The organism is Halovivax cerinus, from assembly GCF_024498195.1.
Taxonomy (GTDB): Archaea; Halobacteriota; Halobacteria; order Halobacteriales; family Natrialbaceae; genus Halovivax; species Halovivax cerinus.
In genome coordinates, this window is record NZ_CP101824.1 from 2,280,316 (window position 1) to 2,337,461 (window position 57,146).

At 66.3% G+C, this 57,146-nt stretch carries 51 protein-coding genes, 1 tRNA gene and 1 pseudogene (1 of these 53 running past the window's edge); 25 read left to right on the forward strand and 28 right to left on the reverse strand.

Going from position 1 to position 57,146, the window contains the following annotated elements; genetic code table 11:
- The 3 genes from NO366_RS10660 to NO366_RS10670 all read left to right on the forward strand — a co-directional run.
- Positions 1-272, forward strand: partial view of a molybdopterin molybdotransferase MoeA gene (locus NO366_RS10660; RefSeq protein ID WP_256530775.1) — the 3' end only. The gene continues 1,039 nt to the left of window position 1, outside the view; only the last 272 of its 1,311 coding nucleotides appear in the window; its start codon lies off the left edge, out of view; its stop codon occupies positions 270-272.
- Positions 273-590: 318 nt separating this feature from the next.
- A complete protein-coding gene (locus NO366_RS10665) occupies positions 591-2,516 on the forward strand; it encodes a molybdopterin biosynthesis protein (protein ID WP_256530776.1) in 1,926 nt (641 codons plus the stop codon).
- Between the two features lie 230 nt (positions 2,517-2,746).
- Positions 2,747-3,394, forward strand: coding sequence for a helix-turn-helix domain-containing protein (locus NO366_RS10670; RefSeq protein ID WP_256530777.1), 648 nt, complete (start codon positions 2,747-2,749; stop codon positions 3,392-3,394).
- Between the two features lie 59 nt (positions 3,395-3,453).
- Here the strand turns inward: NO366_RS10670 and NO366_RS10675 are convergent, their stop codons facing one another.
- The 5 genes from NO366_RS10675 to NO366_RS10695 all read right to left on the reverse strand — a co-directional run bounded on the left by NO366_RS10675 (position 3,454) and on the right by NO366_RS10695 (position 6,975).
- Positions 3,454-4,089: an HAD family hydrolase gene (locus tag NO366_RS10675; protein WP_256530778.1), complete on the reverse strand. Its 636-nt coding sequence runs from the start codon at positions 4,087-4,089 to the stop codon at positions 3,454-3,456.
- A gap of 204 nt (positions 4,090-4,293) precedes the next feature.
- The gene (locus NO366_RS10680) at positions 4,294-4,539 is read right to left on the reverse strand and encodes a hypothetical protein (RefSeq protein WP_256530779.1); all 246 of its coding nucleotides are present in this window, start codon (positions 4,537-4,539) and stop codon (positions 4,294-4,296) included.
- 120 nt (positions 4,540-4,659) lie between these two features.
- The gene (locus NO366_RS10685; RefSeq protein ID WP_256530780.1) at positions 4,660-4,971 is read right to left on the reverse strand and encodes a 4a-hydroxytetrahydrobiopterin dehydratase; all 312 of its coding nucleotides are present in this window, start codon (positions 4,969-4,971) and stop codon (positions 4,660-4,662) included.
- Positions 4,972-5,030: 59 nt separating this feature from the next.
- Positions 5,031-6,332 carry a glutamyl-tRNA reductase gene (hemA, locus tag NO366_RS10690; RefSeq protein WP_256530781.1) on the reverse strand — a complete coding sequence of 434 codons (1,302 nt, stop codon included), beginning with the start codon at positions 6,330-6,332 and terminating at the stop codon, positions 5,031-5,033.
- 232 nt (positions 6,333-6,564) lie between these two features.
- Positions 6,565-6,975, reverse strand: coding sequence for a DUF5778 family protein (locus NO366_RS10695; RefSeq protein ID WP_256530782.1), 411 nt, complete (start codon positions 6,973-6,975; stop codon positions 6,565-6,567).
- Between the two features lie 231 nt (positions 6,976-7,206).
- Between NO366_RS10695 and uppS the strand changes: the two genes are divergently transcribed.
- Together uppS and NO366_RS10705 are read left to right on the forward strand one after the other, a co-directional pair.
- Positions 7,207-8,145: a polyprenyl diphosphate synthase gene (gene uppS, locus NO366_RS10700; protein ID WP_256530783.1), complete on the forward strand. Its 939-nt coding sequence runs from the start codon at positions 7,207-7,209 to the stop codon at positions 8,143-8,145.
- A 130-nt stretch (positions 8,146-8,275) separates the two neighbouring features.
- Positions 8,276-8,479: a hypothetical protein gene (locus NO366_RS10705; protein WP_256530784.1), complete on the forward strand. Its 204-nt coding sequence runs from the start codon at positions 8,276-8,278 to the stop codon at positions 8,477-8,479.
- A 46-nt stretch (positions 8,480-8,525) separates the two neighbouring features.
- Here NO366_RS10705 and NO366_RS10710 read toward each other — a convergent pair whose 3' ends face one another.
- A complete protein-coding gene (locus NO366_RS10710) occupies positions 8,526-9,131 on the reverse strand; it encodes an undecaprenyl diphosphate synthase family protein (RefSeq protein WP_256530785.1) in 606 nt (201 codons plus the stop codon).
- A 125-nt stretch (positions 9,132-9,256) separates the two neighbouring features.
- Between NO366_RS10710 and NO366_RS10715 the strand changes: the two genes are divergently transcribed.
- Positions 9,257-10,582 carry a DUF92 domain-containing protein gene (locus NO366_RS10715; RefSeq protein ID WP_256530786.1) on the forward strand — a complete coding sequence of 442 codons (1,326 nt, stop codon included), beginning with the start codon at positions 9,257-9,259 and terminating at the stop codon, positions 10,580-10,582.
- 240 nt (positions 10,583-10,822) lie between these two features.
- On the opposite strand, the gene dnaG is transcribed toward NO366_RS10715, so the two are convergent.
- Both dnaG and NO366_RS10725 read right to left on the reverse strand, forming a co-directional pair.
- Positions 10,823-12,397: a DNA primase DnaG gene (gene dnaG / locus NO366_RS10720; protein WP_256530787.1), complete on the reverse strand. Its 1,575-nt coding sequence runs from the start codon at positions 12,395-12,397 to the stop codon at positions 10,823-10,825.
- A gap of 117 nt (positions 12,398-12,514) precedes the next feature.
- Positions 12,515-13,294, reverse strand: a complete 780-nt coding sequence (locus tag NO366_RS10725) for an ArsR/SmtB family transcription factor (protein ID WP_256530788.1) — start codon at positions 13,292-13,294, stop codon at positions 12,515-12,517.
- A gap of 506 nt (positions 13,295-13,800) precedes the next feature.
- Between NO366_RS10725 and NO366_RS10730 the strand changes: the two genes are divergently transcribed.
- Positions 13,801-14,718, forward strand: coding sequence for an HFX_2341 family transcriptional regulator (locus NO366_RS10730; RefSeq protein WP_256530789.1), 918 nt, complete (start codon positions 13,801-13,803; stop codon positions 14,716-14,718).
- A gap of 121 nt (positions 14,719-14,839) precedes the next feature.
- On the opposite strand, the gene NO366_RS10735 is transcribed toward NO366_RS10730, so the two are convergent.
- Positions 14,840-17,488: an efflux RND transporter permease subunit gene (locus NO366_RS10735; RefSeq protein ID WP_256530790.1), complete on the reverse strand. Its 2,649-nt coding sequence runs from the start codon at positions 17,486-17,488 to the stop codon at positions 14,840-14,842.
- 264 nt (positions 17,489-17,752) lie between these two features.
- On the opposite strand from NO366_RS10735, the gene NO366_RS10740 reads away from it, so the two are divergent.
- Together NO366_RS10740 and NO366_RS10745 are read left to right on the forward strand one after the other, a co-directional pair.
- The gene (locus NO366_RS10740; protein ID WP_382274096.1) at positions 17,753-20,563 is read left to right on the forward strand and encodes a valine--tRNA ligase; all 2,811 of its coding nucleotides are present in this window, start codon (positions 17,753-17,755) and stop codon (positions 20,561-20,563) included.
- A gap of 175 nt (positions 20,564-20,738) precedes the next feature.
- On the forward strand, positions 20,739-21,095 hold the full coding sequence (locus NO366_RS10745; RefSeq protein WP_256530792.1) for a DUF7344 domain-containing protein: 357 nt from the start codon (positions 20,739-20,741) through the stop codon (positions 21,093-21,095).
- Between the two features lie 32 nt (positions 21,096-21,127).
- Here the strand turns inward: NO366_RS10745 and NO366_RS10750 are convergent, their stop codons facing one another.
- Complete coding sequence (locus NO366_RS10750) at positions 21,128-21,808, reverse strand: DUF1405 domain-containing protein (protein WP_256530793.1); 681 nt, start codon at positions 21,806-21,808, stop codon at positions 21,128-21,130.
- An 88-nt stretch (positions 21,809-21,896) separates the two neighbouring features.
- Complete coding sequence (locus NO366_RS10755) at positions 21,897-23,006, reverse strand: outer membrane protein assembly factor BamB family protein (RefSeq protein ID WP_256530794.1); 1,110 nt, start codon at positions 23,004-23,006, stop codon at positions 21,897-21,899.
- Positions 23,007-23,270: 264 nt separating this feature from the next.
- Between NO366_RS10755 and pdxS the strand changes: the two genes are divergently transcribed.
- Positions 23,271-24,182 (forward strand): pyridoxal 5'-phosphate synthase lyase subunit PdxS, encoded by a 912-nt coding sequence (pdxS, locus tag NO366_RS10760; RefSeq protein WP_256530795.1) that lies wholly within the window; start codon positions 23,271-23,273, stop codon positions 24,180-24,182.
- A 6-nt stretch (positions 24,183-24,188) separates the two neighbouring features.
- Here pdxS and NO366_RS10765 read toward each other — a convergent pair whose 3' ends face one another.
- On the reverse strand, positions 24,189-25,079 hold the full coding sequence (locus NO366_RS10765) for a homoserine kinase (RefSeq protein ID WP_256530796.1): 891 nt from the start codon (positions 25,077-25,079) through the stop codon (positions 24,189-24,191).
- A gap of 237 nt (positions 25,080-25,316) precedes the next feature.
- Between NO366_RS10765 and NO366_RS10770 the strand changes: the two genes are divergently transcribed.
- Positions 25,317-26,354 (forward strand): glycosyltransferase family 2 protein, encoded by a 1,038-nt coding sequence (locus NO366_RS10770; RefSeq protein WP_256530797.1) that lies wholly within the window; start codon positions 25,317-25,319, stop codon positions 26,352-26,354.
- 302 nt (positions 26,355-26,656) lie between these two features.
- Positions 26,657-27,991: an O-antigen ligase family protein gene (locus tag NO366_RS10775; RefSeq protein WP_256530798.1), complete on the forward strand. Its 1,335-nt coding sequence runs from the start codon at positions 26,657-26,659 to the stop codon at positions 27,989-27,991.
- Between the two features lie 49 nt (positions 27,992-28,040).
- Here NO366_RS10775 and NO366_RS10780 read toward each other — a convergent pair whose 3' ends face one another.
- Positions 28,041-28,655, reverse strand: a complete 615-nt coding sequence (locus NO366_RS10780) for a PIG-L deacetylase family protein (protein ID WP_256530799.1) — start codon at positions 28,653-28,655, stop codon at positions 28,041-28,043.
- A gap of 60 nt (positions 28,656-28,715) precedes the next feature.
- Positions 28,716-29,390 (reverse strand): HAD family hydrolase, encoded by a 675-nt coding sequence (locus NO366_RS10785; RefSeq protein ID WP_256530800.1) that lies wholly within the window; start codon positions 29,388-29,390, stop codon positions 28,716-28,718.
- Between the two features lie 186 nt (positions 29,391-29,576).
- Here NO366_RS10785 and NO366_RS10790 point away from each other — a divergent pair, with 186 nt between their 5' ends.
- Complete coding sequence (locus NO366_RS10790; RefSeq protein WP_256530801.1) at positions 29,577-30,656, forward strand: ATP-grasp domain-containing protein; 1,080 nt, start codon at positions 29,577-29,579, stop codon at positions 30,654-30,656.
- A 251-nt stretch (positions 30,657-30,907) separates the two neighbouring features.
- On the opposite strand, the pseudogene NO366_RS10795 reads toward NO366_RS10790, so the two are convergent.
- Together NO366_RS10795 and NO366_RS10800 are read right to left on the reverse strand one after the other, a co-directional pair.
- Positions 30,908-31,888: pseudogene (locus NO366_RS10795) on the reverse strand (O-antigen ligase family protein); the annotation flags it as partial.
- 552 nt (positions 31,889-32,440) lie between these two features.
- Positions 32,441-34,006, reverse strand: a complete 1,566-nt coding sequence (locus NO366_RS10800) for a helicase HerA domain-containing protein (protein WP_256530802.1) — start codon at positions 34,004-34,006, stop codon at positions 32,441-32,443.
- A gap of 123 nt (positions 34,007-34,129) precedes the next feature.
- Between NO366_RS10800 and NO366_RS10805 the strand changes: the two genes are divergently transcribed.
- Positions 34,130-34,612 (forward strand): hypothetical protein, encoded by a 483-nt coding sequence (locus NO366_RS10805; protein WP_256530803.1) that lies wholly within the window; start codon positions 34,130-34,132, stop codon positions 34,610-34,612.
- 383 nt (positions 34,613-34,995) lie between these two features.
- Here NO366_RS10805 and NO366_RS10810 read toward each other — a convergent pair whose 3' ends face one another.
- On the reverse strand, positions 34,996-37,248 hold the full coding sequence (locus NO366_RS10810) for an NADP-dependent malic enzyme (protein ID WP_256530804.1): 2,253 nt from the start codon (positions 37,246-37,248) through the stop codon (positions 34,996-34,998).
- Positions 37,249-37,412: 164 nt separating this feature from the next.
- Between NO366_RS10810 and NO366_RS10815 the strand changes: the two genes are divergently transcribed.
- Complete coding sequence (locus tag NO366_RS10815) at positions 37,413-37,916, forward strand: phosphopantetheine adenylyltransferase (RefSeq protein ID WP_256530805.1); 504 nt, start codon at positions 37,413-37,415, stop codon at positions 37,914-37,916.
- A gap of 96 nt (positions 37,917-38,012) precedes the next feature.
- On the opposite strand, the gene NO366_RS10820 is transcribed toward NO366_RS10815, so the two are convergent.
- Positions 38,013-38,321, reverse strand: coding sequence for a transcription initiation factor IIB family protein (locus tag NO366_RS10820; RefSeq protein ID WP_256530806.1), 309 nt, complete (start codon positions 38,319-38,321; stop codon positions 38,013-38,015).
- A 209-nt stretch (positions 38,322-38,530) separates the two neighbouring features.
- On the opposite strand from NO366_RS10820, the gene NO366_RS10825 reads away from it, so the two are divergent.
- Entirely contained in the window at positions 38,531-38,704 is a 174-nt protein-coding gene (locus NO366_RS10825; protein WP_007703626.1) for a hypothetical protein, read from the forward strand.
- Positions 38,705-38,745: 41 nt separating this feature from the next.
- Positions 38,746-38,828 (forward strand) — tRNA-Leu (locus NO366_RS10830).
- Positions 38,829-39,084: 256 nt separating this feature from the next.
- On the opposite strand, the gene NO366_RS10835 is transcribed toward NO366_RS10830, so the two are convergent.
- Together NO366_RS10835 and NO366_RS10840 are read right to left on the reverse strand one after the other, a co-directional pair.
- A complete protein-coding gene (locus NO366_RS10835) occupies positions 39,085-39,552 on the reverse strand; it encodes a toxin-antitoxin system TumE family protein (RefSeq protein WP_256530807.1) in 468 nt (155 codons plus the stop codon).
- A gap of 4 nt (positions 39,553-39,556) precedes the next feature.
- A complete protein-coding gene (locus tag NO366_RS10840; RefSeq protein ID WP_256530808.1) occupies positions 39,557-40,144 on the reverse strand; it encodes a DUF7342 family protein in 588 nt (195 codons plus the stop codon).
- A 1,229-nt stretch (positions 40,145-41,373) separates the two neighbouring features.
- On the opposite strand from NO366_RS10840, the gene NO366_RS10850 reads away from it, so the two are divergent.
- The 3 genes from NO366_RS10850 (at position 41,374) to NO366_RS10860 (ending at position 45,491) form a co-directional block, all read left to right on the forward strand.
- Positions 41,374-43,704 (forward strand): BGTF surface domain-containing protein, encoded by a 2,331-nt coding sequence (locus NO366_RS10850; RefSeq protein ID WP_256530809.1) that lies wholly within the window; start codon positions 41,374-41,376, stop codon positions 43,702-43,704.
- Between the two features lie 202 nt (positions 43,705-43,906).
- Positions 43,907-44,725: a diadenylate cyclase DacZ gene (dacZ, locus tag NO366_RS10855; protein ID WP_256530810.1), complete on the forward strand. Its 819-nt coding sequence runs from the start codon at positions 43,907-43,909 to the stop codon at positions 44,723-44,725.
- A 1-nt stretch (position 44,726) separates the two neighbouring features.
- Positions 44,727-45,491, forward strand: coding sequence for a mechanosensitive ion channel domain-containing protein (locus NO366_RS10860; protein ID WP_256530811.1), 765 nt, complete (start codon positions 44,727-44,729; stop codon positions 45,489-45,491).
- A gap of 27 nt (positions 45,492-45,518) precedes the next feature.
- Here the strand turns inward: NO366_RS10860 and NO366_RS10865 are convergent, their stop codons facing one another.
- Positions 45,519-46,346, reverse strand: a complete 828-nt coding sequence (locus NO366_RS10865) for a nucleoside phosphorylase (RefSeq protein ID WP_256530812.1) — start codon at positions 46,344-46,346, stop codon at positions 45,519-45,521.
- A 56-nt stretch (positions 46,347-46,402) separates the two neighbouring features.
- On the opposite strand from NO366_RS10865, the gene NO366_RS10870 reads away from it, so the two are divergent.
- Positions 46,403-46,861, forward strand: a complete 459-nt coding sequence (locus NO366_RS10870) for a DUF488 family protein, N3 subclade (RefSeq protein ID WP_256530813.1) — start codon at positions 46,403-46,405, stop codon at positions 46,859-46,861.
- A gap of 47 nt (positions 46,862-46,908) precedes the next feature.
- Here the strand turns inward: NO366_RS10870 and cdd are convergent, their stop codons facing one another.
- Both cdd and NO366_RS10880 read right to left on the reverse strand, forming a co-directional pair.
- Entirely contained in the window at positions 46,909-47,313 is a 405-nt protein-coding gene (cdd, locus tag NO366_RS10875) for a cytidine deaminase (RefSeq protein ID WP_256534024.1), read from the reverse strand.
- A 71-nt stretch (positions 47,314-47,384) separates the two neighbouring features.
- Entirely contained in the window at positions 47,385-48,824 is a 1,440-nt protein-coding gene (locus NO366_RS10880) for a phosphohexomutase domain-containing protein (RefSeq protein WP_256530814.1), read from the reverse strand.
- A 160-nt stretch (positions 48,825-48,984) separates the two neighbouring features.
- Between NO366_RS10880 and NO366_RS10885 the strand changes: the two genes are divergently transcribed.
- Together NO366_RS10885 and NO366_RS10890 are read left to right on the forward strand one after the other, a co-directional pair.
- Complete coding sequence (locus tag NO366_RS10885; protein WP_256530815.1) at positions 48,985-49,692, forward strand: Ntn hydrolase family protein; 708 nt, start codon at positions 48,985-48,987, stop codon at positions 49,690-49,692.
- A gap of 1 nt (position 49,693) precedes the next feature.
- The gene (locus NO366_RS10890; protein WP_256530816.1) at positions 49,694-50,464 is read left to right on the forward strand and encodes an archaeal proteasome endopeptidase complex subunit alpha; all 771 of its coding nucleotides are present in this window, start codon (positions 49,694-49,696) and stop codon (positions 50,462-50,464) included.
- A 62-nt stretch (positions 50,465-50,526) separates the two neighbouring features.
- Here NO366_RS10890 and NO366_RS10895 read toward each other — a convergent pair whose 3' ends face one another.
- The 4 genes from NO366_RS10895 to NO366_RS10910 all read right to left on the reverse strand — a co-directional run bounded on the left by NO366_RS10895 (position 50,527) and on the right by NO366_RS10910 (position 54,735).
- Entirely contained in the window at positions 50,527-51,573 is a 1,047-nt protein-coding gene (locus tag NO366_RS10895; RefSeq protein WP_256530817.1) for a DUF7351 domain-containing protein, read from the reverse strand.
- Between the two features lie 90 nt (positions 51,574-51,663).
- Positions 51,664-52,668, reverse strand: coding sequence for an NAD(P)H-dependent flavin oxidoreductase (locus NO366_RS10900; protein WP_256530818.1), 1,005 nt, complete (start codon positions 52,666-52,668; stop codon positions 51,664-51,666).
- A gap of 56 nt (positions 52,669-52,724) precedes the next feature.
- Positions 52,725-53,258: a cyclic pyranopterin monophosphate synthase MoaC gene (gene moaC, locus NO366_RS10905; RefSeq protein WP_256530819.1), complete on the reverse strand. Its 534-nt coding sequence runs from the start codon at positions 53,256-53,258 to the stop codon at positions 52,725-52,727.
- On the reverse strand, positions 53,251-54,735 hold the full coding sequence (locus tag NO366_RS10910; RefSeq protein WP_256530820.1) for an NAD(P)H-hydrate dehydratase: 1,485 nt from the start codon (positions 54,733-54,735) through the stop codon (positions 53,251-53,253). Before NO366_RS10910 ends, moaC begins: the two co-directional genes overlap by 8 nt.
- A 110-nt stretch (positions 54,736-54,845) precedes the next feature.
- Here NO366_RS10910 and NO366_RS10915 point away from each other — a divergent pair, with 110 nt between their 5' ends.
- A complete protein-coding gene (locus tag NO366_RS10915) occupies positions 54,846-55,376 on the forward strand; it encodes a hypothetical protein (RefSeq protein ID WP_256530821.1) in 531 nt (176 codons plus the stop codon).
- Positions 55,377-55,696: 320 nt separating this feature from the next.
- Entirely contained in the window at positions 55,697-56,662 is a 966-nt protein-coding gene (locus tag NO366_RS10920) for an NADPH:quinone reductase (RefSeq protein WP_256530822.1), read from the forward strand.
- A gap of 39 nt (positions 56,663-56,701) precedes the next feature.
- Here NO366_RS10920 and NO366_RS10925 read toward each other — a convergent pair whose 3' ends face one another.
- Entirely contained in the window at positions 56,702-56,980 is a 279-nt protein-coding gene (locus NO366_RS10925) for an acylphosphatase (protein ID WP_256530823.1), read from the reverse strand.
- Between the last annotated feature and the right edge of the window lie 166 nt (positions 56,981-57,146).

Sequence of the window (57,146 nt, forward strand, 5' to 3'; positions counted from 1 at the left end):
ACCCGACGATCTCGGCGACCCTGGATCGAAAGATCCCGAGCGAGCCGGGGATTCGGACGTTCGCCAGGGTGTCCCTGGAGCCGACCGTCGACGGCGACGCCCCGGGCGGCGACGCATCGATCGATCGTAGGTACCGGGCGGTCCCGACGCGAGTCGGCGGGCCCGGCGTTCTCTCGAGCGTCGCGCTCGCGGACGGCTGGGTCGTCGTCGAGGAATCGCTGGAAGGCATTCCCGCCGGCGAGCAAGTGGCCGTGGAGCTGTGGGAACGGTGACCGATACACCACCGTCTCGTGTGACATCCGATTACGTGTACCCGCTACGAGTGAGCCGTCGACCGACCCGCCGCCGTCCGCGACCGACGCGTCGATCGCCTCTCCGGAGTCGGCCACTGGATCACGCACGATCGCGCGGCGGCCGTTGCCGATCGCCTGATCGCCCACCTCACCGACGACTCCGGGTGAGACGACTACAGAGACCGGTCGTCCGGTATCGGGTGCGTATCCGGGCTCGGGTGCGTATCCGGGCTCGGGTGTGTATCTGGGCTCGTCACAGTCGGGACACCCTTTAGGCGCCTCGTCGTATCCCGCGGTATGCCTCACAAGGAGTTTCGCGACCTGGTCGATCCGGAGACCGCGCGCGAGGCCGTGTTCGACCTTCCGATCCCGGCCGGAACCGATCGCGTCTCCCTCCAGGATGCGGCCGGTCGGGTGCTGGCCGAGCGCGTCGACGCGACGATCGACGTGCCCGGGTTCGATCGCGCCAGCCTGGACGGCTACGCGCTCCGGTCGGCGGACACCGTCGGTGCGGACGAGGCGAATCCCGCGCACCTCTCCGTCGTCGGGACGGTCCACGCGGGCGAGGAACCGGGGGTGACGGTCGGCGACGGCGAGGCCGTCGAGATCTCGACTGGAGCCGTCATGCCCGACGGCGCGGACGCGATGGTCCCCGTCGAGCGAACGGATCGTGCGTCGGCCGAGGACGACGAGTCCGCCGCAGGCGGCGGATCGCTGCTCGTCAGGACGAGCGTCGCCCCGGGTGCTAACGTGGCCGTCGCCGGGTCAGACGTCGCGGCCGGCGAGCGAGCGCTGGGACCGGGAACGCACCTCACGCCGCGGGAGATCGGCCTCCTGTCGGCGCTCGGCGTCGAGACCGTGCCAGTTCGCGCGCGACCGCGAGTCGGGATCGTCTCGACTGGCGACGAACTCGTGCCGCCGGGCGGAGCCGTCGACAGCGGTCGTGGCGAAATCTACGACGTCAACAGCTACTCGATCGCGGCGGCGGTCGAGGATGCTGGCGGCGAGGCCATCCGCTATCCGCACGTGGGCGACGACTGGGACGCGATGGAGTCGGTACTCAGAGAGGCCGCCGCCGAGTGCGATCTCGTTCTCTCGTCGGGGTCGACGAGTGCGGGGGCGATCGACGTCGTCTACCGCGTGATCGAGGAGCTCGGCGAACTCGTCTTCCACGGTGTCAGTGTCAAGCCGGGGAAACCGATGCTCGTCGGGCGGCTCGGGGGCGTCGGCTACGTCGGCCTGCCGGGGTACCCGGTCTCCGCGATGATGACGTTCCGTACGTTCGTCGCGCCGGCGATTCGCGAAGCGGCCGGTCTGACCGTCGCGGAGACGGCGACCGTCGAGGGGGTGATGGCCGTCGACGAACGGTATCCCGAGGGTCGACATCGCCTATTGCCGGTCGGTCTCGTCGAGCCGGGTCCCGACGAACTGAACGGCGACGTGACCGTCGAGCAGCCTGCGACCGCCGTCGACGACCCACTGGTGTACCCGGTCGATCGGGGAAGCGGAGCGACGACGAGTCTGACTCGCGCCGACGGAATCGTCGAGTTTTCGGCCGACCGCACGTCCCTCGCGGCCGGCGAGCGGGTGACGGTCTCGCTTTTCTCGGCGGCGGGTGGACCGCCGTCGCTGTTCGGCGTCGGTGAGGACGACCCGACGGTCAGCCGGGCGCTGGACGCACTCGAGAGCCCGCGGTACCTCGCCGACGGCTCCCGACCGGCACTGCGGTCGCTTCGAATCGGCCTGCCCGACGTCGCGGTCGTCGCCGGGCCGATCGAGAGCGGCTACGACGGTGTGGAACTCACACGCTTCTCTCGCGAGTGGGGACTGCTCGTTCCCGACGGCGATCCCGACGGCGTTTCGGGTCTCGCGGCCGTCGTCGACCGGGATCTTCGGTTCGCGAATCGGACTGCCGCCTCGGGCGTACGCAGGAGTTTCGACGCGGCACTCGACGACCTCGCGTCGTCGACGGATCGAGATCCGGACGCCCTCGCGTCCGCCATCGACGGCTACGACGTGGCGGTGCGGGCCCACGACGGTCCCGCGCGTCGGGTCGTCGCGGGCGAGGCCGACGTCGGTCTCGGCCTCCGTGCGTCGGCCGATCGACACGCTCTCGGGTTCGTGCCGCTCGGCGACCAACCGGTTCGCCTGCTCGCGAACCCGGACCGCGTCGAGAAACCGGCGGTCGATCGGCTGCACCGTGCGGTCGACGACCTGTCGTAGCTCCCAGTCTCTGCCCCGTCCGGACGGACACGTGCGCGATCGTCTGAGAACTGCCTCCTCGCCGGGACGACTGTCCACGTGAGTCCGCCGCGGTCCGTCCACCACTTCGTTGGCCCGACGGCGCGGTGTCTCGTCGGTGGACCGGTCATTCGGAGTGACTGTCACCCTATTTCGACGGTCAGGGAAGCTGAGTATGGCGTTTTTAGGCACGAACGATGTACGTGCTTGCAATGTCGACGCTCGCAGAGTTTCGGATCCCGGCCGACGACCTGGTACTCGCGGACTCGTTCGATCGCCACGGCGACCTCGTGGTACAGCTGGAGTCGTCTATCTCTCGAACCGTCCCGTCACTGTGGATCGCCGGGGCGGAGTCGTCGGTCGTCACCGAGACGCTCGCGACCGACTCGTCGGTCGCCGACGCGAACCTCCTGATCGAGACGCCAGACAGGCTGCTGTACGACGTCGAACCGTCGCAGGGGACGCGACGGCGGTTCGATAGGCTCTTAGAGGCAGACGCGACGGTTCTCGACGCGACCGGACGCTCGGGCTGGTGGCAACTCGAGATGCGTTTTCCCGACCGGAACGCGCTCGCGGACACGCACGACCGGCTCGACGAGGCGGGCGCGGCCATCGAGATCGTCCGCGTCTCCCAGCTCGGCGGCAATCCGACGGCGCACCCCCGGCTGACGCCCGAGCAACGCGAGGCCCTCGTGGCCGCGTTCGAGCACGGCTACTTCGAAATTCCGAGGCGCACGTCGATGGAAGAGCTAGCTGCGGAGCTTGGAATCTCTCACCAGGCGCTCTCCGAGCGACTTCGCCGCGCGTACGAGACGCTGGTCGACGCCGAACTGCAACCCGCAGGCGAACACGCGCCCTGACTCTCGCCCGGACGCGTTCACCGACCGGTACACGCCCTGTCGCCCACGAAGACACTATTTTACGGGAGATCGAGTTCGTCGAACGAGTCCACGCGATAGTCGCCACGGACGCAGTGCCCGCGCTGGTGGGGACCGTGTCGGTCGACGTGGATGGCGTCCAGTCCGGCGTTCCACGCCGCACCGACGTCGCACGCGCCGTCGCCCGCGAGTACGCCGGTGCCTTCGGTCGTCTCGACGTCGAGGTCGGTTATCACCCCTTCGACCGGCTCCGGATCGGGTTTCCACCCCGTCTCGTCGGTACAGCAGCAGACTGCGTCGAACCAGTCACGAATGTCGAGGTGGTCGAGGATGGGCTCGGTCAGGAACGACTGGCAGTGTGTGACGAGACCGACGGGCTCGTCGAGGCCGGCGACGAACGCCGCGTCGTCGTAGAGGTAGGTCGACTCGGCTCTGGTCTGTGGGTCTTCCACGTCGTGAAACGTCGTCCAGAACCGTTCCGGGTCGACGTTCCACGCGTCGAGCTGGCGATTTCGCGAGCCAGTCAGGCCGTGCCAGAGCGTCTCGGCCTCCGCGTCCGTAAAGGGGCGGTCCAGTCGGTCCCCGACCGTGTCGAAGACGTCGCGGACGTAGTCCCACTCCACGTCGACGAGCGTCCCGTCGAGATCGAGTAGCCAGTACTCGTATGGCTCGCTCATCCGGCCGTTACGTAGGGAACGCGCCACTATGGGCGTTGCGGTCGACCGTCCACGGGGGTCGGTGTCGGTACACGGCCATTCGGCCGCGGTGCTGCTGCGGGACGCTATTCGGCCGCCGCGCTACAGCGGAACGTCATTCGGCCCCGTGCTGCAACGGGAGGTATCTCGACCGCGAAGTGTTCGTCAGACTCGTCAGTAGGTTCGTCACGATCGTGATCGGTCACCGTCGTCGGTCAGTACGATTTCGAGTCGACCCGCGTCGAGGAGCCGGTCGATCTGTCTGGTGGTGAATCGGGCGTCGCAGTTCTCGCCGACGAACGTCACGAACGTCCCGTCGGTTTCGGTGATCGTGGCCCGGTCGCACCCGTGGCGATGGTGGTAGATCACGGTCGTTCCGGGCAGGAGGGCAGCAGCGGTCATCCGTCGAGGTTCCGGCGTCGCTTCCGGCATACCCTGACCGGATTACTCACGGTCCGAAGCCGTTCGCCTGTTCAGGTTCAGTCGTTTTCCGGGGGTCGTAGAATGCGCCGTCGCTCGACGGGACGGACGCGACAGGTCGTGTCTGTCGGATTAGAGGTCGACGTCGTCCAGGGAGTCTGCCGTCGCCGTCTTCTCGGATTCGATGAACTCCGCCATCTCGATGTCGGCATCCGTGATGCCGCCTTCGTCGTGGGTGGTCAGTCGAATCTCGACCTCCTTGAACCGGATGACCATCTCGGGATGGTGGTACTGCGCCTCGGCGATCTCGCCGACCATTTGCGCGAAGTTGACGCCGTGGAGGTAGTCGGTAAACTCGTAGACGCGGACGATCTCGTCACCCTCTCGTTCCCAGCTACCCGGCAACTGTTCTGCGATTTCGTCGTCGGAGAGTCGGTCGGCCATGGGGTTCCCGAGGGAGGCCACAGAAATAATTATTCGGGTGTCCGCGCGCCGGCCCGGTCTCAGTCGTCTTCGACGGTTCCGTACGAGGCCGCCGTCCCGTCACGGGCGGGCGCGTCGGTCTCGGTGTCGGCGGGATCGAACAGCCTGAGTGCCGTGTCGATCGTCTCCCAGTCGTCCGCGACCGCGGCGTCGCGCAGGCTCTTCGTGGGTGCGGCGAGCAGTTGATTGACGAGCGCGTCTGCCATCGACTCGACGATCTCTCGCTGGTCTTCGGTGACCTCGTCGCGGTCGTCGAGGCGGCTCAGCGCCGTCTTCACCTCGCGTTCTTTGATTCGGGCGGCACTCTCGTACATGGCGGCGATGGCCTGGTCGGCCCGCTGGCGTTTCAGTTGCGTCCGGAGGTTTTCGAGCTCCCGGTCGACCAGCGACGCGACCTCGTTCGCGGCTGACCGGCGCTGTTTCCGGGTTCGGTTCGTAACGGATTCGAGGTCGTCGAGGTCGTATACGGTCGTGTTCGGTGTCTCACCCGCGGCCGGGTCGACGTCGCGAGGCTGCCCCAGATCGACGATAACCTGTTCGCCGTTGCCGAGATCGTCCGCGGCGAGGATCGGTTCGGTGCTGGCGGTGGCCGTCACGATCACGTCCGCCTCTATCGCGTCCGCGGTCAGGGCCGACAGGGCAACGGAATCGCCCGGTTTCTCGATCGTCTCGCGGACGGACTCGGCCCGCTCGATCGTCCGGTTGGCGATCGAAATGCGCCCGACGTCGGTCGATTCGAGGGCTCTCGCCGCGAGCCGTCCCATCTCGCCCGCGCCGACGACGAGCGCGTCCGCGTCGTCTAGGTCGATCCTCTCTGCGGCGAGCGTGACGGCCGCCGAGCCGAGCGAGACGATCCCCTCGTTGATCGTCGTCTCGGTTCTCGCGCGTTCGCCGACGTGTATCGCCTTGGTCACGGCCGGGTCGAGCAAGTCTCCGATGCCACCGGCGGTTCGAGCGTCCTGGTAGGCCGTCTTGACCTGTCCGAGGATCTGGTCCTCGCCGATGACGACCGATTCGAGCCCGCTGGCCACCCGGAGCAGGTGCGAGAGGCTGTCCTCGTGGTTCGCCGTCTCGACGACGTCGTCGGGCGCGTCGTCGAAGAACGCCGCGAGCGCCTCCCAGCCGGCCCGGGCATCTCCCGTGACGACGTACGCTTCGACGCGATTGCACGTCGACAGGACGAACGCCTCACGACACCCCGGCGCGGCGCGCAACTGGGCGACTGCATCGGACTGGCTCTCCGGGGTCGCGAGCGCCAGTTCGTCGACGGCGGCCGTGGCGTGGGTGACCCGCGCACTCGTGATACCGCCTTGCAACGTCACGACGGATCACCGGCGCCGCCGAGTTCGTCGAATCCGTCCTCGATCACGTCTCTTTGCTTGCCTTCGCCGATACGTAAAGCTGTCCAAACCGGCGGCGCGCTTCGCCCATTTTCGGATGGACGGCGACGCCTCGCAGACAGTCCCCGTCGGACGGGCAGTCGGTGTTCGTCGAGCCGAAGGCCGGTAGCCGCCGCGTCCCGGCCGTTTCGCCGTCTCGAATCAGTTCGATCGGTCACGCGTCCGATCCGTAGACGCTCGACACCTCGAACCCGAGGTCGCGAACGCCCGCCTCGATCGCGTCCTGGTCAGCGCTCGCCTCGTAGTAGAACACGAGGTCGAAACTCCCCTGTCTGAGCAACTGCTGGCACTCCCAGACGAACTCCTCGCCGTCGATAGTCAGTCCCTGGTGCTGGTTCGAGGCGAAGTCGGTGTCGTCGTTCCCGGAGTAGATGTAGCAGTCGGCGGGGTCGAAGCCGGCCGCCTCGGCGATGACGTCGCCGGCGTCTATCGTTGCCTGCATCATCTGTACGTCTTCCTGTCCGTCGAACTCGGTGTGGACGATCGCGCCGTTCAACTCGATCTCGCCTGGTTCGAGCAAGGCCTTCGTCCGCCGATAGAGATCCTCGTCGATGACTCCGTCCATGGTGATCGAATTCGGCGTCCTCACGGATAGCGGTCACGATTCGGCCGTCACCGACGGCCGCGCGAACGGATCTCCGTCCGTCGACGCGACGGTGATCCCCGTCTGTCGACGCGACGGTGATCGCTTCCGTCGACGCGACAGTGACCGGCTTTCGTTGTCACGACGGGGATCGCCTCGATGCCGTTCGGTCACTCGAAAGGCACATGAGGATCGCCGTCGTCGTGCTCCGTAATGCGCGGCTGGTTCCGTCGACGATTCGGTGCGAGTTACGAGCGACTGCTCAGCAGGGAAGTCGCGGACGCAGACCGTGCGCCCGAGCACGTCGCCGTCATCCAGGACGGGAACCGACGCTACGCACGACGGCAGGGCGAATCGCCGACGACCGGTCACAGGGAGGGAGCGAAGACCACCGAACGTGTCCTCGAGTGGTGCCAGGACGTGGGTGTCCGGGAACTCACCCTCTATACGTTCTCGACGGAGAACTTCGACAGACCGCCCGAGCAGCGCGAATCGCTGTTCGACCTCATCTGCGAGAAGCTCTACGAGTTCGCCGACGCCGATCGCGTTCACGACGAGGAGGTCTGCATCCGAGCGATCGGGGACGTCGCACGCCTCCCAGAGCGCGTTCAGGAGGCCGTCTCGTACGCGGAATCCCGCACAGATGGGTACGACGCGTTCGTCCTCAACATCGCGCTGGCCTACGGCGGTCGGAACGAGCTGCTGGCGGCCGCACGAAGTGTCGCCCGCGAGGTCGAGCGCAGCGAGCTGCGACCCGACGACATCGACGTTAGCACGATCGATTCACGCCTGTACGGGCGACCCGTTCGCGACGTCGATCTCATCATCCGGACCGGTGGAGACGAACGAACCTCCAACTTCCTCCCGTGGCACGCGAACGGCAACGAGGCCGCCGTCTACTTCTGTACGCCGTACTGGCCCGCCTTCTCGCGGACCGACTTTCTGCGCGCCGTTCGGACCTACGAACACCGCGAACGCTCCTGGCGGCGAACACGTGCGCGCAGAGCGCTCGCCCTCCTGCGAGCGATGGGGGAAACCGAACTCGCCGACGCGAGGGCCGTACTCGGTCGGTTTCGCGACTCGTTGCCCTCGACCGAGCGGGAGGCCATCGACGATCTGGAGGTCGACTCCCAGGAAACCTCTCTCGACTGAAGGGGGAAATTCCCGGTCAAACACACACTCTCTCGACCGAGTCAGGCCGACTACCGGTGCGTTCGACCGATATCGGGAGGTGGCCGGTACGTACCGAGGGGTTTACGACGGTCAGATGGGAAGCGTGTGCATGGATCGCCACCGCACGCTCGGTCTCTCGCTGGCCGTCGGTGGGTTCGTTCTGTTCGCCTCGCTGGTCATCGCTGGATCGATCAGAACACCGATTGCCGCCGTCTCGGGGACGTCTCCGCTCGAGTACGCGGCGATCGGAACGTCGTTCGCACTGGTGATGATCGGGATCGTTCTGGTCATGAGCTCGGGCCTGCCCGAGTGAGTTCTGCCACCGGCCGAGTGTGTTCTGGGACGATTCGAGCGCCCGCTCACCGCCCGAACCGGCGGGATCGGTTGCAGAACTCGAGGAGCGCTCTGAGGAAGTCTCGTTTACGGAAGTCGCGCCAGTTGACGTCGGTGAAGTACAGCTCGGAGTAGACCGACTGCCAGATCATGAAGTCGGAGAGGCGTTCGGCACCCGTCTTGATGACGAGGTCTGGTTCGCTGGGGAAGACGAGGTGATCTTCGACGCGGTCGTCGTCGATCTCGTCTGCGGCGAGCTCGCCGTCGTCGACAGCAGTCGCGAGCGTCTTCACGGCGCTCGTGAACTCGTGCTTTCCGCCGAGTCCGATACCGATCTGGACTGGCGCGTCCGCCGGCTGTCGGTCGTCTGGCCCCCGAACGGCCACGTCGACTGGCGTGTCAAGGTGCCGCAGTTCCCGACGGAGCGTCGGGATCGCGTCCTCGTCGAGGACGCTCACGTAGACGGTGACGCGTTCCGCCGAGTCGAGCGCCCACTCGACGAACGTCGCGAGCGTGTCGTAGGCACCCTGTTCCAGCAGGTCGCGTTCGGTGATGATGAGCGCGACGTGGTCCGGCCCGTCACACTCGTGTCGCCCGAGGCGCGTTTTCAGGTACCACTCGTAGAGGCCCACGAGTAGACGAACGGAGCGGCCCGGCCTTACAATTACGGTTTCGCCGCTTCGATACGTGGGGACAGACCGTGGGCGAGCACCGGTCAAGAACCGTTAAGTAACCCCCACAGAAAGGGTCGGCTATCGTGACATCGACCGTCCGACGGGCGGGCGTCCTGGCTGCGCTCTGTACCCTTTCGCTCTCGGTTCCGGTAGCTGGGATCCGCGTCGCCGTGGCGATCGCAGCGGCGGTGGCGGTCGTCGGATTCGTCGTCCGCGGTGGGTGGCTGTTCGACGTCCTCGCTTTGGCCCCCGATCGGGACGACGGTCGACTCAACTCGCTCCTGCTCTTCGTACTCGCCGTCCTGATTCTCGGCGCGCTGGTCGGTGGGACGTCGCTCACGTGGTCACTCGTGATCGGTGTCGTACTCCTCCTCGGATACGGGGAGTTCGCCGCCGCACTGGTCGGTCGCTACACGACCGACCGAGCGATTGCGGCGGCTGCCTTCTGCGCCGTCGGTGGCCTCGCAGCGAGCGTCGGGCAGTTGGTCACGCGAGCGTTGCTCGACGGATCGATCACCGGGTTCGTACCGATAGCGATCTTTCTGTCGGCCAGCGGCGCCCTCGCGGCGGCGATCCTTCGCGACAGGCTCCCGCGATACGACGATCCGATCGTCGTCGTCCTGACTGGCGGGTTGTTGTGGCTCCTCTGGCGGCTCGATCCGTCGATCGCGTCGGCCCAACTCGTCCTGGCGCTCGTCGTGATGATCGCACTCGGATACGCCTCCTACGCACTCGAAACCGCGTCCGTCGCTGGGATGCTCGCGGGTGTTCTCCTCGGCCTGTTGACCATCGTCCTCGGTGGCTGGAGCTGGTTCGTCGTCCTCATCTCGTTCTTCGTCATCGGTGGTCTCTCGACGAAGTATCGGTACGAAGACAAACGCGTCCGCGGCGTGGCCGAAGGGAACGACGGTGCTCGCGGCAGTGCGAACGTATTCAGTAACTCGGCTATCGCACTCGTCGCCGTCCTCGGCTACGCGGCAGGCGACGCGTCACTCCTCGCTACCGACCCGCTCTACTTCCAGTACGCCTTCGCCGGCGCTGTCGCGACGGCTCTCGGCGACACGCTGTCGTCCGAAATCGGTGGCGTGTACCCCTCGCCGCGCCTGATTACCACGCTCGAGCCGGTCCCACCGGGAACGGACGGCGCGGTCACCTGGCAGGGACTGCTCGCCGGCCTGGTCGGAATTACGATCGTCGCCACGAGTACGTATGCGCTCTTCTCGACCGTGACGGTGGTGGGTGCTGGTATCGTCGTTCTGGCCGGCTTGGCTGGCATCCTCGTCGACAGTGCCCTCGGTGCGACCCTCGAGGGATCGACGCTCGACAACGGGGGCGTCAACTTCTGTGCGACGCTCGCCGGCGCGCTCGTCGCCGCCATCGTACTCGCTCCCGCCGGCGTCGTTCCATGAGCCGGTGGACCCGATACTGTTCGTCCCCCGGGCGGATCACGTTGCCCGCCGACACAATCGGCGTGCACCGACCGCTGTTCGGCACGCAGTATCCGATCGGCGTGCACGACCCGTGGTCTGTTGACGCCGTCACGAAATCGCGTCCTACCCGGCCGTTCCCCTGCGAGCACCCGATCGCCGTTCGAGGGATAGAGAGGACTCTAGACGTCGTATCCGGTCGATGCCGACGTCGGGGGTCGACTACGCTTCGCGTTCGTCTCCGGGTGGGTCCCGGGCGACGGACTCGGCGTCGTGGACCCGGACCGAGACGGGCCGTTTGACGAACTGGCCGAGCGTCCTCGCGACGATCGTCGACACGCCGCGGGACGCGGCGACATCGAGCAGGTCCTGACTGAGGATGTCGTCCAGCACGATCGCGGACGGAACACGCTCGGTAGCCTCCAGTCTCGATTTCGCCTCGTTCGCGGGGTGATCGTCCAGGATCGACCGGTCCTCGTCGAGGAACCGGGCCGTCCCGATGGTCCCGTCGATCACCTCGTCGACGTGGTCGTAGAGCGTCGACGACGGGGTGTCTGCTGCCGCTCCGTCCGCGGTGGACGACGCTCCGCTCGCATCGAGTGACGGCCCGTCTGCACCGGCCGGATCGTCGATCGACGCGGCTCCGTTCACGTCCGCCGATTGCCCACCGGTCGCCGAACGGGAGTCACGCCGATCGGTCGTTTCGGTGGCAGAGGCGTCGACAGTCCCGGTCGATCCGTCGTCAGCCGATACTCCGTCGGACGAAGCGGACGCGTCTCTCGTGGCTGGGCTCGGCGATGGGGCGTCTTCGCCCGCGGCACCCTCGGTATCACGAGGGACCGCGTCCGAACGGGGACCGTCGGATGACGCGTCCCGGTCGATAGTCGCTGTGCCACCATCCGTGCTAGAGGCGGGTCGCGCCGGGTACTCGTCGGCGGCGGAATCGGCGACTCCAGTGTCGGCCACCGGTTTGTCGTCGGCTGCGTGCGTCCCGGAACGGCCAGGTCCGATCGGCTCTTTCTCCTTCAGAGCGGTGAACACCTCGTGGTGGTCGAGGTCCTCGACTGACGACCCCGTCGGCGGTCGGGCGACGTAATCGACGTCGCCGACCTGCCGGAGTTCTTCGAGGATCAACTCGCCGCCGCGATCCGCGTCGAGAAACGCAGTGACCGTTCGATTCCGGGTGAGCGAGGCGACGTCCTCTGGGACGTTCGTTCCTTCGACGCCGATCGCGTTCTTGATCCCGTACCGAAGGAGGGTGAGGACGTCCGATCGGCCCTCGACGACGATTATGGCGTCGCTGTCGACCACGTTGGGACCAGCCGGGAGTTCCTCGTACTCGGTGATGTCGGCGACGCGAACGTGCTCTCGTACGGCCGAGAGGATCTCGGCGGAGGACATGACGCTATCGTCGAACCCTGACCGGAGTAGCTCCGTCGCCCGGTCGACGACGGCCCGACGTTTCGCCGCCCGGACGTCCTCGATCTCGTCGATCGAGAACGTCGCGTGACAGGGGCCGACGCGATCGATCGTTTCGAGTGCCGCCGCCAGCGTCGCGGTCTCTACCTTGTCGAGACTCGTCGCGATCGTGATCTCGCCGCGCGATTCGCCGCCGTGACTCGCGACGGAGACGTCGATGCGACCGAGCTTTCCCGTCCGTCGCAGTTCGGGGAGGTCGAGTTCGTCTCCCAGGAGCCCTTCCGTCTGGCCGAAGATCGCGCCGACGACGTCGCTCCGCTCGACGACCCCGTCTGCGGTCACGAACGCGTGGATCAGGTACTTCTCGGTGTCATCCATAGGCGGGCTCCGGAACAGGCTGTCCGTTGCCAACGGTACGGCGAGCAGCGCCTAATACCTGTTGACTGATGCGTTCGTCGTCGTTCGACCGAGGCGGAGGCGGCGGTCGATCACCGACTATCGAGCGGGTCGGGACCCGTTGTACGTCTCAACGTACCAGACGGCGACCAGCGCCGTGAGCACCACGACGCCGCCGAGGAAGAACAGTAGTCCGGGCGAATCGAGCGCCGCGAAGGCCTCTATGGTCGAGACGAAGAAGTCGACGCCCGTATCCAGGAGGCCGTCGGACTCGCTCGCTCCGCCGCCGTCAGCCACCACCTGATCGCTTCCGTCGCCGGCGTCGAGGCTCCCCTCGTTCGACGCGATGGTCATGTCGTCTCCGATCTCCGCGTCCGAGCCACCGGCGCCACCGTCACCTGCGGAGTACTCGCCCACTCCGTCGGCTCCGGACTCCTCGCCACCGAACCGCAGGGCGGCCGCCTGGAGGGCGAAACTCGCCGCCGCGAGGACGCCGATGCCGCCGACGTACCGCGATACGGCCCGTTTCAACTGGGCGGCCCGTGACTCGTCGCTCGTGACGATGAGCGGTCCGTTCGCCGTCGCGTAGACGCTCATCTCGTTGCCGCGCGAGGAGTACCAGGTGTCGACCACCTCGACCAGGCCGGCGTCTTCGAGTTTGTCCAGGTGATATCGGACGTTCTGGATGGACGAGTCGATCGCTTCGGCGACGTCGCTCGGCGTTCCGGGGTCGGCGTCGAGGGTAGCGTAGATCCGTCGTGCGGTCGTCGACGAGAGCGCGCTGAAGACGTCGTCGGCGTCTTCGTCGTCCAGATCGACGACCCGGGGTGTACCGTCGGTCGTCGGTGCGTCGGAACGCAGCGGGAACAGCCGGGCCATGAGTTACGCGACCGTTCGATGCCCGCCCCCTATACCCTTTCCCTACCTGAAATACCGATTTTACCTACTGTAATCGGCTATTTGAACCGCTGATGGGCGAGATTACGTACTGACGTCGCTGGACACTCTCGGCGGTGGTGTCCCCGTGGGATAGCACCGATAGAACGCACGTTCGTATAATATGTACAACTAAAATCGGAACTTTGCCGGCTACTCTATCCGGGACTCGGTCACTCCGCTCGGAGTCGCGATCGTCCTCACGATCCGGTCCACCCGGGGTCGATCGACGAACCGAGGACCAGTCACCGGAACGATCTACCGACCAGTGTGTATCGATCAGTACCCGATCGTGAGTGATCAGTTCCCGACCGTGGGTGAGCAGTCCTCGATCGTGAGTGATCAGTCCCCGACCGTGAGTGCTCAGTTGCTGCCCGCAGTGGGTGATCGGGCGCGGACCACCGGTTTGTCTCGCCGGGTTTGAGTACCCCGTCCCCGAACGGACGGGTATGCAAACGCACGTCGTCCCGGTCGGCTTCGACTACGATCGGTTGATCGCCCCGCTGGTCCGCGATCAACGAGTCGTCGATCGCGCGATCCTCCTCGAAGGCGCCGTCGGAAGCGAGGCGAACGTCGAGTACTCACGGAACCTCGCTCGCAAACTCGAGACGGACTTCGAGAACCTCCTCGGGGCCGAGACGGACCGATTCGTGCTGGAAGACGTCTACGACTACGACGGGGCGTTCGAGCAGGCGTACGATCTCATCACGGCCGAACTCGACGCCGGCAACGAGGTCTGGGTGAACGTCGCGGCCATGCCCCGAACGGTGAGCTTCGCGTTCGCGAACGCTGCCCACTCGCTCATCGTCGAACGGGAGGACCAGCGCGACCGGATCCACGCGTACTACACCGCGCCCGAGAAGTACCTGGAGACGGAGCTTGCGGAGGAGTTGCGCGCCCAGCGCGCGTTGCTCGAGACCCTGCGCGAGGAGGGTGCCTCGAGCGCGACCGCACTCGACCAGAATCGGATCACCGAGCGGTTAGAGAGCGCTCGCGACCTCCTCACGGAGTTCGACGAGCGCGGCACCACGATCGGTGCGAAGGAGATCGACGGCAGTCACGTCGTCGAACTGCCTGTCGCCACCTTCACGAACGTCAAACCCTTCGAGGAACTCATCCTCTTCAAACTTGGCGAGGACGGCGAGTTCGAGTCCGTCTCCGAACTCGCCGGCGCGCTCGCCCGAGAGCTGAACGAGGAGTACACCGACAGTTTCCGATCGAAAGTCATCTACACCGTCGATCGCCTCGGTCCCGGCGGAAAAGGTCTCATCGAACGGGAGAAACGGGGTAACTCCCACCGAACGCGGCTCTCGCCGATCGGCGAACTCTGGGTCAGAACCCACGCCGATCGGGACTTGGAGTCGTGAGGCCGTCGGACGATCACGTCTGACCATGGAACGCTGCTCCGTCGCTCTCTCACGTCCGACGCTCGAAGGCTGCCTCGTCGCTCTCTCACGGCCGACACTCGATCGCTGCCTCGTCGCTCGCTCACGCCCGATCGAGTCGAACCATGGTTCGCTCCCGGATCACCAGCAGGCTCGGCAACACCAGCAGACACGAGACGAACGCGAACCCGATCGCCAGCCCGGTGACGATCCCGAACCGACGAAGCGGCGGTGCCAGCGCGAGCGCGAGCACGGCGAACCCGGCCGCCGTGGTCATCGCACTCCCCAGCAACGCCCCGCCCGTTCCGGTGACCGTCGAGCGAAGTGCTGCGTCGACGTCGTCTGACTTCGTCCCGTCGGTCGCTTCGGTCCCCTCTCGGTGATCCGAGACGCCGTCGGCGTCTCGCCGCTCGCTCACGAACCGTTCACCGAGGTGGATGCTGTAGTCGACGCCGAGGCCGATGGCGAGGCTCGTGATGACCGCCGTCTCGCTGTTGAACGGCAGGTCGAGGGCTGCCATCACCCCGAGGAGTAACGCGAGCGCGACGACGACGGGCGCCATCGTGATCGGGCCGAGCGAGGGTGCGCCGTGGCGGATCCAGTAGAGGACGGTGAGGAAGACGAGTATGACGACTAGCGTGATCGCCAACGCCTGGACCAACGTCTCGAGGAGTGCGTCCTGGACGACGGCCGTCTGGATGGGGCCGCCGGTCGGCGTCGCGCGGACATCCGCCTCGGACTCGATGGCGGTGGCGAGGGTGTCGACGTCGTCGGCGACGTCCTGTGCGCTCGCATCCCCGCGCACGCTCACGAGCAGGCGGATGGATTCGTACGTCCCGTCGTCCCGTTCGATCACCGTCTCCGCCCGGTCGGCGTCCGCCTCGTAGAGCGCGTCGTACAGGCCCGCGACGTCCCGGTCCGGAACGCCGTCGCCGTCGGTATCGCGCTCGTCGAGCGCCTGGCGGACGTCCTCGTCGGTCGCGGCGAGTTCCCGGGCGACCGAGAGTGGTGTCTCCGCGGCGACGTCCCCGTCGGGGGTTCGGTCTATCGTCTCGAACGTCGCGTCGCTCGTACGGGCCGATTCGATCGCAGCCAGGACTGACGGGTCGGGTATCGAGCCGCCCCCGTCTCCCTCTGGTCGTATCAGTATTTCCGCCTCCGATCCCTCGCCACCGGCCCTGAAGCGCTCGTTCAGGTAGGCGACGTCGTCGGTGATCGTGTACGTTCCAGCCGCCAACGGGCCGGGGAGCGATTTCGCCCACCCGGGCGCGTCGCGCGGGAGGAAGTCGGTCTCGTTGAACTCCGTGTCGATCGTCGTCGCGCCGTAGACACCCGCCGAGGCGAGTACCAGGGTGACGATCACGACGGCGATCGGTGCGCGCCGGGCGAGCGTCACGCCGATCGACAGCGCCCGGTTGACCGGACCTGGCGTCGACCCGAACGCCGGTTTCGCCCGGTCGCGATCGAATCGACCTTCGAGAACGCCGTCGACGAGGACTTTCAACGCCGGGACGAAGACGCCGAAGGCGACCAGCGTCGCGAAGATGCCGCCGCCGGAGAGGATCGCGAAGTCGCGAACCGCGGCCAGCGGACTGACGACGTTCGAGAGGAAGCCGACGCCGGTCGAGAACGTGGCCGCCGCGAGCGCGAGGATCACGCCGCCGAGACCGAGCGCCATCCCGCCCCGAACGCCGACCCCGTCGGACTCCACGCCGTCCAGAACGCCGGTTCTCGCCTCCCGATACCGCATGATGACGTGCAGTGAGTAGTCGATCGACAGGCCGATCAACAGGAAGGGAACCGCGATCAGGAGCTGGCTCGACGGGATCCGGAGCCAACCCATGAGCCCCGCCAGCCAGGCCATCACGAGGGCGATACCGGCGATCGAGAGGAGGACGTCGACGACGTCCCGGTAGGTGATCGCGAGCGCACCCAGCACGAGGACGAGCGCGACCGGCGTGATGATCGCGAAGCTGTCCCCGACGGCGTTCGTCGAGGCCTCGTCGGTGATCCCCTGACCGAAGACGAAGCCGTCGTCGAAACGGTCGTCGAACAGCGATTCGAGTTCAACCTGCGCCTCGTACGCCGCCTGTGGCTCCTCGTCTTCTCCCGTCGGGCCCGTCTGGAACGCGAGGATCAGTCGCGACTCGGCGTCCGTACTCCCGGATTCGTAGTCGGTCGGTAGGAACGCAGCGGCGTCCGCGCCGGCGGGTCCGGAACCGCCCCCTGGGTGTGTCGTCTCGCCGGAGAGTACCTCGCCCACGAGCGACTCGACGTCTTCCGGTGAGCGCGCTTCGAGCGCCGCGATCTGCTCGTCTATGGTGGGTTGGCTGGTGTCGGGCTGGCCGTTCGTTTCGGCGGCACGATCCTCGAAGACGGCGGCGGTGGCGACGACGTTCTCGACGCCCTGGAACCCGGGATCTGCGAGTGTCGACTCGATCGACGCTCGATCTCGCGCGTCCGCTTGCAGCCGGAGTCCCTCCAGGAGCGATTCCTTCGTGAGCACGTCGCCGCCTTCGTCACGAACGACGAGCTGGGTGACGATGCGGTCGTCGCTCTCGTAGTTCGTGTCGACGTAGTCGCCGGCGCGGGTCTCGGGGGAGTCCACGTCGAATTCGCCGATACCGGCACTTCCAGCGTCGCCCACTGCGGCGCCCGCGGCGACGACGGCCGTGAGTACGACGATCCCGATCACCACGGCCCGGCTGTGGGCGGCGATCCACGTGGCGTACCGTTCGGCGAGGTCGGCCATCCTACCGCCACCTCCGTTCGAACCTGCCGTTCCGACTCGTTCGATGTCGACCGATCATGGCTCGATTCTCGCCGCTACGCGCCCATATAGGTTCGTTCGTGTCCAGCGACCTGGGACTACCTCGACGCGAAACACCTAACAGGACCGAGCGTGAGGACCACACATGGACGAATCCGTCACCGAATGCCGGTTCGACGGGTCCCGCGGCGCCGTCCTCGTAGGGGCCGTCTAGGCCCACCACCCTGCCCCGTTTCGACGGATGTATTGTCGCCGACTGAAATACGACGAACAACGACCAGTATCACCGATGTTCCCACACGATACCGACATCCCGTCGCGATCGATGGAGACGCACCGACGACGCCCACTTCGGGCGGTGAGACCATGACAGGCACTGCGGAGGAGCACACGGACGAGGCCGAAGCGCACACGCCCGAACTCGACGGGGAGTACGACGCCGACGCCATCGAATCCCACTGGCAGCGCCGGTGGGTCGAGACGGACACGTACGCCTACGAGGGCGACCCGGAACAGGATCCCAACACCGTCTATGCGATCGACACGCCGCCACCGACAGTCTCGGGGAGCCTGCACATGGGCCACCTCTACGGGCACACGTTGCAGGACTTCGCGGCCCGGTTCCAGCGGATGGCCGACGGCGACGTCCTCTTTCCGTTCGGCTACGACGACAACGGTATCGCCTCCGAACGGCTGACTGAGGACGAACTCGACATCCGTCACCAGGACTACGAGCGCCAGGAATTCCAGGACCTCTGTCGCGACGTCTGTCAGACGTACGAGGCCGAGTTCACCGAGAAGATGCAGGGGCTCGGCACCTCGATCGACTGGAACCGTACCTACAAGACGATCGAGCCGCGCGTCCAACGCATCTCTCAGCTCTCCTTCCTCGACCTCTACGAGAAGGGCCGAGAGTACCGAAAGAAGGCGCCGGCGATCTGGTGTCCCGAGTGCGAGACGGCGATCTCGCAGGTCGAAGTCGAGGACGACGAGCGTGGCTCGCACTTCAACGACATCGCGTTCGACATAGCGAGTAGTGGGACAGACCGCGACGAGTTCGTCATCTCGACGACGCGCCCGGAACTGATTCCGGCCTGCGTCGCGGTCTTCGTCCATCCCGAGGACGATGCTAATCGGGATCTGATCGGCGAGACGGCCCGCGTCCCCATCTTCGGGCACGAGGTACCGATCATCGAAGACGAGCGGGTCGACATGGAGAAGGGCAGCGGCGTCGTCATGTGCTGTACCTTCGGCGACCAGAACGACATCGAGTGGTACCAGGCACACGACCTCCCGCTGCGCGTCGCCATCGACGAGACTGCGACGATGACCGACCTCGCGGACGACTACGAGGGTCTCTCGACCGAGGAAGCGCGCGAGGCCATCGTCGAGGACCTGGACGAGGCGGGCGCGCTCCGCGATCGGTGGGAGATCACCCACGCCGTCGGCGTCCACGAGCGGTGTGACACGCCCGTCGAGTACCGCGTCTCCAAGCAGTGGTACGTCGAGATTCTGGATCACAAGGACGAGTACCTAGAGGCCGGCCGGGAGATGGACTGGTACCCCGAGAAGATGTTTACGAGGTACAAACACTGGATCGAGGGGCTGGAGTGGGACTGGCTCATCTCCCGCCAGCGCGATTCGGGGATCCCGTTCCCGGTCTGGTACTGTACAGAGTGCGATCACCCGATCATGGCCGACAAGGCGGACCTGCCGGTCGATCCGCTCTCGGACGACCCACCGGTCGAGGCCTGTCCCGAGTGTGGTAACGAGGAATTCGAACCAGAAGAGGACGTCTTCGACACGTGGGCGACCTCGTCGCTGACGCCGTTGATCAACGCCGGCTGGGATTGGACGGAAAACGCTAGTGAGGCTGGTGATGGCGCCTTCACCATGGACCACCCGGAACTCTACCCGTTCGACCTCCGCCCGCAGGGCCACGATATCATCTCGTTCTGGCTGTTCCACACGGTCATCAAGTGTTACGAGCACACCGGCGAGGTCCCCTTCGAGGCGACGCTGATCAACGGTCACGTCCTGGACGAGAACCGCGAGAAGATGTCCAAGTCGCGGGGCAACGTAGTAGCCCCTGACGAAGTGATCACGGAGTACCCTGTCGACGCCATCCGCTTTTGGGCGGCCAGCGCCGCGGTCGGCGACGACTTCCCGTATCAGGAGCAGGACCTCCGCGCGGGCGAGAAACTCCTGCGCAAGCTCTGGAACGCCTCGAAGCTCGTCGACAGCCTCGCCCCGGCCGACCCTGACGAGCCGGCGGAACTCGCACAAATCGACCGCTGGCTGCTGGCCGAGCTCGACGACGCAATCGCGGACCTGACGGCCCACTTCGACGCTCACGAGTACGCGAAGGCCCGCGACCGTCTGCGGACGTTCTTCTGGAACACGTTCTGTGACGACTACCTGGAAATTGCGAAAGAGCGTGCCGACGATCCCTCTACGCAGTACGCGCTGCGGATGGCCCACCGGACCTTCCTCGAGCTGTGGGCGCCGTTCCTCCCGCACCTCACAGAAGAGATCTGGCAGTCGGTGTACGCATCCGAATCGTCGTCGATCGACGAATCGAGTGTCCACCGCCGCGCGTGGCCCTCGCCGCGTGGCCACGAGGCGGACCTGGACGCCGGCGAAACCGCGATGGCCGTCATCTCCGCGCTCAGGCGCTACAAGAGCGAAAACCAACGCCCGCTGAATAGCGAACTCGATCGGGTCTCCGTCCACGGCGCGGTCGACGGGTTCGAAGCGGCGATCGCGAACGTCATGCACGTCGCGGAACTCGACGTGCTCGAGTCTGCGCCGGAGATCTCGACCGAAATCGCGTCGATCGACCTCGACTACGCCACGCTGGGACCGGCGTACGGCTCGGCGGTCGGCGATATCGACGCGGCGATCGACGCCGGCGAGTTCGACGTGAGTGACGACGGGCGCCTTCTCGTCGCGGGTGAGGAACTCGCCCCTGACCTGTTCGAGATCGAACGCGAGCGAGCCTACGACGGTCCCGGCGAGATGCTCGAAGCGGACGAGGCGATCGTCATCGTCGAGTAGCGCCTCCGTCTGTCGTCGACACCCCGGGGCCCTCGCGCCGTTCGTATCCGATCTATTATTGAAACCGTTTGTTACATCCGATAGTAATAGTTATACCGTTCCCGTGAGACGTTCGAGTCGTACGCGAGCGAACCGTGTACGAACGATACCCGCCGACAGCCGCTCATCCAGGACAATGAACGCTCCCGTCGACCACCGAGGACAGATCAGCATCGACCCCGACTTTCCCCTGCCCGTCGCGGTGGACCTCCTCTCGAACCGTCGCCGTCGTCGGGTGATCGAGGTCCTCACGACCCATCCCGAGTCGCTGACGCTCGACGAGTTGGCCGGTACGCTCGTCGACGACGAGACACTGCCAGTCGACTGCGTCGAGACGCTCCGGATCGAACTGCACCACAGTCACCTTCCGAAACTCGCAGACCTGGGAGTGATCGGATACGACAGGGAGACACACCGCATCCGGCGCCTCGCCGGTCTCTCGAGCCTCGTTCCACTGCTCGAGGTCGTCATGGCCACCGAGAACGGTGGCTGAGCCGTTCCCGATCGGGCCAGGGCTTCCCGCAGTTAAGACGGCGTTCTCGCCGCGTAGACGTGTATCGAGAGTGCCGTGTAGACGGCAAGCAGGGTGAGGACCGTGGCTCCGGCGGCCGCGATCCCGTGTGCGTCACCACCGAGAGCGACGGGTTCGTTCGGGGCGACGGGGAGCGCGGTGTGGTGTGGGTCACCGACGATCGGGACGAAGTAATCGACGAGCAGGTTCGTCCCGTACCAGCCGAGCGCGATCCCGATGCCCCCGATCGAGAAGTCGCTGATCCGGTGGAGCACCAGCGCCTGGACGGCCATCGCGAGGTGACTCCAGAACAGGAACCCGTACATCAGCGGGTGGAGGTACGAGAAGGAATCGGAAAAGACCAGCAGCGTGAACGGTGTCCACAGGCCGTAGGTCAGGTTGCCGAAGAACGCGAGCGCGGTGAGCCAGGGGCGTTCCCGGCCGAGTTTCCAGGCGCCGATCGCGAGCGCGATCAACAGCGTCGCGACCGGACTGTCGGGGACGAACGGCCACATCACCGCCGGCGTCTCGACGAACTGGTACCGGTAGTACCAGAAGCCGAAGGCCGTCCCCGCGAGGTTGACCGCGACGATCGGCCAGGCGAGGCGCAGGCCGAGGTCCTCGACTCGCTCCGGCACCGGTGCGAGCCACCGGGGAAGAGACGTCCGGCGCGACTGTTCGGTGGCGGCTGCCATCGATTCCTGCATCTCGGCGGATCCGCAAAGAGGTAGCGGTTCGGGCCGATCGAACGTCGGGTGCGGGCCGTCGGCGATGGAACCGCCGCTACGGGAGTTCGTACCGGCTCACCATCGTTCGCTCCGCTGCGACGACGCCGTCGTCCATCGCGGCGTGGGCGAACTTCGTGTTCGTCCCGGTCGAGCGGGCACGGAGCGTCCCGTCTCGATCGAGGACCAGGACGGCGTACCCCGACGATCCCACGACGATCCGATCGTCGACGAGCCTCGGATCCGTGTAGACGGCCCCGCCGAAGTCGTCGCCGTCGGTGTGCCAGAGACGGTCGCCGCTCGTTCGATCGAACGCGTACATGTCCCGGATCGCCGCGACGTAGACCCGATCGTCGTCGACGGCCGGCGTCGTCCAGGAGTCGAACGCGTCGGTCTCCCACTCGATTCGGCCCGTTTCGAGGTCGAGGGCTGTGACGCCCCTCTCGAAGACGGGAACGTAGGCCCGGTCGCCGTCGACCGCGGGACGCTCCGCGACGGCCCCGTCGAGGGCGCGCCACAACTGCGTTCCGTCGGTCCGATCGAAACACCGGAGTCCGTCCTCACAGGGGACGTACACGCGACCTCCGGTCAGCGCCGGCGACAGGTCCGCGTGCCGGTCGAGCCTGGTCGAACCAGCTGTCCGGATCGATTTCGACCACGAAATCTCCCCCGTCGCCCGATCGAGGAGGGCGACGGCCTCGTCGGTCTGGATCGCGATCCGGTCGCCGTCGGCGATCGGCGCGAAGGGGGCGCCGCCGGGGAGTTTCGTCTCCCACTCGACGCCCGCCTCGGGATCGATACTGTACAGCGTCCCCACGCCCGCGAGTTCGGTCGGCACGAGGAGTCGACCGGCCAATTCGTCGACGGCCGGGTTCGCCGTGACGTCTCTGGACGGCGGGGAGCCGAGGACCGAATCGAGCAGCGCCCGCCGATCGTCGGGAGTGTCGACGGGAATCTCGTGGAGGTCGTGACCGTCGTCGACGTACACCGCATCGCCGAGCACGCGAGGCGCTGTGTTCGGTGACCCGGGAGTTACACTGGCTGTCCAGCCTGTTTCCAGTTCGGGGACGGTACGAGCAGTGGGCGAATCGGCGATCATCGAGCAGCCGGCGATCAGTGACGATCCGAGCGTGGCCAGCGCCGCCCGTCGCGATCGGTCGATCGTCATCGTGTACGAGGATGACGCCGCGTGGGTTTCCGGTCGATCATAGCCGTCTGGACGGTACCGGACGTGATTCGGGGGAGGGCATTTCGTCCAGCCCTCGACTCGCAAAATATATGGCTGTTTCGACGATCGAACACCGACACCGCTCTCTCAATCCCCGCAGTCGCGCTGCCGGTGGTCTCACCGCACGTACATCCCGGTGGATTCGCCACACGTCGATTTGACGGAATGGATACGCGTAAGTGAAGCGGGGCCGAACCCCGTCGTATGACCCAGACAGCGACCGATCTGGAGGATCTCCGACGGGGAACCGAACTGGTCAAGCGCGGTTTCGCACAGATGCAGAAGGGCGGCGTCATCATGGACGTCGTGAACCCGGAACAGGCGCGTATCGCGGAGGACGCGGGCGCCGTCGCGGTGATGGCCCTGGAGGCCGTCCCCGCGGACATCCGAAAGCGCGGCGGCGTCGCGCGCATGGCCGACCCCGGCGACGTGACCGAGATCATCGACGAGGTGTCGATCCCGGTGATGGGAAAGGCCCGCATCGGCCACACGAAGGAAGCCCAGATCCTGGAGGCGACGGGTGTCGACATGATCGACGAGTCGGAGGTACTCACGCCGGCCGACGACGCCTACCACATCGACAAGCGCGACTTCACCGCGCCGTTCGTCTGCGGCGCGCGCGACCTGGGCGAGGCGCTGCGCCGGATCGACGAGGGCGCGGCGATGATCCGCACGAAGGGCGAGGCCGGCACCGGCGACGTCAACCAGGCCGTCCACCACCAGCGGACGATCAAGGGCGCCATCCGCGAACTCGCGGGGATGACCCACGAGGAACGCGAGGCCTACGCCCGGGACATCGAGGCTCCCTCTGACCTCGTCCACGAGACCGCGGAGATGGGTCGCCTCCCGGTCGTCAACTTCGCCGCCGGCGGCATCGCCACGCCCGCCGACGCGGCGCTCATGATGCACCACGAGTGCGACGGTATCTTCGTCGGCAGCGGCATCTTCGGCGCCGAGAACCCGCGGGCGATGGGCGAGGCCATCGTCGAGGCCGTGGCAAACTGGGACGACCCCGAGACGCTCGCCGAGATCGCCACGAACGTCGGCGCGGGCATGAAGGGCGACGCCAACGTCGACCTGTCGGAAGAGGAGAAGCTGCAGGGCCGCGGCGTTTGAATCCGGTCACCACGCACTTCTGGTGACGACTTCCGCTCCCCTGCCGACGTTCGTCTGGTACGCTCTACTCTCGATACCCCGATCGGCGAACGCGTCGACCATAGCCGAGGCCACGGCTCGTCTCGTTCCCTCCCGGCAGACGGCGAGGACGGCAGGACCCGCCCCGCTCACCGTCACGCCCGTCGCTCCGGCGAGACGGGCCGCTTCGCGGACCTCGTCGTAGCCGTCGATCAACGCGGACCGCGTCGGCGTGACGACGGTGTCGGCCATCCCCTGGCCGACGAGTTCGGGATCGTCCCGTGCGATACCGGCCGTGAGTGTGGCGGCGGAGCCGACGGTGTCGACGAGGTCGTCGATCGAGAGGGTCGACGGGACGACGGCCCGCGCGTCTCTGGTCGAGACGACGATCTCGGGCAGGCAGGCGACGAGCGAGAGCGAGGCCTCGAGCGTCGTGATCCCATCCGGCGTAACGATGGTGAACCCGCCGAGGATCGCGGGGGCGACGTTGTCCGCGTGGGCGTCCCCGGAGACGACGGCTTCACCCTCCGCAGCGACGCGGACGAGTTCCTCCGGATCCGTCTGTAGCCCGTACAGTGTATCGAGCGCGACGGCGGCTCCGGCGGCGCTCGCGGCGGACGACCCCAGCCCAGAGGAGGGTCTGACCCCTTTGTCGATCGTAATCGACGCCGGTGCGTCGAGGGCGTCCGCGACGGCGCCGACGGTGTTGTCCCGTGGGTCCTCCGGGACGTACTCGCTGCCGACGCCTTCGACCGTGATCGTGGTCTCGTCGGCCGCCTCGACGTGGATCACGTCGGCCGGTCGACCGAGGGCGAGTCCGAATACGTCGTACCCGCTCCCGAGGTTCGCGCTCGTCGCCGGCGCCCGGACCGTGACCATGTGAAGACTCGTCGCAGGCGTCCCAAAAAGGTAGCGGGCGGCACGTGACACGTCACTGTCCGAACGCAGCCGCCGAACCGGTAATCAGACGCTCGACAGCCTCCCGCCACTGACGCCGGTGGCTTTCTCCTCGTATCGTCGTACCGAGCGCGTACCGCAGGTGATCCGGCACAGTACTTTGTCCGTCGCCGTCGTCGCCTATCGCGACGGACGACGGCTGCGTCCGATCGAATCGAAATGACTTCGCCGCTCGCACCGTCCAGGCGTTCGCCGACCGAGGTAGCGACGCGGTACGCAACGACCGACCGATCGACCGATCGCGAGCTCGTCTCCGTCGTGATACCGACACACGACCGTCCCGCACGCCTCCGCCGGGCGATCCGTAGCGTCGCCGCTCAGACCTACGGACCGATCGAACTGATCGTCGTCGACGACGCCTCCTCGCCACCCGTGTCGGACGATATCGACCGCGTCGCCGCCCGCGTCGATCGGTTCGAACGCCACCGGTTCGTCACGAACCGGGGCGGCGCGGCCGCCAGAAACGCCGGTATCGAGGAGTCGTCCGGCGAATTCATCGCGTTCCTGGACGACGACGATCGCTGGGATCCGGCCAAGCTGGAACGACAGGTTCCCCGGTTGCGCGCCGCACCCGACGACGTCGGCGTGGTCTACACGAGCGTGGTACAACTCGATTCAGACGGCGAGGTGAACGCCGTGACGGCCGCGACCGAATCGGGTGACCTCACCCACCGATTGCTTCGCCGGAACGTCGTCGGGACGGTTTCGTCAGTACTCCTTCGGTCGGACGCCGCAGCCGCAGTCGGCGGGTTCGACGAGCGCTTTCCAAGCTGGCAAGACTGGGCGCTGTACCTCCGCCTCTCGAAGCGATACCGGTTTCTCGCGCTAGACGAACCGCTCGTCGTCCGTCACAATGCGGGGGCCGGACAGGTAAGCGGCGACTACGAGACCAAGCGTGACGAGACGGCGCCCCTGTTCAGACGAACCTTTCGACCGCTGGCTGCGCGCGAGGGCACCGACGATGCCAGGCTATTCGACGCCTTCGTCGAGTACCACCTGGGGCAGGCCGCGATCCGGGCGGAGTCCTATTCGGCGGCGAGGCGGCACTTCGCCGCCGCGACCCGTCTCGCTCCCCGGTCGCTACTGTTTCCGTTGGCACTGGCGTCGGTCGCCTGCGGGCGGGCCACCTACGAACCGCTCGAACGGCTCGCGACCGTCCTCCCCCTTCGACGGGCGAAGCGCGCGCTCCAGCGCTGAACCGACCGTTCGACGGGTGCTGCGGTTCGCCGCCCACCGAGGGATGTCGACGTTCACCGCTCACCGACGAACGTCGCTGTTCACGACGTATTGACGGATGTCACCGTTCGCCGCTCACCGACGAATGTCGCTGTTCACGACGTATTGACGGATGTCGACGTTCACTGCTCACCGACGGAGGTAGCGGCCTACCACCCACCGACGGCCGAGTACAACCGCCTCGTCTCGCGTACACCCTGCCTACTCGCCCACCGAGGGGAAGGATTTACTCGTGGGCCGTGGTAGGGTGGCGGAATCGCTGCATGGACTCGTTTCACGCTGGGCTCGGGCCGGGGAACGCGTCGCCGAGCGAGACGGCTACCGACCGCCGTCCGTTCCTGGTGATGCTGGTGGCGTTCTCGCTGTTTCCGTCGGTCTACGTCGGTGCCGATCGCCTAGCAGTCGTCGAGTCGCTCTCCCCGGTCAATCCGTACTATGTCGTGATCGTCGGCGCGACCGTTGCCGCCGTTCTGGCGTTCTTCCGCGACGGGGACCGGTACTCCCTCTCGCTGCTCGTCCTCCTCGCCGCGGTGGCCTTCGTTGCCTGGGCGACTTTGAGTCTCCAGTGGACCGTCGGTACCGGCGCGTACCCCCGATACAAGCTGGTTCGGATGATCGTCTTCGACACGCTCTTGCTCTGGTTCGGACTCGTCGTGGCACTGTCGCGCCGCCGGCTGGTCGCGTTCGGACTGGTGATGGGGCTCGTCGGTGCGTGGCTCGCCGCCGAGGCGGTGTACGCGGGGACGATCCTCGAGACGGACGCCTTCGCGACCGTCGGTTCGGAGTCGTACCTCACCCACGGCCGGGCGATCGGGTTCGCCGTCCCGCTCTGTCTGTACGTTTTCGGTTCGTCTGCTCGGTTCGCCGTTCGGTTGCTCGCCGGCGTCCTGGCCCTCGCCGGGATCGTCGGCGTGCTCGCGGCCGGCGGCCGTGGTCCGTTCGTCGCGCTAGTCGTCGCCCTCGCCGTATTCGTCGGGATCGAATTCAGTTCGGCCCTCTTCGATCGACGCACGGACCGTCGGGGCGTCTTCGCCGCGGGCGGGGCGACCGCCACCGTGACCGTCGCGGCCGTCCTCGTCGTACGTGCCGCCGGATGGACTCCGTGGACGATCCGGCGACTCGTGATCGTCTTCCGCGATTCGGCGACGGAGACGCGCCTGTTCATGCTCCGAGAGGCGTTCGGTTTCTGGCTCGAGCGCCCCCTCGTCGGCCACGGCATCGGGAGCTACGCGGTGCTGACCGAGACCGTCCACGAGTACCCACACAACGTCGTCGTCGAGACGCTCGCCGAGCTCGGTCTCGTCGGCTTCGCGCTCGCGTGTCTGGTCGTCGTTCCCCCCGTCGTCGTCACTGTCCTCGCCAGATTTCGAGGTGGCGACGCGCTGTACAGCGCTGCCCTCGCCGTCTTCGTCTTCGCCTTCGTCAACGCCTGCTTCTCGTTCGACCTCCAGTCGAATCGGCAACTCTTCTTCGCGATCGGCCTGCTGTCGATCGCGTGGACGGACTCGATGCGGGAGCCCCACACGGGGGTAGCCGATGTGATGCAGGGCGTGACACACACGATGGCGGCGGCATCGAACCGACTACGCGACCGGTGACAGTGTCTCGGTGACGGCCCTGTGTTCGTCGGCTTCGATCGACTCGCCGTCACCAGGTGTCGATAGACCGGACGACCGCGAACCCCTCGGCGAACGACCGATTCGCCTGGCGCCCACGCACCCGGGCGAGCCCCCTGATCGTCCCGTCGTTTATGTACGTCTTGTCCGTCTGGCTCTCGTGAACGCGGATGGCGTCGAGTTTCGCCTCGAGGTGTGACTCCGTCAGCGGAACCACGTGTCTCGGCGTGAACGTCGGTCGCGTCGAGTACGTTTCGTACGCGTAGACACTCCCCTCGCGTCTCGTCGCCGAGAGGGTCGCCCGCGCGCAATTTCGATGATCCTGATGGGTATCTTCTCGCGCGTGGACGTACACGCGATCCGCGTCGAGATCGGTCACGTGGCGTTCGATCGCATCGACGACCCGGCCGTCGTCGGTCAGTCCGGTGTCGGTGAACTCGAGAAACCGGACGTCTTCGACGCCGAGCGTTCGCGCCGACTCGACGGCTTCGTCGCGTCTCGCGTCTGCGGGATCCCGACAGCCGGCGGCACCGTCGGTGGCGATCAGGTGCGTCACGTCGTCTCCACGTTCGACGTGGCGAGCGATCGTTCCCCCGACCCCAATCTCGACGTCGTCGGGATGGGCCCCGATCGCGAGCACGCGCATACCTGGCACGCGGTGGCTCGGACCGTAAATTTGCCCGGTCGTTCGCCCCATAGTGCGTCGTTACTCGCGAGCCCGGGGAATCGCCCCGATCGATTCGAGCACCTCCGGGAGCCGGCGGAGTTCGTCGACGACCGCCGTCGGCTCGTGCGTCGGCGAATTCACAGGGCGGGACCGATCCGTCCCGCGAATCCACACCGTCAGCGCGCCGAGTTCGGCTGGCCATCGTAGATCCAGTTCCGGTCTGTCACCCACGAAGATACTCTCGTGGGGCTCGACGCCCAGTTCGTCGTAGAACACGGAGAACGCCTCGCGCTGACGTTTCGACAGGTCCCGATCGGGCGTGACGACGACCGCGTCCACGAACGTGTCGAGACCAAGCCGTTCGAGTTTCGAGCGACCCCGACGGCCGCCGGTGAGCACCCCAATCCGACAGATTCGTCCGAGCGACTGCAGGACAGATTCGGCTCCCGGGGCTGGGTCAAGCGGAGCGGTCGACCCGTGATACGCTTCGATCAGCGCTGGCACGTACGCAGGGTCCAGGCCCTGTTCTCGACAGACGACATCGAACGTCCGGTCCGTAATTCCACGTTCGAAATACGCGTCAGCGAACGCGTCCCGAAGGTCGCGGCCCGTCTCCCGTGCGAGGTACGACGCCGCGGCGTCGAATCCCTGCCGGACGTACTGGCGATCGTCGAACAGCGTTCCGTCGAGATCGAACCCGATCGCCCGGCGCATGGCGATGGACACCCCGACGAACCCGATACGGTTCCGGCTTGCACGTGCAGGACTGGTATAGACGATCGGATCCGATGCCCCCATCCGGAGTAGCTGCGGCCTACGGAACGCCATCGGAAACGACTGAATCCGACGGCGCGTCGACGGTCCACACGCTAATGGTCGTCGGCGTGGTGGCCCGTCACCATGGCGAGGGTACTCGTGACCGGCGTCGGGGGTGTCGGCGGTGCATCGACGGCCCGCTGGTTTCGCGACCGGACCGGACACACGCCCGTCGGTGTGGATATGGATCCACGGGCGAGGGGCTTCCTGGACCTGGCGGAGTGGACGACGGTCCCGCCCGCAGCCGACGACGACTGGCCCGGAACGGTCGCGTCGGTCGTCGCGCGTCGCGACGTGGACGTCGTGGTTCCACTCGTCGACGAGGAACTGACCCGGCACTCCGACCTGCGAGCCGCCCTTCCGTCCGCGGTTCCGATCGTCGCACCGACCGTTTCGACCATCGAGCGGACGCTCGACAAGCGACGATTCGCCCGCTGGATCGACGGGACCGACCTCCCAGCGCCGCGGACCGTCTGCCCGACGAGCAGCACGGATCTCTCGGCACTCGACGTCGCGTATCCCGCCGTGGTCAAGCCCCGCCTGGGCCACGGCAGCCGAGGCGTCTCCAGGGTCGCCTCACTCGACGACCTCAGGACGTCCCTCGCCTACCACGACTTCGATCCGGCAGACGTCGTGGTGCAGGAAGCCATCGAGGGTCGGGAGTTCACGACCAGTGTCGTCGCGACGACCGGAGGGGACTGCCTGTCGATCGTCACGAAGGAGGCCGTAGAGAAGGACGGCAACACCACCTGGGGCGTCACCCGGTCGAACGACGCCGTCGCAAGCGCGTGCCGCGACCTTCACGACCGTCTCGATCCCCGGGGACCGATCAACGTCCAGCAACTCGTCGACGCCCGAACAGGCGAGGCCTACATCGTCGAGGTCAACCCCCGATTCTCGTCGACGGCCATACTCACGGCTCGCGCCGGCGTCGACGAACTGGACCTGCTCGTCCGGGACGCCCTCGACGAATCGATCTCACCACCACCGTCGCCACGTCCGGGCGTCCACCTCATCCGTACGAACCGGGATCACCTCGTTCAGGAGGAGTGTACAACGCCGTCCGAATCGACGGGGTGGGTCGCCAACTCCGATGCGACCCCGGCCGATCTGGTCGACGGCGGACGACGAGCGCCGTCTTCGTCCGACGCCGATACTGCGTGAGAACGGGGCTCCACCGACCCACCACCGGCCTGCGAACGGGTCACCCTCACGGGGTCGGTCTCGGCCGGCATCTCGTGTGCGGCGACGACCAGGACGAGCACGAGCCAGTTCATCGGATTGTTGTAGAGCATCGCGACCGGGCCGAATACGGCAAAGACGCCGAGAACGGCGGCGGACGCGACCGTCGGGCCGGGGTTTCTGGCCACCGTCACCACCAGAACAGAAACGACGAGGCCCGCGACGAGTAGCCCAATCGTGCCGAGCTCGACGGCGACACCGACGATCGCGCTGTGCGGATCGGCCCCCATCGGCGGTTCGGTGACTGCGCCGAACGCGCCGGCTCCGACGCCGAGTAGCGGCCGCTCGCGAAACGCCGCCAGGCCGACCGCCCAGATCGCGGTCCGGCCACCGGCAGTTCCGAGTTCGCTGTCCACGACCGGCAGCCGGTATCCCAGAAGTCCGATCGAGGCGACCGTCCGGACGACGGCGACGACCGACCCGACGACGAGTACGCCGACGATCGCCTGACCCCTATCGAGTGGCACGTCCCACTCGCGTCGCGCCAGCCCGATCAGACCGACCACCACGAGCACGAGAGACCCGATCAGTCCCTGGCGGGATCCAGTCGCGAGCACCACGAACGGAACGACCGAAAGGTACGCGACGTTGACGGAGCCGAGGACGCCGGTGCGAAACCGGGTCGAGGAGCACAGCAGGCCGCCGGCGAAGGGGACGGCCACGAGGACCCACCGAGCGAGCTCGTTCGCGTTGATCCCCGCGAGCTCGCGTCGACTGTATTCTGTCCCCTGCTGCAGCAAGTCGACCAGCCCGGCACCGCCGACGACGAACGTGCCGAGGACGAGCGCCTGAGCGACGAGAGCCAGCCGGCGCCGCGTATCGAGCAGGTTCCAGGCCACGACGACGAGCGCGAGCGTGTACCCGAGCGTCGCGAGCCGCCGAAGGGTGCGCCCCCCGTCGATCGTCCACGCCAGACTCGACGCCGACAGCGCCACGAAGAGACCGAACGCGAGGTGAAACGGGTGGACCCGCCTGACCGACCGGGACGAGACGGTCAGCACCACCCAGGACCCGATCAGCCCGACGCCGAGCACCGACCCGACCGACACCCCGGGCGCCACCGTCAGCGCGTGTCGCCACGGCTGAACGAACACGAACCCGACGAGGAGCGCGAAGACGGGCGATTCACCGCGTCGACGCTCTTCGGCTGCCATGCCGTGGACTCACCACCACCGGGGAGAAAAAAGCCCCCGACCGATCGACTCGTCCAGCGGAGTCGCTCGCGTGGACGAACCGTCTGCTGCCCAGCACGACGTCGACCCTCGCGATCGGTGCCGGGACCGGCGTCGACGCAGGTCGCCTCGCCGCGAGTCGGTGTCTGTTTGTGCGGCCAGGACGCGACCAACTGCCGCGCCGCACCGTCGGACTGCGGCCGATATCGGCGCCGATCTGGCGGTTCCCTGTGGTGTCCGTCGACACAGATCGGCGCCGTAGCAGACATCGGTACCGTCCCGGCCACCGGTACCGTCCCATACATCGGTACAATCCCGGCCTCCGGTACCGTCCCAGCCACCGGTACCGTCCCATACATCGGTACAATCCCAGCCTCCGGTACCGTCCCAGCCACCGGTACGGTCCTATACAGCGCCACCGTCCCAGCCATCGACTTCCGATACCAGGTATCGGCTACGTACCCGTCGAATCTGTATTGCAGTGACCCACTCGGTCGCTAGAACAACCCGGAACCGACTCGTGCCGAACCGCCGTCACATGGTTCGGTACTGATTCAACCCCAGCAGAATCGCGACCCCGAGGAGCACGTACAGCAAGACCACGGTGCCCATCGCGAGTCCAGTACCGACCCGTCGTTCGACCCGACCCGGCGATCCTCGTCGATAGGTTCCGAACGCCGTCTGTCGGACCCGAACGCACACGGCCGTGTATCGCCGTCGCAACGACCCGTAGAGGACGGCGTTCGCGTCCGCGAGGAGTCCGTACGCGTAGACGATGAACTGACCGACCTCCCAGAGCGGATCGTACTCGTCCGGGTCGTCGAGGGCCGCCCGTCGACGCCGGGAGGCGGTCTCGCCCCCGGTGGAGTCGTCCGTCACCGGTTCCGATCGATCGGGCGTCGCTCTCTGGGCTGAGTCGGTCGTCGTTCCGGCCTGCCCGGCGCCCTCGACAGTCCCCGTCGCCTGGACGGTCGCCGGATCCACATCCAGCGGTTCGACCGTCCGCTCGGCCGCTTCGGATCCACTGTCGCGCTCCTCGTCGAACGTCTCCGATGCCTCCTGGAGCGACGGCTGTCGCGGCTCGATATCGACGTCGCTCAGGTCCCAGTTACTCGATCGGTCCTGCGGCGTCCCCTCGTCCCGCTCACGGTCGCCGGCCTCACCGTCGTCGGCACCCGACCCGACGTCGGGATCGTCGGTCGGATCTGCGGACTCATCGGCCGTCTCGGAGCTCCCCTCCGGGTCGTCGGGTGCATCCGCCCCATCGTCAGTCACGTGATCTTCGCGTGCGGACGGCGGGCCGTAGGCATCCTCGAGCGTGGGGGTCGACCCCTTGTCGATCGTCTTCTTCCGACGGAACTGCACGCGGGAGATCTTCTCGTCCCAGTCGGTCATGACGAGGGCTTCTCCGTCGTCCAGCGACTGGACGCTCTCCGAGGCGTCGCCGCCCAGGATTCGACCCGCTACCTTCGTGTCGTTCTCCCAGGTGAGGCGGTGCCAGACCAGCCAGTCACACTGGGTGATGTAATCCTTCGCGACCGCCGCCGGTCGCTGGGACATGGCGACGATGCCGAGTCCGCGCTTGCGACCGCGCTTTGCGATCCGGACGAGCATCTTGTGGACGTCGTCGCCACCGCCCCGTTCGGGGATGAACTCGTGGGCCTCCTCGACGAACAGCAAGAACGGCTTCTGGTGTTGCTTCTCCGCGACGAAGAGCTCCCTGACCACCGCGTGGATCACGTCCTCGGCCACTTCCTCGTCCATGTAGCCAGAGACGTCGAGGATGATCGGGACGTTCTCCTCCAGTGCGAGGTCGGCGATCAACGGCGCGTCCTCGGCCGTGATCTCGCGGTCGCACTGGTCGTCGCCACCGACCTGGAGCAGTTCGTAGCGCTCTTTGAGCGCCGCGTACTCGCCGTCCGTGTCGATTATCAGCAGTCCGAGCCCCCGATCGAGCAGTTCCTCGGCGACGACGCTCGCCGTGTTGGACTTGCCGCTGCCGGACTTCCCGGTGACGAACCCGCGGCCCGTCAGGACCTCGTTGATGGGCAGCGAGTAGCCCTTCTCCGAGACGGGGAACCGCTCGATCGATTCGGCCATACCTATCGGTTCTCGCTATGTAGCCACCCCATATATGTTTCCCGTCCGATCGTCGACCGGTCGCTACGATCGACTGTCACCACTTCCTCAACGTTTTTGGGGGAGTACCGTCGTGAGTAGGGCATGAACACGGATCGCATCGCCGACCTCCTGGCTAGCCGGGCCGTTCTCACCGTCGCGTCGTCGACGGTCCTCCTCACGCTCGCGTTCGTCGGCGTCGCCGTCGTCGTCGAGGGGCAGATCGTCGGCGACGTCTCGACCCGTCTCCCGGTATACGTCCTCGTCTTCGCCCTCGGCTTCATCGTCTCCCTGTTGAAACTCGACAACCGCAACCGCGACGGTATGCAGATCCTCATCGCCACCGCAGGGATCGGTACCGTCGCCGCCCTGCTGGTCGGTCTCGCCACCGAAGGCGCCGTCTACCTCGTCGATAGCCCCGAAGCGCTCCTCCACCGCGGCCTGATCGTCGTCTTCCTCGCCGCCGGCATCATCTGCACCGGTCTCGGTATCTGGGGCGTCCGCCACTGGCGCGAGTTCGTCGGCCCCAACGCCTACACTCGATCGAAACCCGCCAACGACGGCGGGATGAACGACGCGTACAAGTGACGACTCCGAACGGCCGATACGACACCCTCTGAATCGGGCTCCTCGCGACTCACTCCGTTCCCCGCTCGTACACCCGCGGTTCTCGCTCGCTACGCTTGTTCCGAACCGCGCTACTCCTTCACGGCTCACTGCGTTCGCCGTTCCGGTACGAGGGTTTCGCTCCCGTTGGTCGCTCAACCCTCGCTACTCACGGTTCGCTCCGCTCACCGTTCGTCAAATCGCGGTTCTCGCTCGCTACGCTTGTTCCGAACCGCGCTACTCCTTCACGGCTCACTGCGTTCGCTGTTCCGGTACGAGGGTTTCGCTCCCGTTGGTCGCTCAACCCTCGCTACTCGCGGCTTCGCCGCTCGTCTATCCGAGGCTCTCACTACGTTCGACCCTCGCTACTCTTGCGCATCGACAACCGCAACCCCGGCCAGGTTGACGATATCCTTGACCTCGTCGCCACGTTGCAACACGTGAACGGGCTCGTCCATTCCGACCAGCATCGGCCCGATCGCGTCGGCGCCGCCCAGGCGCTGGAGGAGTTTGTACCCGATGTTACTCGCCTCCAGGTTGGGGAAGACGAGGACGTTCGCGGGTTCGTCTAGCTCCGAAAAGCCGTAGGTCCCTTCGAGGATGTCCTCGACGACGGCCGTGTCTGCCTGCATCTCGCCGTCGACGGGGAAGTCGACGTCGGGATCGTCGCGGAGCATTCGGGCCGCGTGTCGCGGTTTTCGGGTCCCCTCGTTGTCGACGCTGCCGAAGTTGGAGTACGACAGCAAGGCGGCGCGCGGTTCGACGTTGAACCGGCGGGCGAGGTTGGCGGTCTGCTGGGTGACCTCGGCGAGGACCTCGGCGTCGGGGTCCATGTTCACCGTCGCGTCGGCGATGAAGATCACGCGGTTCTTGAACGTGAGGAGGTAGACACCGGCGACGTGGTCGACGTCGTCGGCCGTCCCGATCACCTGCAGCGGCGGGCGCAGTGCGGACGGGTAGTGGTGCATGAGGCCCGTGAGGAGCGCGTCGGCGTCTCCCTCTTCGACCATCACGCTGCCGAAGAAGTTCGTATCGCGACGGATGCGATCCTCGGCCTCGGAGCGAGTCAGCCCCTTGCGCTTTCTGAGTTCGTAGAGCCGATCGACGTACGCCTCGTAGTCTCCCGCCATCGGATCGGCGACGGTCGGCTCGAAGTCGAGGCCGAGATCGGCCGCCGTCTCGGTGATCGCTCCCTCCTCTCCGATGAGGATCGGCTCGGCGATCCCCTGTTCTGCGAGCTGGTAGGCCGCGCGAATCATCTTCTCGTCGTCGCCCTCTGCGAGCGCGACCCGTTTGGGATCGCTCTTGGCCTTGTTGAGGACGACGCGCATCATCTCACGAGACTTGCCGAGGCGGGCCTCGAGTTCGGCCTCGTACTCGTCGAGATCGATATCGACGCGGGCGGCGCCGGAGGCGACGGCCGCTTCGGCGACAGCCGGGGCGACCCGGAAGAGCACCCGCGGATCGACCGGCTTCGGGATGATGTACTCGGGGCCGAACTGAAGCGGTTCGTCGCCGTAGGCCTTGACGACCGCGTCGGGGACGTCCTCGCGCGCCAGATCGGCCAGCGCGCGGGCGGCGGCGACCTTCATTTGCTCGTTGATGTCCGTCGCGCGCACGTCGAGCGCGCCGCGGAAGATGAACGGGAAGCCAAGCACGTTGTTGACCTGATTGGGGTAGTCAGAGCGCCCGGTCGCCATGATGACCGAGTCGTCTCGAGCGTCCTTCGCGTCGGGATACGTGATCTCGGGATCCGGATTGGCCATCGCGAAGATGATGGGGTTCGCGGCCATGGATCGGACCATCTCCTGACTCACGATGCCAGCGACCGAGAGGCCGACCAGGACGTCCGCGCCGTCCACTGCGTCTGCGAGCCCTCCCTCCGGTGTATCGCGCGCGAACTGTCGCTTGTACCCGTTGACGTCGCCGCTCTCTGCGCGCGCCTCGGTGATGATCCCCGAGGAGTCACACATCGTGATGTTCGCTTCCTTGCAGCCGAGCGAGACGTAGAAGCGCGCCGTCGCTATCGCGCTCGCGCCCGCGCCCGAAAAGACGATCTCTAAGTCTTCGAGATCCTTCCCGGCAACGTCGGCTGCGTTGAGCAGCGCCGCACCGGAGATGATCGCCGTTCCGTGCTGGTCGTCGTGGAAGACGGGGACGTCCATCCCCTCGCGGAGGCGCTCCTCGATCGTGAAACACTCGGGCGCGGCGATGTCCTCTAAGTTGATCCCGCCGAACGTCGGTTCCATCATCGCGACGGCCTCGACGAACCGATCGGGGTCGTCGGTGTCGAGTTCGAGATCGAAGACGTCGATGTCGGCGAATCGCTTGAAGAGGACCCCTTTCCCTTCCATCACGGGTTTGGACGCCTGGGCACCGATGTCACCGAGTCCGAGTACGGCCGAGCCGTTCGAGACGACGCCGACGAGATTGCCCTTCGCAGTGTAGGTGTAGGCGTCGGTTTCGTCCTCGTGGATATCCATACACGGTGCCGCGACGCCGGGCGAGTACGCGAGCGAGAGATCTCGCTGCGTGTTCGTCGGCTTCGTCGTGGAGATCTCTATCTTTCCCGGAGGGTCCAGTCGGTGATAGTCGAGTGCGTCCTCGTCGAGTCCCATACCCCGACACTGACGCGGCCACGTACAAATGTGTGAGGATCAGGACGGACGAGACGTCGCCTTCTCTAGGTGTCCCGACCCGCTCGATCCGTCATCTCCCGGCGCACGCGGAACGCGGGGACCCGTTTCGACTCTTTTATACTCGCGGGCCCGAAGGAGCGGGTATGCAGGTCGCGCTCGGTGGCACGTTCGATCCAGTCCACGACGGCCACCGTCGGCTGTTCGAACGGGCGTTCGAACTCGGTGACGTGACCGTCGGGCTGACGAGCGACGACCTCGCGCCGGCGACACGCCACGTCGACCGGTACGTCCGGCCGTACGACGATCGCGAACGTGACCTCCGAACCGAACTCGAACACCTCGCCGACCCGCGCGGGCGCGACTTCGAGATACGGGAACTCGACGAACCGACCGGTATCGCGACCGAACCGCAGTTCGACGCCCTCGTCGTCTCGCCGGAGACGGTCGAGGGCGGCAAACGGATCAACGAGCTCCGTCGTGAGCGCGGTCACGACGCCCTGGAACTCATCGTCGTCCCGCACGCCAGGGCCGACGACGGCGACATCATCTCGAGTACACGCATCGTCAACGGCGAGATAGACGAACACGGCGCACTGACGCCCGACCGGGACGGGTTGGATCGATCGCGTGACTCGTCCCCTCGTTGAACCGGCCATCCACGGGTTATCGATCAGTCCGTTGTTCGAAGCCGACAGACCGGTCGGAGCGCCATCGACCGGCTGGACCGAGTGCCGTCGAACGAGTTACCAGCTCGGCGGTTCGAGGCCGGCCGCTTCGAGTTGCGCTTTCCAGCGCGATTGGATCGACAGCCGGGAGACCTCCATCGCCTCGGCGACGGCGCCCTGGGTCCGTCCGTCGCCGGCGATCAGCGACCCGGCGTAGAGGCTCGAGGCGACGACCGCCCGTTTCGACCGATCGGACTCCGGCACGTCGGAGAGAAAGAGGTCGATCGCGGTCGACCGTGCGTCCTCGGAGAGGCTGAGCGCGTCGGCCGCCCGTTCGAGCTCTTCGATCCACTCCCGCTGGGCCAACCGCTCGCGCGCGTTGTACATCCGTACCGGCCGTTAGACCGACGGCGGCTTAAATCCGCCCCCGGAGACAGGTCGCGCATCGTCGTCGCATCAGGGGTCGATACACGATATCCAACGGTATACTACCGATAGCCGTCGAATCCGGTGATTCAGGATCCCGTTGGCTACGAGGCTCTTACTTAGGACCCTGCACCCACACTCTTCGCCATCGCCTCACGGCGCGGTGTTCGATGACCGAACCGACGTGCAAACTCGTCTGTACCGGTTGCGGGCTCGAGATGGGCTATCGAGAGCGCTCGCTGGCCGAGCAGGCGGCCGAACACCACCAGCGCCGGGACGACGAACACGTCACGTTCATCGTCCCGCCGGACTGGACGCCCGAGGAACCCGTCACGCACCGATGATCGACAGGTTCTTACTCGACTCGGGAACTACACTCAGTCGCGCGCGGGTAGCCAAGTGGCCAATGGCGCAGCGCTTAGGACGCTGTGGTGTAGACCTCCGCAGGTTCGAATCCTGTCCCGCGCATGCGAGGATCGAACGGAGTGAGATCCTCGGAACGCGAACGGTGAGCGGAGCGAACCGAGAGCCGCGAACGACTGTGAGCGGCGTGTATGCGAAAAAAGGGATTCGAAGAAGACGAGCCGCAGCGACCGAACGGAGTGAGGTCGACCGTCTCGGCGTGGTTCGAATCCTGTCCCGCGCATGCGAGGATCGAACGGAGTGAGATCTTCGGAACGCGAACGGTGAGCGGAGTGAGCCGTGAGCGGCGATTGGCCCACGATCAGCCGGTGTATGTGGAGCGATTCAGTTGGTCGAGGCCGTCGTGAGCCGCTGCGTGCCAGTTTGTGAGTACCCCTCTGACGACTACCGGCGGCCGATGGACGGTAAAACACGACGGCTCGACGTCGTTCGGATGACTCGTCGCGTTCGGCGGGGGATGAAAATGCGCGTCGCCTCGAACGTCGTAGTCGCCGCCGTGGGGGTGGTGACCCCATCGGAAGTCTATGTCGCCCTCAGTGTAGTGGAATTTGTAGTCGCCAGCGGTCGTCCACTGGACGTCGAACCGACCCGTCGAGCCCTCCCGGAGACCCGTGGTGAGGTCGACTTCTAGGATTGTCGGGCTCACGATGTCGTCGACTGTCGCCGTCGCCAGTGGCGCCTGCCGCGCGAACTCGTCGCGAATCGTGAACAGCGCGTCGCCGTCGATCGGCCCGCGAAGTCGATGGGCCACGTCGTCGGTGCCGTCCATCGTGTTATCGCGAATCGTCGGCGGGCACAGATGGAGATCGGTCTCCGGTGATGTGCTCTGTCGCTTCGGCGATCGAGATGGCGGCGTTTGCGAACGCGACGTTACGACGTGTGGTTTGCCACTCCGTTACGACGCTCCCGTCAGTGCGGGTATCGGCTCCAGTGTCGTCGAGCGTCTCGCGTCCGAGCTGGACGGCGAGTTCTTCGGGTGATTCGACGCCGTACGTCTCACGATACTCGTTGATTTGTGCTCGTAGTTCTGTGACACGCTCGGCGAGCTCCTCGGCGGACTGTTCGGCGAGGAGCCGATTCGCGCGTTCGGTGATCAGGGATTCGTCCGACCGCCGGTAGAGTGTCGCCCCGTGGGCTCCGGCCGTCGTGGTGACGAAGCCGTCTTCGGCTAGCGATGTCAGGTGCTTTCGAGCGGTTTTTGGACTCGTCTGCGCTCCGTCAGCGATATCGGCTGCGCTCGTCGGTGTGTACGTGTGTCGGATCACGGATTTGACGCGCTCTGACGGCGTCGTCTCTGCCTTCCAGTCTCGCTCCACGGCCTCGTTGATGTCGTCGTACGGATCTGGCCGGGACTCGTCCATACGGGGCGTTCGATCTGTGGGAGTATAACGTCTTTGGGGAGAATCTATACGTAAGCCGACGCGCTCCAGGAGTCTGTTTCAGTTCCAATCGAACGATCTGACGGTGTCGGAATGGACGGTACGAAACGAACTTAGCTGTCCATCGATCATCCAAGGGACGAATATCATGTAATTATATATCCGTTCACGTATTCTACCAACACGGAAGCCGCTCTCCACGATTGCGCGGGGACATGCGCTCAGCTACGAAAGAGTCTTCGACTCTTTCGAGCATCGCGGGAACTTCGTTCCCGCTCAAAAATGTCCCGGGTGGACCTAGCACCCGAGACGCGGTTTCCAAACTGCGGATGCAGTTCGTCAACCATGTTACGCAACACACCAGCGAGATATAAAAGTCTCGCACGCCTGCAGTATCGACAGCGAACGCTCTGTCCAGACTTCGTCTGGGATTCCAAAGCCGGACTCGACGTGCTCGTCCGCCGACTCGGCTCCCTGAAGGTGAACTGAGATGGCCAGGTACGACTACGAGGGGCCGACGCCGCCGGGATCCCTGCCCGCGGTGCAACGCGGATCTGCGGACGCGCCACTGGGCGCGGGTCGTGGCGAAACACGATGGCCCGCTCGCGTACCGGTACGCAAAGGGCGAACGTCGCCTCTGCGTGGATTGCGTCGCCGCGCTGGGATTGCTGGAGTTCGCGGGACACGAACCGGAGGTCGGGTCGAGCCGGTAAGCCCACCGATCTCGGGAGGGTTTTCCGTGGGAGTTGGGTGGCGGAATATAAGTCAGATGATTCGATGCCAGGCCGGGATGATTCTGGCCGAGTAAGTATTTAGATTACGCGCGAACGTGTGCGTGTGTTTGGATCGGTCACAGTCGCTGCGCATTCGGTACGGGTGTTTCGGGGGAGCGATTCTCAGGTAACGGAGCAGTACCGCGACGCCCGGTTCGACTCCGGTACGGGTGGGGTCATAAATACCCACTTACGTGCGACTCTCTCCGTAGTCGAAAACGGCCGATAGGAGCGGCTATACTCGCGTATTTCTGGATTACTGCGCAATCTGAAACTCAATCTGAAACTAGAAGACTTATTACGGATACCTTGTAACAACGCAGATACCCCTACCCGGGAGGCCGATACGCCACACCGTCTGCGCCGGGCAGACGGGAGGTGAACGATCCCGGCGCATCGATCGCTATCGAAGCGAACCAACACGACACAACATACAACATGACAGAAAACACGACATCATACCGCGCGAAGGGACGTGCAGTCGTCCTGGCGGCGCTTATGGTGCTTTCCGTCGTCGCGATGGGCGCAGCGTTTGCCGCCCCCGCGGCCGCGGATCACGCTAACGAAGAAGCAGTTATCGGTGACGGAGATAGTGTTGTGCAGGGTCAGACGGCGATTGTCGATGTTAGTGGACTGACCACTACCACCGACGATCAGGTCACCCTGTACAAAAGTGCAAGCGAAGGTGCCGACGAGCGGATCTACAACGTTGACGTAGATGACTCGGGTACGACCGCTAACGCCACCTTCACGACGAGTAACCTGGACGCCGGGTCCTACTACCTCGAAGGAACCCAAGGCAACAACGTCTCGTTCGACGTGACCGTCCTCGACCTCGAGAACGGTCCGGACGGCGGGACCATGTTCCTGTCGGGATCGGTCGAACAGGGCGACAACGCTAGCCTTCAACTCGACTCCAACGAAGGCGACTTCGTCGCGGAGATCAGTTCCGACTCCTTCAGCGCGAACAAGCTGGCGGAAATGATCGACGGCGCGACCGCGACCGACCACGATGGTAACTTCGTGGAAGTCAACGGCGACGCGACGCTCAACGTCACATTCGCGGGCGTCGATCCAGGCACGTACAACTTCACCGTTGCCGGTGCCGGGACGACGGCTGAGACGACTGCCTCCATCGAGGTAACCGAGCCTGGCGAAACGACTGTTGGCTTCGAGGAGACCGTTCCGTCCACCACGCTCGGTGATCACAACACGATCACCGTCAACATGGAGGAGACCAACAGTGCGGAACTCGATATCACCTGGGGTGCCGAGGGTCTTACCATCCTGAACGGGACTGTCGACGCACCTAATTCGGATCAGGTGACCTTCGACATCAACACGCACGAGCTTCTCCGAGGCGATACCGGGAACATCGTTGCGAATGAAGACGGTGGCAGCTTCACCGTCAACCACGCGATGGACATGGCCAACTACGGCGATAACACGCGCATGGACGTCTTCGACAGGACGAGTTCGTTCAACATGGAACTCACCGTCGACGACGAGCGCGAGGATCGCGGTACGTTCAAGGTCACCGACCGTTCCACGGAGAGCATGAGCACGTACAAGGTCTCCGGTTCTCTCGTCGATGAGCTCACGGAGAGCAACCTGGAGTCGGTGGCTGAAGACGGCGGCGCCACTGATGGTGCGATCGCCGCTGGCGATTACCTTGCCGTAGTCGTCGAGGGAGACGGCTTCTTCGGCTACGACGACAGCCTACAGACGCTCGCGGAAGAGGGCGTCTATCTCAACGCCACCCACACCAACCCCGGATTCGGTGGCCAGCCGGACGAGCTAGATCACGAGACGCTGATCACCAACGAAAGCACGAGTACGCTCGTCTCGGTCTATCAGGTCCCTGATGACCAGGTTGATAACGGCTACAACGTGTCCTTCAACGCCTACGCGGCCGGAACCGCGGCCGATGGCACTCACAACTACGACAACCCGTACACGAGCGAGACCGAGTCGTTCTACTCGTCCTTCGCGGTCGAGGAACCGTCGCTCTCGTTCGACTCGGACATGTACGACGTGAGTGCTGCCGAGGGGCAGCCGATCACTGGAACGACCAACATCGCTCCCGGTAACGTCATCTCCGTCGTCGCAGAAGCCGGCGGTGACAATGCGTTCCTCGAGGATGGCGAAGGTGTCGTCCAGGCCGACGGAACGTGGACTGCCGAAATCGACCTCTCGGAAGAGGTTCAGGATGTCGAGTTCGACCTGAAGGCCGACAACCCTGACTACATTGTCGACGGTGAAGCGATCTCGGCGACCTCCGAGGGTATCATTGGCGGCGGCTCCGGTGCTGCGCCGTTCCTCTCGATCTCGGCAGACGCGCCGTCCTCTGTCACTGTCGATGAGGGAGCAACGCTGTCGGTCGCCGTGGAGAACGGTGGCAACAGCCCTGTCTCCGGGACGGTCACCGTCACCGTGAACGGTGAGACCGTCGTCGACGGGCAGGAAGTCTCCGATCTCGCTGCTGACGGCTCCGAGGACATCGTCGAACACGACCTCGACACCAGTTCCACTGGCGACATCTCCTACTCCATCACCACCACTGGTGACGATGGTGAGGAAGATGACTCCGTGGAGGGAACCGTTACCGTCGAGGAGGAGTCCTCCGGCAGCGGTAGCGAATCCGGCGGTAGCGAAACCGACGGCTCCGACGGTGACGACGGCGACGACGCGACGCCCGGATTCGGTGTCGCGATCGCCCTCGTGGCCCTGCTGAGCGCGGCGATGCTGGCGCTCCGCCGTCAGGACTAACGACCACAAACCACTCGGAACTCGCTTCCGAGCCTTCGATTTCACTTTTATCGACGTCACGTCGGATAGCGGCCGCGCTGCGTCGATGGTTCCGTTCGGATGCGAAACGTCGGTCGCTGGCTCCGACTCCCACCGACGGCGTCTGCCAGGCGTCGGACACACTCCCAAACGCTTATTCGAGCGCACGCGGGTTGTACGCACGATGGCTGGTCTCGACGACGTGTTCGGAGATATCTACGACGACGTCGACGCGCTCGTACTCTTCTCACCGAGCGGGTCGTACTACGAGCGCTTTTCGGCGATCGACGACGACGCCCTCGACATCGTCGTCGTTGGGACGGAGAACGCGATCGGCGCCGATCCATTCGTCGAACTTCCGATCGAGTTCACGGACGTCACCGAGCGGGTTCGCTTCGGGCTCGAAGGCGCGCTGGAGCAGGGCGTCATCGAGGATGGCGACGTCCTGGCGTGTGCGACGAGCGTGTTCGACGGCGGTATCGACACGGTGTCGCGCGTTCGCGCTAACGCGGAGGATCAGCTGGGGCTGTACGATCTGTTCTCGAAGTCGCGGGCGGACGCGGACGTGATCAAGGCCGTTCTCGAGGTGGCGATCAACCTGGGGAAGAAAGGACAGAAGGGCAAGCCGGTGGGCGCCCTGTTCGTCGTCGGCGACGCGGGCAACGTGATGAACAAGTCGCGCCCGCTGTCGTACAATCCCTTCGAGAAGTCCCACGTCCACGTCGGCGACCCGATCGTCACGGTCATGCTGAAGGAGTTCTCGCGGCTGGACGGCGCGTTCGTCATCTCCGATTCGGGGAAGATCGTCTCGGCCTACCGGTACCTCGAACCGGCCGCGGAGGGCGTCGACATCCCGAAGGGGCTCGGTGCCAGGCACATGGCGGCGGGGGCGATCACGCGCGATACGAACTCGATCGCCGTCGTCCTCTCCGAGAGCGACGGGCTGGTGCGCGCGTTCAAGGGCGGTGAACTGATCCTGGAGGTCGACCCGGAGGCGTACTGATATGGACGTACAGGCGTTCCTCGAGGAGCCGGCAGTCATCGCCGTGGCGGTCCTGGCACTCGGGATCGTCGTCGGCTATCTCGTCGGTCGACTGAACGAGGAACTGCTCACGGCCGCGGGGGTCCCGTCGGCTGTCGAGGGGACGCCGTTCGAACGAAGCGCCCGGAGTCTCGGCACCTCGACCGTCCAGATCGTCGCCCGATTGAGTTCGTGGTTCGTCTACGGTATCGCGGCGCTCACGGCGATTCACATCGCCCAGCTGGTCGACACCGACCGGTTCTGGGCGGACGTGACACTCTTTCTCCCGCAGGTGTTCGTCGCCGTGCTGGTCTTCGTCGTCGGCTTCATCGTCGCTGACAAGGCGGAGTTGATGGTCGGTGAGTACCTCCGGAGCGTAAAACTGCCGGAGGCGTCGCTCATCCCGCGCGTCGTGAAGTACTCGATCCTCTACGTCGTCATCCTCATCGCCCTGGCGCAGGTGAACGTGAACGTCCTCGCGCTCTTGATCTTGCTCACGGTCTACACCGCCGGACTCGTCATCGTCGGCGCGTTCGCGTTCAAAGACTTTCTCGTCTCGAGCGCCGTGGGTATCTACCTGCTGCTCAACCAGCCCTACGGTATCGGCGACCGAATCCGGGTCGGAGAGCGCTCGGGTATCGTCCAGGAGGTCACCATCTTCGTGACGACCGTCGAGAACGACGACGAGGAGTACGTGATCCCCAACCGCCAGGTGTTCGAGGCCGGGATCGTGAAGATTCGAGAGTGAGGCCGGTCCGGTGGTCGGCCGCGGTGCTCAGTCGATCGAGAGGCCGGCGTGCCAGCGGTCGACACCGGCCTCGGCTTTCCGTTCGTCCATCTTCGCGAGCAGGTGTGCGGCGAGTGACGCGGTCTCGGCGGCTCGCGACTCGCCGGTGACCCGAAACTCGCCGCCATCGCGATCCGCGTAGACGGTACAGACGGCGCCGCCGCGGAGCCCGTAGACGGTCGCGAGGGTGAGGATCGCGCTGGCTTCCATCTCGACGTTCGTGACGTTCGCGTTCCGGAGTTCCGCTAGCAGGTCGTCGGCACCGGCGGCTTCGAACCCATCGTACCCGGGTCGTCCCTGACCGGCGTAGAACGAGTCGGTGGACGCGGTGAGTCCGGTGTGGTAGTCGTATCCCAGTTTCTCGGCGGCGGCGACGAGGGCGCTCACCACCTCGTAGTCGGCCACGGCGGGGTAGTCCTCGCGAACGTACTCGTCGCTCGTCCCCTCCTGCCTGACGGCGCCAGTCGTGATGACGAGGTCGCCGACGGAAACCCCGGGTTCTATCGCGCCACAGGACCCGACGCGGATGAACGTCTCGCAGCCGAGGCGGGCGAGTTCTTCGACGGCGATGGCGGCCGATGGACTGCCGATACCCGTCGAGGTGACCGAGAGTGGCGCCCCGTCGTACCGACCCGTCGCCGTCCGGTACTCGCGATGGTGGGCGATCTCGTCGTACCCGTCCCAGCACTCGACGATCCGGTCGATCCGTTCGGGATTGCCCGGCAGGAGCACCGTCTCGGCCACGCCGTCGGGACCGACATCCAGATGATACTGCGTCTCCGCGTTCGGATCTTCGCTGTCGGGGCGGTGTGTCATCTGTCGCTCGATTCGTGGGCCCGAAGTATATACCTGATCCGACCCAAATGCGGGCGATGACGGATTCGGGCTCGACTCTCGGCTCGCTCTCCGACACGTACGTCGCGGCGATCCAGCACGACCTGGCCTCGTTGGCGCCGGACGAGACGCTGGTCGGCGTGGTGCGCCGCCCGACCGGCTGGTTCCACGGCGCCGTCGACGAGAACGTCCCGGCGCTGGCGCCGCCGGCGGACCTGCTGGAGGAGACGAAACGAGCCGAGACGGACCTGAAACGACGCGGTATCTGCGACGAGGAAGCGCACAACGCCGCCTGGGACCAGGTCGGATTCTCGTCCCGATACGAAGCTCACCTCGACGACTCGGCCGACGCACGGGCGGCGATCGACGCCCTCGTGGATCGACTCCACGACGGCGAGTCGATCACATTGGTCTGCTTCGAGAACACGGCGAAGAAACGCTGTCACCGGACGACGCTCCGTGAGCGTATCGAAGATAGACTCGAACGAACTGCGTAGTCCGGTACCGCACTCGGCGTCGGCGCGCGAATCGGCCCGGCTGCCTCCTAGTCGAGGTCGGATTCGCTCATCGCGGCCGGGAGCAACTCGCCGAGCGTGTAGGTCGTCACGATCGGCGTTCCCGACTCGTCGTCACCCTCGTCGCAGGCGATCACGAGGTCGTCGTCGCAGAATTCGGCGAGGGTCTGGCGACACATCCCGCAGGGGGTGACGCCGTCACGACGACTAGAACTCACGGCCAGCCGAGCGAACTCGTTGAAGCCGTTCTTGACGGCCTCGGCGATCGCCACCTCTTCGGCGTGGAGACTGTTCGAGAAGTTCACGTTCTCGAGATTGCACCCCGTGACGACGGTGCCGTCGGTGGTCTCGAGGGCGGCACCCACGCGATACTCGGAGTAGGGGACGTGCGAGGCAGACTGGACCTCCCTGGCTTCGGCGATCAACTCCTCCATGTCTCCGCGTTCGGACGGCAGGGTCATGTACGCGTCGGCACTGATCGAACCGACCGTGGCGCGACGGGTCCTTACGCCGCGTCGACCGCGGCCTCGATCACCGTTCTGGCTTCGTCGACGAGCGCGTCGACGTCCTCACTCTCCGCGTACAATCGAACGTACGGCTCGGTTCCGCTCGGGCGGACCAGCAGCCAGGAAGCGTCCGGAAACGCGAGCCTGATTCCGTAGTCGGTGTCGAGTGCTCCCTCGGGGAAGGCGTCCGGAAGACTCGATTCGAGCCGTGCCATCACGTTCGCCTTCGCGTCGTCCGGACAGGGAACGCTCACCTTTCGGTACGGTCGTTCGGTCACGGGCTGGCGCAGGGTTGCGACGTCGCCGGCCGCGGCGACGAGCGCGGCGACGACGGCGGCGCTCGCGACGCCGTCGATCCAGCCGCCGAACGACGGGTGGATGTGCTTCCAGGGTTCGGCCGCGAAGACGACGGTCGTGTCCGCGCCCGGATCGGCGGCGGCGCGGACCCGGGCGATCCCCTCGTGGAGTGCGCCCAGGTGCACCCGTTCGACGCGGCCGCCGGCGGCGTCCACCAGCTCGTCGATCCGAGCCGACGCGTTCGGCGTCGTCACGACGACGGGGTCGCCGGCGCTCGACGCCTCGACGTAGTGGGCTGCGACGACGGCGAGGATCGTGTCCTCGTGGACGACGTCGCCGTCCGGACCGCAGACGACGAGGCGGTCCGCGTCCCCGTCGTGAGCGAGGCCGAGGGCGACGTCGCCGTCGGCGAGGAACGCACGCAAATCGGACAGGGTTTCCGGCGTCGGTTTGCTCTCTCTGGCCGGGAAGTGGCCGTCGACGTTCGCGTTGAGCGCGGTCACGTCGGCGCCGAGGCGATCTAGCACCTGCGGGGTGACATCCCCGCCGACGCCGCTTCCACAGTCCACCGCGATCGACAGCCCGGCGAGAGGCTGTGTGTCGACTCGATCTGCCTGAGTGTCCCTTCGGCCGTGCCCGCCGAACCGGTCGCGTACGTAGGCACAAACCGCGTCACGGTAGGTCGCGAGAACCTCGGCGCGTTCGATCGTGCCCCATCGATCCCAGTTCGCCGTCTCAGCGGTCTCCACGGCACCCTCGATCTCGCGCTCGGCGTCCCGATCGAACTCGACGCCGTCGTCGAAGAGTTTGATCCCGTTGTCGGCCGGCGGATTGTGGCTCGCGGTGATCATGACGCCGAATCGGCCACGTGAGGCGTACGCCAACGCTGGTGTCGGAACGCGACCGATTCGTCGCACCGCCGCGCCGCCACTCGCGAGCCCTGCGGCCATCGCCGCAGCGAGAGACTCACTCGTCTCCCGGCCGTCGTATCCGAGTACGACGGTCGGCGAGTCGGATCTTCCTTCGGACTCACCCGTGCCGTCGAGCGTCCGCCCGACGGCCTGACCCACCGAGAGGGCGAGTGCGGGCGTAACCTCGGTCGAAACCGGTCCGCGGATTCCCGCGGTCCCGAACAGCGTCATGCGACCGGGTTGCGCGAGCACGTACTTAGACCCACTGACCCTCCTGCGCCGGGCCTCCGACCGATATCGCCGGGGCGGGCCTGCCGCGATCGTTCGTTCCTGCCGCCGGCTAAAATATATTTTAGCTAACACATAATGGGCGCGGGGCCGTCCTGCAGGTATGATCGAGCAATCGGGTGAGAGTCCCGCAGGGACAGCGCACGAATCGGCTGACGAGTTCTCCACGGGGACGACGATCGTCGCCCTCGCCGGCGACGACGGGGTCGTTCTCGGTGCGGACGCTCGTGTGAGTCTGGGCGGGCGCTTCGTGACCAATCGGTCGGCGCGGAAGGTCGAACCGATCGGAGAGCGGGCCGCCGTCGCCTTTTCCGGCGGTGTCAGCGACGCGCAGTCGGTGGTTGGGCAGTTGCGGACGGAACGCCGCCTCTACGAACTCGATCACGGGCGGCCGATGCCGACGGACGCGCTCGCGACGGTGGCGGGGCGACTGATCCGCGACGGACAGTTCCGTTCGATCGGCCTGTTGCTCGGCGGGGTCGACGAGTCGGCCGTCTACTGGATCGACGGCGGTGGCGGCGTCATGCGTGACACGTACGCGGCCAGCGGCAGCGGGATGCAACTGGCCTACGGCGCCCTCGAAGGCGCGTACGAACCGGATCGGCCGGTCGCCGACCTGCGACCGCTCGCCGCCGACGCCCTCGCGGCCGCCGCCGAGCGGGACGTCGCCAGCGGCGACGGGATGACGATCACGACGATCACCGACGAGGGCCTCTCCGAGCGACGGACGAACACTCTCGGCCGGGAGGCACTCGCCGGAGCGGAGGGCGAGAGACCGACTCCCAAAACCGCGGACGAGGAGGTGGCCTGAGATGGATACCTCTCGCAGACAGGCCTACGACCGCGGTCAGACGATCTTCTCGCCGGATGGTCGTCTGTACCAGGTGGAGTACGCCCGTGAAGCGGTCGAACGTGGATCACCCGCCGTCGGCGTTCGCACGGCCGACGGCGTCGTCCTCGCTGCCAGAAAGCGACGCGCCTCGCCGTTGCTCGAACCGGACTCGGTGGCGAAACTCCACCGGATCGACGATCACATCGCGATCGCCTCGGCGGGTCACGCCGCCGACGCGCGCCAACTCGTCGATCGTGCCCGGGTCGCCGCCCAGCGTCACCGCCTCCAGTACGGGGAGCCGGCGCCCGTCGAGTCGGTGACGACGTCCCTCGCGGATCACATCCAGGAGTCCACCCAGACTGGCGGGACACGCCCCTACGGTACGGCGCTCCTGATCGCGGGCATCGACCCGAACGGTGCTGGGATTTCGTCCGGACAGTCTGCCGACGGCTCGTTCGGGCAGCTCTTCGAACTCGACCCGAGCGGAACGCCGTACGGCTGGCGTGCCGTCGGGATCGGCGAGGGCTCGTCGACGATCAGAGAGACGTTCGAGTCCTCGCTCGACCCGGCGACAGCGGACATCGAAACCACGGTCGCGGACGCCGTGACCACGGCGATCGATGGACTCGCTGCGGACGACGACGAACCCGACCCGGACGCTTACGAGTGCCTGACGATCGAACCGGGACCGACGGTGACGACCCGATCGACGGACGAAATTGCGACGGTTCTCGAAGAGACGGTGTCGTAGCGGTTCTCTCGACGAACGCAGGCTGCGGGTTCGTCCCAGTGTTTGACACGACGGTGGGTTCCTTACGCGACGTCGGCTTCCGCTGCCACGTCCGACCCGGCCCTCGTCGTACCGCACTCGCTCTGTTCGGTGTCTGCCGCCTCCGCACGGATCCGGCGAGAGGCGACGACGGTACACTCGCCGTCTACGTAGCACTCGACGGTCTCGTCGTCCAGCGTGACTGCGACGCGGACGGCCATCGGGTCGTGCGACAGCGGCGTCTCGGTCCACTCGCGCCCGACGTTCCAGATCGGGCGCTGGTCGATCGACTCGTCGTGGTCGTGGTAGAACGATACGAGTTCGGGGTGATCGAGCAGCGTCAGCGCGACTGGACAGCGGAGCCCGTATCCACACGCCTCACAGGTGAACGACGCCTGGACCGGGTCCGGGACGGACTCGCGGGCCAGCTCGTCGCCGGGGTCGGGGCGAACCACGACGAGACGCGACTCGACGGGGCCACCACACTCGGGACAGACGCCGTCGCCGAGGTGGGAGATACGGTGTCGGTGGTGGCGATCGAACGCGGCGGGGAGGTCGTCGTCGTGGGCTTCGAGACCGGCCGGCGGGAAGTCCATCCGGAGGATAGACCGCTCACACGCCCCGCACGTTATGGCCACCTCGTTGTCGTCGGCGGCGGCGCCGAGCTCCTGGGCCCCACAGAACGGGCACGGATCGCCGATGGCGACCGACTGGCGGTCGACCTGGTGCGTGTACGTGCCGGATTCGATGGCGCGGGCGGCGCGCCTGCCGGTCGCGGTCAGCGCGTACCCCTCCTCCGTCTTCGAGAGGTACGGGCCGACCAGTTCGTCGATGTGGTAGGCGAAGCCGGCCGTCGTGTCGACGTCCGCGGCCTCGAAGAGCGTCGAGAACGAGACGCGACCCGCTTCGGCTGTGTCTTCGGACCGATCGCGCATCGCCCGGAGAATCCCAGTCCGGACGTCGTTTCCAAGCGCCTGGAACGCCGCACTCGGCTCGGTGACGTGGACGGATTCGCCGACCGTGTCGGGCGTTGCTGGCAACGCTTCGTCACCACCTGCTCCCGCGTCGGCCTCGGAGTCCACGTCTGTCATGCCCGTCGTTACGTGTGGGCGAAAAAGTACCTTCTGCCCGTGGACGTGCAGGCGCTACCGTGGTCAGGGTGTGCTGTCGCACGATCACGGCTACTGGCCGGCCGGAAGCGAGGCGATTGTGGCCGCCGTCTCCGTGACGAGTTCGCTGACGATAGCGCCAGCCGGTTGACGTCGATCGACGAGGCCGGTACTCTGCCCGGCGTACAGTGCCATCTCGTCGATGGTCCCATCGACCGCTGGTGTCGCAAGCGCCTCGTCGTACCGTTCGATCGGTTCGTCCTCGTCGTCCGTCGCGATCACGTCGGATTCGCCCGGGCGCTCGCCAGGAGGTGGCCGACCCGCCGCGTCCCACCGCTCGATCGTTTCGGACTGCAGCACCCGGTGGCTCGTTCCAGGCCAGCCTTTGTCGTAGAGTGTCGTCAGTCGCGTCTCGGTTTCGGTGGCATCGAACACCCGTCTTCGATACCGGTCGTGAACGTTCGCCTCCGCCGCACCGAGAAACCGGGTCCCCAGCCAGGCCCCGTCGGCACCGAGCGCCAGAACGCCGGCGATTCCACGGCCGTCTGCGATACCGCCGGCCGCGACGATCGGGGCGTCGACGGCGTCGGCCACCCGTGGGACGAGTGCGGTCGTCGCGACCTCGCTCTGGACGTGACCGCCTGCCTCGATACCCTGCGTCGCGACGACGTCGACGCCGCCGTCGACCGCCCGACGTGCTGCCTCCTGACTCCCGACGGTCTGGATCGCCAGCGCACCGGCGTCGTGTACCTGCTCGACGAACGGTGTCGCGTCGCCGAAGGAGAACGAGACGATGGGTGCACCGGCGGCGAGCGCCGTTTCCAGGTGTGCTGCGGTCGGCCGGTCGGTCGCTGCGTCGTCGAGAACGACGTTGACCGCGAACGGCGCGTCCGTCCGGGCTGTAGTTTCCTCGATGACACGTCGCGTTTCGTCGTGATCGCGCCACGTGACGGCGAGGTGACCGAGGCCGCCCTCGTTCGAGACGGCGGCGGCGAGTGCCGGCGTGGTTGCACTGCCGATCGGGGCCTGGACGATCGGCGCTTCGATGCCGAGTTCCTCGGTGAGCGCGGTCTCCATGTCCCGTCAGATTCCGCCGTCGATACGAAGGTTTCGCTCTCGCGATTCGACGCTCGTCAGTCCCGGTCGACTTGCTCCGTCTGTTTTTCGACGACGCGGACGTCCTCGATCCGCGCCTCCGGGTACTGTCCGTCATCGTCTTTCTCGGCGGCCTTGACCATGTCCCAGACGACCGTCAGTCCGGTCGTCACGCCCTGGAGGGCCTCCATCTCGCAACCGGTCGTGCCGGTCGTCTCCACGGCGACGGTGAGCGTAACGGCGTCGTCGGTCAGGTCGATATCCGTCTTCACGTTCGTGATCGGAATCTGGTGGCACATGGGGACCGTCTCCCAGGTGTGCTTGACCGCCTGGATCGCCCCGACGCGCGCGGTCGAGAGCACGTCACCCTTGTCGACGTCGTCCGCTCGAACTGCCTCGACCGTGGACGGCCGAAGCAGGATCCGTCCAGTGGCGACTGCCCGACGCTTCGACGCCGGCTTCGCGCCCACGTCGACCATCTGGACGTCTCCGCCCGCCGTCGTGTGTGTGAGATCCGTCGACGCGGGCTCGGCTTCGGTGTGACGGGCCTGGTCCGGTTCCTCGTCAGTCACTACTCTCACCCCACAGGACGCCGGGGATCTCGGTCAGCAGGTCCGAGGCCGTGATTCCGAGCCCGTCGCCGGCGCCCCATCGCTCCGCGAGGACCTCGCCGGCGCGGCCGTTGACGTACGCTGCGCCACAGGCCGCTTCGAACGGATCGGCGTGTTCGAGCAATCCGGCGGCGATCCCGGCGAGCAGGTCGCCCGTGCCGCCCACGGCCATACCGGGGACGCCGACCCGGGAGATCCGCGTTCGCTCGCCGTCCGTGATCACGTCGTCTTCGCCCTTCGCGAGGACGACGTGACCGAGGTCTGCCGCGAACGACTCGATCTCGTCGGCCGCCGCTCGCAGATCGTCGGTCTCTGGACCGCCCAGCCGGGCGAGTTCCCGTCGGTTCGGCGTGCAGACGAGCGTGGCGTCCGTCCCGAGGCCCGGCACGACCGAGAGCGCCTCCGCGTCGACGACGGCGGGCCCGGTGTACGATTCGAGGAACTCGCGAGCGGCCGCGAGACTCTCCTCGGCACTCCCGAGGCCCGGGCCGAGTACGACCACGTCGTCGTATCGTTCGGCGGTCTCGACGAGGTCGGGCACCTGATCGGTCGTCAGGCGATCGCCCGCGTACGGCTGGACGATGAGGTCTTCGGCGTAGCCCTGAATCTCGTCTGCGACCCTGTCGGGGGCGGCGACGAAGGAGAGTTCCATCCCGCTCCGAAGCGCCGCCTGCGACGCGAGCGCCGGCGCACCGGTGTAGGGACCGCCGCCGATCACGTACGCGCGACCGGTGCGCGCGCTCGGACGAGCGAGCCCCAGATCGCCGGGGCCGACGAACCGTTCGGCGGCCGCCGGGATACCGATGTCTACGACCCGGATATCGGCCTCGAGGGCGTCGAGGCCGGGCTTTTCGTCGTGGAACGTGACGACGTGATCCGCGTCGACCGGGTTCGCGTTCGAGTGGGGATCGCTCGCGTCGAAGCCCGACGGGACGTCGACCGAGACGACCGTCGCGTCCGACGCGGCCATCGCGTCGGCCGCGGTGGCGATCGGTTCTCTGAGATCTCCGCTGATGCCCGTTCCGAGCATCGCGTCGACGACGACGTCGGCGTCGGGGAGCGAGAACGCGGACGAGTCGGTCACCTCGCGGACGTCGGCATCGCCAGCGACGAGGGCGTCCCAGTTGCGACGGGCGATGTCCGTACCGATCCGCTCGGCCCGACCAAGCAGGATCGTCTCGACGTCGACAGCCGGCGCCCCGTCACCGTCAGCAACCACGTCGGACCCACCGGTTCCCCCGAGGAACCGGGCCGCGACGAAGCCGTCACCGCCGTTGTTGCCGCGGCCGGCGACGACCGCGATGGAACCGCCGTCGGGAGCGACCTCGCGTGCGACGCGTGCGACGGCGTTCCCACTCGATTCCATCAACTGGGCTCGCGGGACGCCAAGCGCCGCGGCGTTCGCGTCGACCGCGGCCATGCGTTCGCCGGTGATCATACCAGCCGGTTCGGTCGGGGCAGCGAAAAACGTGCGGGATCACTCGATTGGTTGCGGAATCGATCCGAATCGCCGAAACCCTTTGGCGCGTGCGGACCGCCCTACCCGGTGTGAACGTCTTCTGGCTGGACGAGGAGCCGCGACTCGCCGCTCGGTACCACTGCGACCAGCACGTGAACAAGATGTTGCTGGAGGCGGCGCAGGTGTTGTGTACGGCCGCTCGCGAGAACGGGTACGAGCGGGACTTCCTCTATCGCGCCACGCACGCGGACCACCCAGTCACCCGGTGGGCCACGGAGTCACGAGCAAACTGGCTCGAACTACGCGAGCACGCGAGGGCACTGGACGCGGAGTTTCGAGAGCGGTACGACCACGACGACCACCACGCCAGCTGGGAGGTGATCGCCCGCATCGACCCGGACGCGATCGAGTTCCCGCGGGAGGATTCGACGGCGAAACCGCAGGCGATGCCCGAGCGATACCGCGACCCCGACGATCCCGTCGCGGCTTATCGTGCCTACTATGCGGGTGAGAAGGCCGAGTGGGCCGAGTGGGCCCACACCGACGAACCGCCGTGGCTCGACTCGTATCGACCCGGCGAGGAGACTGGCGCGGCCGCGGAGCGTGGGACCGACCGGTGACGGCGTCGCCTCGCGTGCGATCCGGTCCGCGTTCTCGCTGCCGGGTGTGGGGCGGATTTCGGCGGGTGTGGGCCGGCCTCCAGCGGATGTGAACGGCTCCGACGTGTGCACTGGTTCACGCCTGTCTCCGACGTCTACACCGGCTCACGCCTGTCTCCGACGTGTGCACTGGTTCACGCCTGTCCCCGACGTGTGCACTGGTTCACGCCTTTCCCCGACGCAGGCACCGGTCACGCCTGTACCCGACGTGTGCGCTCGTCACTCGGTCGGATTGCGCATCCGCACTTTTGATACGTCCGCGTTCCGTGCTGCTACACGGTATGGAAGCCGTCAGACTCGCGGAGCACGGCGGGCCGGACGTACTGTCGGTGGAAGATGTTCCGCGCCCGGACCCAGGGCCGAACGAGGTACTCGTCTATGTGGCGTCGGCGGGCGTCAATCCGGTCGACACGTACTTCCGAGACGGGTCGTACGAGCCCGTCGACCTGCCGTTCACCCCGGGCGTGGACGTCGCCGGGACGGTGGAAGCTGTTGGGTCTGCCGTGGATGGGTTCCAACCGGGCGATCGCGTCTTCGGCACGGGGATCGGTAACGGGTCGGCACAGGGTGCCTACGCCGAGTACGCGGTCGTTCCCGACGACCGACTCGTTCACCTCCCGGACGGCGTCGATCTCGTCGAAGGGGGCGCCGCGGGCGTCGTCGCCTGCACCGCCTGGCGGGCGCTCGTGCACCACGCGAACCTCCGCCCAGCGGAGACCTGTCTGATCCACGGCGGTTCCGGGGGCGTGGGCCACGCGGCCGTCCAACTGGCCGACGCCGTGAGCGCGAAGCCGATAACGACCGCCGCCCCTGCCTACCACGACGACGTCACGGCCCTGGGGGCGGATCGCGTCCTGGACTACAGCCGGGACGATTTGGCCGACGCGGTCCTCGACGCGTCGGGCGGCGGTGTCGACGTCGTGCTCGACCATCGGCTCGACGACTATCTCCAGTTCGACGCCGACGTCGCCGCGCAGAACGCTCGTGTCGTCGGGATCGGCGAGAACAGCCCCGACCCCGGGTTCTCGAACGACGGGGCCGCTCGCTCGAAGGACGTCACCTACCACTTCATGATTCTGTTCAACGCGCCCGACCTCCACGTCCCGCTGCGCGGCGTGGCCCACCTCATGGATATCGGTGCGCTCGACGTCGAGATCGCTCGGTCGTACGATCTGTCGGAGGCGGGCGAGGCCCAGCGGGCCGTCGTGGAAGACAGCGTCTTTGGCAAACTCGTAATCGAACCCTGAACCGGTGCGCACGCCCACGGCCGTCCTCCGCGTCGGCGGTCAGTATCGGATCTCGAACCCGTCTACTCCCTGGGGCTCACCGTACTCGACGACGACACCATCGACCTCCGCGGCTGGACTGCCCTCGTGACACCACTCGACCAGGTCGGAGACCGCGTCCACCGGTCCCTCGAAGATGGCCTCGACGCGGCCATCGTCGAGATTTCGGACCCAGCCGTCGACGCCCGCTTCGATGGCGGTATCTCTCGTATTCGCCCGGAAGTAGACGCCCTGTACCGTCCCGGAGACGAAGACGTGAGCGCGAGTGCGATTGCTCATATAGTAGCGGTATACACGCGGGACGAAAAACCGGTTGGCGTCGGTGACGGACCGAGTCGGTGTGATGGATCCCGGTACTCGTCCGCACGTCGAACTTTTCACTCGATAGCATCGTGGTATTCGATCGTCACCAGGTTGCTCGACCCTCGGCCGACGGCTCGAACCG

Bases quoted from the DNA above. Each gene is read 5' to 3' on its own strand.
- dacZ (WP_256530810.1), top strand. From the start codon at position 43,907: ATGGCTGGTCTCGACGACGTGTTCGGAGATATCTACGACGACGTCGAC.
- uppS (WP_256530783.1), top strand. From the start codon at position 7,207: ATGCGCGGCTGGTTCCGTCGACGATTCGGTGCGAGTTACGAGCGACTG.
- NO366_RS10665 (WP_256530776.1), top strand. From the start codon at position 591: ATGCCTCACAAGGAGTTTCGCGACCTGGTCGATCCGGAGACCGCGCGC.
- NO366_RS10780 (WP_256530799.1), bottom strand. From the start codon at position 28,655: ATGCGCGTGCTCGCGATCGGGGCCCATCCCGACGACGTCGAGATTGGG.
- NO366_RS10790 (WP_256530801.1), top strand. From the start codon at position 29,577: ATGGCGAGGGTACTCGTGACCGGCGTCGGGGGTGTCGGCGGTGCATCG.
- NO366_RS10890 (WP_256530816.1), top strand. From the start codon at position 49,694: ATGGATACCTCTCGCAGACAGGCCTACGACCGCGGTCAGACGATCTTC.
- dnaG (WP_256530787.1), bottom strand. From the start codon at position 12,397: ATGGATGACACCGAGAAGTACCTGATCCACGCGTTCGTGACCGCAGAC.
- NO366_RS10755 (WP_256530794.1), bottom strand. From the start codon at position 23,006: ATGACGATCGACCGATCGCGACGGGCGGCGCTGGCCACGCTCGGATCG.
- NO366_RS10685 (WP_256530780.1), bottom strand. From the start codon at position 4,971: ATGGCCGACCGACTCTCCGACGACGAAATCGCAGAACAGTTGCCGGGT.
- NO366_RS10865 (WP_256530812.1), bottom strand. From the start codon at position 46,346: ATGACACACCGCCCCGACAGCGAAGATCCGAACGCGGAGACGCAGTAT.
- NO366_RS10800 (WP_256530802.1), bottom strand. From the start codon at position 34,006: ATGGCCGAATCGATCGAGCGGTTCCCCGTCTCGGAGAAGGGCTACTCG.
- NO366_RS10825 (WP_007703626.1), top strand. From the start codon at position 38,531: ATGACCGAACCGACGTGCAAACTCGTCTGTACCGGTTGCGGGCTCGAG.
- NO366_RS10675 (WP_256530778.1), bottom strand. From the start codon at position 4,089: ATGAGCGAGCCATACGAGTACTGGCTACTCGATCTCGACGGGACGCTC.
- NO366_RS10885 (WP_256530815.1), top strand. From the start codon at position 48,985: ATGATCGAGCAATCGGGTGAGAGTCCCGCAGGGACAGCGCACGAATCG.
- NO366_RS10770 (WP_256530797.1), top strand. From the start codon at position 25,317: ATGACTTCGCCGCTCGCACCGTCCAGGCGTTCGCCGACCGAGGTAGCG.
- NO366_RS10900 (WP_256530818.1), bottom strand. From the start codon at position 52,668: ATGGAGACCGCGCTCACCGAGGAACTCGGCATCGAAGCGCCGATCGTC.
- NO366_RS10775 (WP_256530798.1), top strand. From the start codon at position 26,657: ATGGACTCGTTTCACGCTGGGCTCGGGCCGGGGAACGCGTCGCCGAGC.
- NO366_RS10765 (WP_256530796.1), bottom strand. From the start codon at position 25,079: ATGGTCACGGTCCGGGCGCCGGCGACGAGCGCGAACCTCGGGAGCGGG.
- NO366_RS10805 (WP_256530803.1), top strand. From the start codon at position 34,130: ATGAACACGGATCGCATCGCCGACCTCCTGGCTAGCCGGGCCGTTCTC.
- NO366_RS10840 (WP_256530808.1), bottom strand. From the start codon at position 40,144: ATGGACGAGTCCCGGCCAGATCCGTACGACGACATCAACGAGGCCGTG.
- NO366_RS10785 (WP_256530800.1), bottom strand. From the start codon at position 29,390: ATGCGCCGGGCGATCGGGTTCGATCTCGACGGAACGCTGTTCGACGAT.
- NO366_RS10750 (WP_256530793.1), bottom strand. From the start codon at position 21,808: ATGGCAGCCGCCACCGAACAGTCGCGCCGGACGTCTCTTCCCCGGTGG.
- NO366_RS10925 (WP_256530823.1), bottom strand. From the start codon at position 56,980: ATGAGCAATCGCACTCGCGCTCACGTCTTCGTCTCCGGGACGGTACAG.
- NO366_RS10815 (WP_256530805.1), top strand. From the start codon at position 37,413: ATGCAGGTCGCGCTCGGTGGCACGTTCGATCCAGTCCACGACGGCCAC.
- NO366_RS10735 (WP_256530790.1), bottom strand. From the start codon at position 17,488: ATGGCCGACCTCGCCGAACGGTACGCCACGTGGATCGCCGCCCACAGC.
- NO366_RS10880 (WP_256530814.1), bottom strand. From the start codon at position 48,824: ATGACGCTGTTCGGGACCGCGGGAATCCGCGGACCGGTTTCGACCGAG.
- NO366_RS10730 (WP_256530789.1), top strand. From the start codon at position 13,801: ATGCAAACGCACGTCGTCCCGGTCGGCTTCGACTACGATCGGTTGATC.
- NO366_RS10705 (WP_256530784.1), top strand. From the start codon at position 8,276: ATGGATCGCCACCGCACGCTCGGTCTCTCGCTGGCCGTCGGTGGGTTC.
- NO366_RS10670 (WP_256530777.1), top strand. From the start codon at position 2,747: ATGTCGACGCTCGCAGAGTTTCGGATCCCGGCCGACGACCTGGTACTC.
- NO366_RS10835 (WP_256530807.1), bottom strand. From the start codon at position 39,552: ATGGACGGCACCGACGACGTGGCCCATCGACTTCGCGGGCCGATCGAC.
- NO366_RS10820 (WP_256530806.1), bottom strand. From the start codon at position 38,321: ATGTACAACGCGCGCGAGCGGTTGGCCCAGCGGGAGTGGATCGAAGAG.
- NO366_RS10810 (WP_256530804.1), bottom strand. From the start codon at position 37,248: ATGGGACTCGACGAGGACGCACTCGACTATCACCGACTGGACCCTCCG.
- NO366_RS10860 (WP_256530811.1), top strand. From the start codon at position 44,727: ATGGACGTACAGGCGTTCCTCGAGGAGCCGGCAGTCATCGCCGTGGCG.
- NO366_RS10725 (WP_256530788.1), bottom strand. From the start codon at position 13,294: ATGGCCCGGCTGTTCCCGCTGCGTTCCGACGCACCGACGACCGACGGT.
- NO366_RS10910 (WP_256530820.1), bottom strand. From the start codon at position 54,735: ATGATCACCGGCGAACGCATGGCCGCGGTCGACGCGAACGCCGCGGCG.
- NO366_RS10680 (WP_256530779.1), bottom strand. From the start codon at position 4,539: ATGCCGGAAGCGACGCCGGAACCTCGACGGATGACCGCTGCTGCCCTC.
- pdxS (WP_256530795.1), top strand. From the start codon at position 23,271: ATGACCCAGACAGCGACCGATCTGGAGGATCTCCGACGGGGAACCGAA.
- NO366_RS10695 (WP_256530782.1), bottom strand. From the start codon at position 6,975: ATGGACGGAGTCATCGACGAGGATCTCTATCGGCGGACGAAGGCCTTG.
- NO366_RS10745 (WP_256530792.1), top strand. From the start codon at position 20,739: ATGAACGCTCCCGTCGACCACCGAGGACAGATCAGCATCGACCCCGAC.
- NO366_RS10920 (WP_256530822.1), top strand. From the start codon at position 55,697: ATGGAAGCCGTCAGACTCGCGGAGCACGGCGGGCCGGACGTACTGTCG.
- NO366_RS10870 (WP_256530813.1), top strand. From the start codon at position 46,403: ATGACGGATTCGGGCTCGACTCTCGGCTCGCTCTCCGACACGTACGTC.
- cdd (WP_256534024.1), bottom strand. From the start codon at position 47,313: ATGGAGGAGTTGATCGCCGAAGCCAGGGAGGTCCAGTCTGCCTCGCAC.
- NO366_RS10895 (WP_256530817.1), bottom strand. From the start codon at position 51,573: ATGACAGACGTGGACTCCGAGGCCGACGCGGGAGCAGGTGGTGACGAA.
- NO366_RS10850 (WP_256530809.1), top strand. From the start codon at position 41,374: ATGACAGAAAACACGACATCATACCGCGCGAAGGGACGTGCAGTCGTC.